Raw genomic sequence first — 57671 nt, 5'->3', positions numbered from 1 at the left:
ACGGCGGCGTGGAGGTATACGGCTCCACTGTACCGGAATACAAGCTGGGCGACGTGAACATGGACGGCGCTCTGACTGTTGCAGACGCAGTAACCGTACTGCAGGCATGCGCACAGGTTACAGCAGGCGGTGAAAGCCCGCTGACCGATCAGCAGAAGAAGCTGGCTGACATGAACCAGGACGGCAATGTTTCCGTTGGCGATGCAGTGGACATTCTGGTGACCATTGCACAGTCCATGGTGGGCTAAGAGCCGGATAAGCAGAATCATTGGGAAAAGCTGTGGGAAACCGCAGCTTTTCTTTTTGTCCGGCTTGCACTGACCGGGGAAGTGTGGTATACTGTTCCGTAGGACTGCGCAAAGCAGTATGGCAAAGAGTTTGCGAAATTCAGAAAGGACGTATCATGATTACTGTTTCCAACGTGAGCCTTCAGTTCGGGGGCAATACCCTATTCAAGAATGTGGATCTGAAATTCACCAACGGCAACTGCTACGGCATCATCGGCGCCAACGGTGCAGGCAAGTCCACCTTCCTGCGGATCCTGTGCGGGGATCTGGAGCCTACCACCGGAGAGGTCATCATTCCCAAGACGGAGCGGATTTCCGTGCTCAAGCAGGATCACTTTGCCTATGACGCTTATACGGTGCTGGATACGGTGATCATGGGCAACGCCCGGCTGTATGAGATCATGCAGCAGAAGGATGCACTGTACGCAAAGGAGGATTTTTCCGAGGCGGACGGGGAACTGGCAGCGGAGCTGGAGGGGGAATTTGCGGAGCTGGACGGCTGGGAGGCAGAATCCAACGCATCCAAGCTGATCCAGGGTCTGGGACTGGAGGAATCCCTGCTGTATCAGCAGATGTCCGCCCTTACCGGTAACGAGAAGGTGAAGGTACTGCTGGCACAGGCACTGTTCGGCAATCCGGACATTATCCTGCTGGACGAGCCTACAAACCACCTGGACATTGAGGCGATCCGGTGGCTGGAGGAATTCCTGGCGGAATACTTCGGAACGGTGCTGGTGGTATCCCATGACCGGCACTTCCTGAACAATGTATGTACCCACATTGTGGATATCGACTACACCAAGATCAAGATGTATGTGGGCAACTATGAGTTCTGGTACGAATCCAGCCAGATGATGCAGCGGATGATCAAGCAGCAGAACAAGAAGGCGGAGGAAAAGATCGCAGAGCTGAAGTCCTTTATCGAGCGGTTCTCCGCCAACAAGTCCAAGTCCAACCAGGCCACCTCCCGGCGGAAGCTGCTGGAGAAGCTGACGGTGGAGGAGCTGCCTGCCTCCAGCCGGAAGTATCCCTTCATCGGTTTTACCCCGGATCGGGAACTGGGCAAGGAGATCCTGCAGGTCAGCGATCTGTGCAAGACTGTGGACGGGGTGCCTCTGCTGCATCATGTCAGCTTTACCCTGGGGCGCACGGATAAGGTTGCCTTTGTGTCGGAGGATGAGCATGCCATTACCATGCTGTTCAAGATCCTGATGGAGGAGGAACAGCCGGACAGCGGCAGCTTCAAGTGGGGAGTATCCACCTCTGTATCCTACTTCCCGGTGGACAATTCTCCCTTGTTCAACGGCTGTAAGCTGTCCATCCTGGACTGGATGCGGCAGTTTTCTGCCAACGATGAGACGGAGACCTATCTGCGGGGATTCCTGGGGCGGATGCTGTTTTCCGGGGACGATATTTTCAAGCCGGTGGAGGTGCTGTCCGGCGGCGAGAAGGTGCGGTGCATGTTCTCCCGGATGATGCTGTACGGCTCCAACGTACTGGTGCTGGATCAGCCCACCAACCATCTGGATCTGGAAAGCATTACGGCAGTGAACAACGGACTGGAAAGCTTCAAGGGGGTTGTGCTGTTCTCCTCCCACGACCATGAAATGCTGCAAACGGTGGCGAACCGGGTTATTGAGCTGACGCCGGAGGGATGCATCGACCGGCAGGGCACTTATGAGGAGTATCTGGAATTCCGGAAGAACAAAGAGGCGTGACCAATGGAATCATATAAATATGATCTGCATGTGCACACCCGGGAGGGCAGTGCATGCGGCAGAGCATCCGGCGCAGAAATGGCGGAGGCGGCTGCACAGCAGGGCTATGCGGGGCTGGTGATTACGGATCACTTCTTCAACGGGAATACCACCGCTGCGCCGGAGCTGTCCTGGCAGGAGAAGGTGCAGGTGCTGAAGGAAGGCTATCTCCACGCCAAGCAGCGGGGGGAGCAGTTGGGGCTGGAGGTATTCTTCGGCTGGGAATTCGGCTACAGCGGCTCGGATTTTCTCACCTACGGACTGGATACGGACTGGCTGCTGGCGCACCCGGATGTGCATAAGCTGCCCCTGTACGACTATTTGCAGCTGGTGCGGCAGGCGGGCGGCATGACCATTCATGCTCATCCCTTCCGGGAGGCATGGTATGTACATGTCATGCGGCTGGTGCCGGAGCTGGAGGATGCAGTGGAGGTGTACAATACCTCTCACCAGAACCCGGCGTTCAATGCCCGTGCCGCCTGGTATGCGGAAGCCTATGGGCTGACCGGCGTGTCCGGTTCGGATGCCCACAGCCAGGAGGCACTGAAGGGGGGCATTTTGCTGCCCCATCCGGTACACAGCATCCGGGAGCTGATGACAGCCATCCGGAACCGGGAAATGGTGGGGCTGTGTACGGGAACAGAAATAGAATGGAAATCAGAAAGGAGAGACCGTGACAGCGGTCGGAGGTAGTTATGGAGCCGGATGGCAGTCGAATATGGATTTATGTGTTGCTGATCCTGGTGTTTGCTCTGCTGAAAGGAGTATACACCGCCTGCGAGTATGCGGTAACGGAGGTCAACGACAGTAAGGTCAAGACCCTGGCGGAAACAGACTCCAGGTATGCAAGGCTGTTGAAGCTGATCGAGGCACCCCAGAAGATGATGCTGGCGTTTTCCATGCAGCGTGCTTTGTCCTGCGTGATGATCTCTATTTTGGCGGTGATGCTGCTGGATGCGGTGCTGGATACCCGGCTGGAGCTGCAGCTGCTGCACGGGGGCGCTGCGGGGTGGATCCGTGCCGGTATGCTGGCGGGGCTGCTGCTGGTGACTACGGTGCTGATCTCCTCCCTGACGGAGCAGCTGCCGAAGCGGTTGGTGCATCGGCACATTGACGGCTTTGCGGTAGGCTGTGTGGGGGCGGTGCGCCTGTTGACCTGGGTGCTGGCACCGGTGGCGCTGCTTGCCCATGGCTTGACCTTTGTGGCATGCAAGCTGTGTGGCCTGCCCACGGATGATGTACGGGACAGCGTCACCGAGGAAGAGATCCGGATGATGGTGGAAGCAGGGAACGAGACGGGTGCCATCGAGGAAAGCGAGCGGGAGATGATCAACAACATCTTCGACTTCGGGGACACAGTGGTGTCCGAGGTGATGACCCACCGGACGGATATCATCGGGGCGGAGCTGCATGCAAAGATCGGGGACATCGTGTATCTTGCCATCAACGAGGGGGTATCCCGGATCCCGGTGTATGAGCAGACTATTGATAATATTGTGGGAATCGTATATGTAAAGGATCTGCTGTGCCTGGTGGGCTGTGAGCATTGTGAGGACTTCACCCTGGAGCAGTTCCGGCGGGACGCTCTGTACATGCCGGAGACCTGTAAGTGCCGGGAGGCGTTTGAGCAGATGACCCGGGCAAAGCAACAGATGGCGGTCATTTCGGATGAATACGGGGGGACTGCGGGCATTGTGACCATGGAGGATCTGCTGGAGGAAATCGTGGGGAGTATTCAGGATGAGTACGACGATGAGGCATCGGAGCTGGAGCAGCTGCCGGATGGAGGCTATTCCGTGGATGGTGCGGCGGATCCGGAGGATATTTTGCCCAAGTTGGGGGTTGCTGTCCCGGAGGATAACCAGTATGATACCATGAGTGCACTGATGGTGGATCTGCTGGGACGGATTCCGGAGCAACAGGAGCGACCTGCGGTGGAGTATCAGGGGCTGAAACTGACGGTTTTACAGACAGAGGACAACTGGATCTCCCGGATTCGGGTGGAGCAGCTGAAGCTGGCAGGGGAGCCGACAAAATAACATTTTATAATGCACAAACAGACCGGAGTTTTCAACAGGTTTGTTTGTGCATTATTTTTCTGCAAAAATGCTTGACTTTTTTCAGCATCCATGGTATGATATTAAAGCTGTCACAGACGAGACAAAATCACCTCAAAAAGAATTTGAAAAAAATCAAAAAAGGGGTTGACAAAATCGAAAAGATGTGATAGAATAAAAAAGTACCCCGCAGGAGCGGAAAACCCTGCCATAACGCTGTTCAAATATTGGAGTACGCTAAAAGCAGGCGTGTTCCGGTATATCAGATGGCGGATTGCAATCTCCTCATTCCGTTGAACAAGAAAAGATAGAAGGAGAATGGCGATGCTGGAGGACTGGACGATTTACTCTTGGTATTGCCCAAACTGTAAGACGCAGGTAGCGGGGCTAAAAAACAAGAAAAATCAGATTAGAGTTATTTGCACGAAATGCAGTGCCGAAATGGTCCGCACGGTAGTGGGCAGAAGGCACGATGTGATTGACATATATGCACCGATTGGAATGGAGCATAGTGACTTGGAATTGAGGGAGCATTGATATGACGATGTTAGAAGCTTTCGTAAAAGAGCGCAACGAAGCGCTGTTCAGCCTTGACCGAAAGAAGATCGAGGCCTACATGATCAAATACGGAGAAACGGAAATTGCGCAGACACCCGATGTTGTTTTCTGGGCATCCGTGTACAAGGCCATCTGCAGCATCAAGGATGCGCCGGAGGCCATTGTAAGCAAGGCAAAGACATGGCTGCATGAGCATGGTATGAGTCCTTATCTGGCGGGATGATAATCCCCCCCATTGATCTGCCTGAAGAACATCGAAGCGAGTTCCTATAACAACTGAATCAACGACATCACGACGGAACGGTCGGGCTGAAACAGGGCCGCGCTAAATCCGCTTCCAGGTCACTTGATCGTGGGCAGTAGCCCGAACATGAACCGGTAGTTATTCCAGACATACGTGAGAGGCCACCGGCAAGGTAAGACACTATAGTTCTATCTATAGGTCTGCCTTGTCGGTGGCTTTTTTTGTTTTTCACCGACATCACAAATACATATTCGCAGCCTGAAGTACAAGGGCCAAGGATACAAATACGCTGATTTCAACCTCTTTTGAAAAAGCAGTATGGGTACCCTTAGATTTCTGCGCCCTTTTTCAGGCAGGCAGCATCGGGAGTCCTTTTCGCCAGCGTAGTTGTGTCCTTTGGACCGCAGCAGGCGGAAAGGACTTTTTATGTGCGACCAGTGGCTCTGCTATATCGCTGAATACCCGTGATCTCCGAATTTTTGACTTTCACCCAAATTCAAAAATTCAAAGGAGATTACGACAAATGGGATTTAATTATGGACTCGAAAAGAGAAAGTTCACCGAGGAGTGGAAGAAGCTCTACCGCGAATATAAAGCTGCCGGTATGAGCGAAGAGGATATTCAGGATATCTATGCGTTCGACCTGAATGTGTTCAGGAAAAACAGGACGGAATGCCAGCGCACACAGCCCCTCTCAGAAAGCTCCTGTGACGACGGAACCGAACGGGGTGAATCTATGTCTGCCCTATTAAAAAAGTTCTCCAGCGCGCTTTCTGTGTGCGACAAGTATTCTTTCCAAAGTGACCCCCGCTTTGCGTGGGTTGATGAAATGGAGAATGACGAATTATATCGGAAGATTATTTCTCTGCCCAAAAGAGATATGGACCTGCTGACGCTGATCGCATTTGAAGGATATTCACAGCGGGAGGTTGCAGAAATTCGCGGCATTGCCCCCGCCGCGATCTGCAAAAAAATCGCAAAACTCAAAAAACTTCTGTATGGGGGTTAATTTTTGCCCGTTTTCGTTGCCTACCAAGTGAAAGGATTATTTCGAAAACAAAGGAGCAGCAGAATATGAACCATTTGAACGAGAAGAACTCCGTTTTGAATAGACCGATGTATTTGTGCCTTTGCCCGGTTTGCCTTGGTCAGTTCCTCGACACAGGAATCTATAAGATCGTGCGGGAGAATCACGGACAAGCAAAAGAGCGCTGTGATTTCTGTAATTATCGCAACGGGTACGATTTCATCATCTACTCCAAAGCGGAAAAGAAAGATGAGGTGGCAGACGAATGGCAATGAAAAAGTCTGAGCTGAGAGAACTGTACTTGATGATGTTTCCGGAATATCCGGACATCGTGAACATCACTCAGCTCCAATCGATGCTTGGTATCAGCCGCCATCTTGCCTATGACTTGATCAATGACGGGTATATCAGAGGCCTGAAAATCGGAAATGCTTTCCGGATACCCAAGGTCAATGTCATTGAGTATGTCATGGATCAGGGAAAAAGTGCGATTTGAACTCTGTTTTGATGATCGCATATTTGAGTATCTCCCACCGACCGAATAAAATATAGATGTCGGTGGGAGATGCCTGTATACAATTCAATGATTCCGGAGGTAATAAAAATGGTATCAGGAACTCTTGCGCTGAAGAACGGCTACTATTATGCCGTTCTCAGCTATCAGGACGCAGCAGGAAAGCGTCATCAAAAGTGGGTATCGACAGGATTGCCCCAAAAAGGCAATAAGCGCCGGGCAGAACAGGAGCTTATTCGTATTCGCAGCGAATTCGAGATTCCCCTGGCTGCCGGAGAATTAAACTCCAATATGCTCTTTGCGGACTATTTGGATCAATGGCTTGAGATTGTCAGAGCGAGAATCAAGCCCGCAACATTCGGCTCGTATCAAGGAATGGTCAAAAGCACGATTGGCCCGTATTTCCGCAAAAAGGAGCTAACCTTGAAAGAACTGGAGGCTCGGCACATCCAACAGTTTTATACGGAGAAGCTGAAAACCGTCACCCCGAATTCCGTTATCCACTATCACGCGGTGATTTATCAGGCCTTGAAGTATGCGATGAAAACCGACATGGTGCCGCAGAATGTTGCCATGAAGGTGGATAGGCCACTCGGATTTCAGCACGACCGCCAATATTTATGCCCATCTCGACTACAGATCCAAAATATCCTCGGCGCAGGCAATGGAGCAGGGAATGCTTCTTCCGAGGTCAGATGATTTCGGGAGCCGCTGGGAAAATGTAACCGAGCAGGGCAAAATAACAGAACCGGATTCGAACCCGGTTTTTGACTAAAAAACACGCTGTTCTAACGCAAAAACGGCCAATTCTAACGCCGTTCCAACGCGAAAATCGGAAAATTCAAGGAGTCGGACAAAAAAGGAAAGTCCAGCAAACCCTTGAGTTTACTGGACTTTTTTGGCGGAGAGGATGGGATTCGAACCCATGTGCGATTGCTCGCAAACTGATTTCGAGTCAGCCCCGTTATGACCACTTCGATACCTCTCCGTGTATGTCAAACACGGTCAGAACACCTTGAACCTCAAAAAAGAGGAAAAACCAAAATGTTAGAACGGCGTGTTAGAACAGCGAAATATTTAGTTTTTAGAACCCGCGAAAACCCTTGAAAACAAAGGGAAACGGGTGGACGAAAAAGCCTAAGCCGCGGAGGATTTCGAGTGCTGCACCTTCGACCACTCGGACAACTCTCCGTATTTATTTCTATCCGTATTTCCTTCCAAAAATTTGCTCAAAAATTCGTTGGGGAGAAAACAGGAGAGAAAGCAAAAAATATTCGATTTTGAGATTTTCAGTGTTGAGAAGTATCAAGGAGAATCGGGGGGGCGAAATTCACAGGTTCTGCCGAAATTTCGAGTCAGCCCCGTTATGACCACTTCGATACCTCTCCACATGTGGATAAACAAAATCTATTTCATATTATAACACATTGTCCAGCAAAAAGCAAGTGTTTCAATACAAAAACCGCCTTCTGAGATTGCATCAGAAGGCGGTTTGCATTATGCATGCTTTTTTGCAGATTTCCGATTTCCTTCCGGCTTTACCTCCGGAGCAGATTCCGTAACAGGGGTAGTAGCAGGTACGGGTGCTACTGCCGGATACTGAAAGAACAGGCGTATGGTGATAGCACCCAGCAGCACCAGGTTTGCCAGCGCCAGATACTTCATTTCCATAATATCCACCTTGAACAGGTAATTTGCACTGCTCAGCAGGGTGACAAAATTGATGCCTACAGCGATCCACCAGTCCTTCCGGTACAGGAACGCCCAGAGAATACTGAAAATACAGCAGATGAACACATACCGTTCGTGCATGGCGGGCAGGAAATAGATGCAAACCATGGCACTCCACAGTGCAAGCAGCACCAGTTGCTTGTTGTCCCGGATGCCTTGCCGGGCGATCGCAAAGGCGGAGACCATGAAGATGGCAAACGCCGTCCAGATGCCAAGCTTGGAGAACAGCTCATAATCACCGGGCATGAACACAAACAGATTGGGGCAGTTCATAGTCAGCTGCTTGTAAATATCCGTCTGGGCCCGGTAAATGTTCAACGTGTCGGAGAGACCTCTGCCGGCAATGATGGCTGGCAGATCCATGATGAAGAACACCAGGGGAATCCACAGAAAGTGCAGAATATTCACCTTTCTGGAGGCAAAATAGTAGATCAGCAGCACCGGCAGGAAGAAAATTGCCTGGAGCTTGAATGCAAGCGCTATTCCGTAGAAAATCATGGCTGCCGGATAGTTTTCCTTCACCAGAAAGTAGGTACACAGCAGCAGGAAGGTCACATAGATGAAATCGCACTGACCCCAGAATGCGGAATTCAGGAATGTGTTGGGAACCAGCAGCAGTACAGAATATGCCAATAAATTTTGTGGAGTCAGCAGCTTTGTACCCTTGATTTTGGACAACAACAGCACAGCGGCGGCACTGCCCAGAAAATCGAACAGCACGGACAGATTCTTGATCTCGTACAGGTCGTTGAAGCTAGTTCTGCCTACAATGGCAAGAAACAGCATATAGGGTACGTTGTATTCTCCGATGTTCTGCCCGATGCCGGACAGACCGGGATGTTCCATCAGCTGGGCGATCCAGCTTTTCATGAAAAAACTGTAGTCAGCGGTTTCATGGGGATACAAGTGCCAGCGTAGCTGAAAGGCAATGATGGATATTGCAAGAAAACCCAGCAGTACATCATATTTTTGCAGCAGCCCGGCGATCTTTTTTTCAATAATGCTCATGGGAACCCTCTTTTCGTCTTGTTTTGATCGTCATACCGGGGGATTACTGCTCCGTGCCTTCGCTTTGTGCAAATTGACTGGGGTGCCGGGTAAAAAAGTCCACACGAGGCTCCAGGAATTTCAGCTTGTGATCCTGTCCGCCGCAGAAGAAAGAAATAGGCTCAAAAATATGATCCCAGCTCCAGAAGGACTTATCCAGCTGTAAATACGCCAGGATTTTCTCGGTTCCCTCCGGTGCCATGGGGTGCAGAAGCACGGCTGCGGTACGGATCATATGGAATACATCAATGAGGGTCTGACGGCGCAGCTGTGCGTCTTCCTTTTTGTCCGCATCTCCAAGCTGCTTGACCATCAGCTTGCTTGCCTTGCGGATATAGGTATCCAGCACATAGGTGGCCTGGTGGAACTCAAACCGGTACATAAACCGTTCGTAATCCAGAATGGCTTTTTTTGCAGCCTCCAGCACCGGTGCGGAAACCTCTCCCACCGGCATGACTCCATCGTAGTATTTCTGGGTGGTGTAGATGCAGGTACGGATGATCCGGTTGAATACGTTGGAGAGCAGGAAGCCGTCCTTCAGTACCGGGTCTGCTTCATCCGGCTTTGCGTTGGGGTTCAGGGGCTTAGGCTGGAAGCTGACACTGCGCTGTCCAAGGCCTAGCCCAAGATAGTGCATCCGCAACTGTTCTGCGGTGTAATAGTGCAGCAGGTCTGCTGCCATAGGAGGCTTTACCGAGCCGGAGCTGCTTGCTTTTTTATCCAGGAAGAGAATGTGGTTGTTTGCCACCAGGATGGGCAGCTGCATCTGACCCTCTGCCGGATGAGTGGTCAGGTTGTCCTTGCCCTGCAAAGCCATGAACATGCCCATTTCCGCCACGCCGTAGAAGTAGATGTTGTCAGCGCCGATGAACTGGTATACCTGCGCATCCTTGGAGCACCAGTAGTCCTTCCATTCCTCTGTGTTGTGACCGATCTGCTCCAGGTATGCCATCGTGAAGGAGATGGGCGCCCACAGAGATTCGGGCCATACCCAGATGGTCAAAGGCTCCTCACCCTCCAGTTGGGGTGCAGGTACGCCCCATTCCACGTTGCCGGTAAGCCGGAAGGGGACAAGGGTCTTGCCGGTACGGTACCGGATGCCTTGTTCTGCCAGTACCACACATGCCTGATCGCAGTCCGTCAGCTTTTTGAAGGCGATCGTAAAGGAGGGCTTTTTCGGTTCCTCAATGAATTCGTGTTCCGGCATCTGATCCTTGCAGGCTTCATATTGCTCCAGAAACTCGTTTTTGATATAGATCACCGGGGGCTTGAGAAATTCTCCGATGGTCTTGGAAACCAGGGGGCGCACATTCTTCTGGGTGCGGATCTCGGCAACATACTGGTTCAGCAGCTCGTTCTGCTCCGTCAGATTGAAGTACCAGTTGGTGACCTTTTTCATAATGGGAGTTTCGCCGGTCAGTGTGCTTTTGGGGTTAATGAGCATTTCCGGCATATACTGGTGTCCCAGATCACACTCGTCTGCATAGCCCTTTTCGGAGTTGCATCCCTCCACCGGGCATTTGCCGATGACCTGTCTGCCATTGAGGAATGCGCCTGCCTTTGCGTCATAGAACTGGGAGGTGGCAATGCGGGTCAGGTGCCCGTTTTCATACAGCCGACGGATGAAACGGTCGGATACCTGGTTGTGGATCTCGGCAGTTCGGCCAAGTCCGGATGCACCGAACAGGTTCAGGCTGATGTCATAGTCGTCCAGGGTCAGTTTTTGCGCCTGGTGATTTGCGGCAACAAAATCCTTGATGCTGCCGGTGAAGCCTTCCTCTGCGCATTTGCGGCGGTAGCTTTCTGCGATAGGGGAGCCATAGCAGTCCGTGCCGGATACGAAGATCACGTTGTCCTCGCCGATCCGATCCCGAAGGAACCGGGCGTATACATCTGCAAACACGAATACGCCGCCAATGTGTCCAAAGTGCAGCGTTTTATTTCCATAGGGCATGCCGCCGGTGATCACAGCCCGCTTGGGAAACTCCGGGCGGGTTTCCGGCTTTTTATGAAAGTTTTTTTCCTCGCTCATGTTACATCTGCCTCCAAAAGAATCATATACAATTTAGTATAGCAGATTTTTCTGAAAAATGCAAGAGCAGATGCACTGTATAATTTGCTTCAGATTGCAGCATAGCTGCTTTCGGAAAAAGAAAACCGCATCTTCAAAAGAAGATGCGGTTTGTGGTTTACTCGCTGACGTAGGGGAGCAGAGCGATGTGTCTTGCTCTCTTGATTGCAACTGTCAGTTCACGCTGGTGGAATGCGCAGGTACCGGTTACCCGTCTGGGCAGGATCTTTGCTCTGTCGGTCATGCACTTTCTCAAGCGTGCGATATCCTTGTAATCGATGGTTTCAACACGATCTACGCAGAACATGCAAACCTTCTTACGGGGTCTCTTGCCGCCCCGGGAGTTTCTTTCTCTTTCCATGATAATAACCCTCCTTTTCGAGTTATGGTCAGAAGGGGACTTCGCCGTCGCTGAGGATCTCTTCAAAATCACTCAGATCGCCAAGCTGGATGGACTCCTGCGCAGGCTGAGTCTGAGCGGGGGCAGGGGTTGCCTGCTGCTGCGGCTTGCTGTATGCGGGCTGCTGATAAACCGGCTCCGCAAAATTGCCCTGCTGCTGTCCGCCGCCTTTGGATTCCCCAAAGGAAACGTTGTCAGCCTGAACCTCCATGGAATAGTGCTTAACACCATTTGCATCCGTATAGTCGTTGTTCCGCAGACTGCCTTCCACGATAATCATCTTCCCCTTGGAAAAATAACGGGAAACGAATTCAGCAGTCTGCCGCCAGGTATTGACTCTGATAAAGTCTGCCTGTCGTTCCTGATCCTTGCGGTAGGGCCGGTCAACGGCAACGGAAAAGCGGCATGTAGAAATACCGGATGTGGTCTGGCGCAATTCGGGATCCGCAGTCAATCTGCCCATCAGTATAACCTTGTTCAGCATTTTGAAGCACCTCCAATGTGCATATGATTACTTTACAGTAACCAGGGAACGAAGTACGCCGTCTGTGATATTGACTTTTCTTGTAAATTCAGCGGGATATGCGGGAGTGGACTCGAATGTGTAGATCACATAGTAGCCGTCCAGCTCATCGTTGATCGGGTAAGCCAGCTTGCGCTTGCCCCAGGACTCGTCAACGGATTCCAGTGTCGCATTCTCCTCGATCTGAGCCTTGAACTTTTCGATCAGTTCCTTTACTGCGTCCTCGCCCTTTGCCAGACTGAATACGACCATAGCCTCATACTTTGCGTTTACCTTTGCCATGTTGTTACACCTCCTTTTGGATTTCGCTCACCACAGAGTGTGAGCAAGGATACTATAAAATTATAGCAGAACGTATCCGGTTTGTCAAGCTTTTTTTATAATTTTTCCTCCCGGCTTTACATTTCTTGCGTCTCATGCTATACTTACAAAGAAGAAATGAAAGGAATCCGATAACGCTATGGGGTACGAGGGGCTTTCCAAGCTATTTTATAAATCTCCCGAACAATATCAGGCAGCGTATCAGCGCCGGTTTGCAGGGGATGCAACGGTGCATTTTGCATTTGATGTGCATCAGAAGCCAGCGTTTCTGGTGATCACGCCGGAGCTGCTGAGTCTGATCGATCAAATTCATGTACTGGACAAGCAGCTCACCTGGATCAGCCGACGTTTGCCAAAGATTGCTAAGCAACAGTACAGCACCTGGGCGGTGATCGAGGAGATCCGGCTGACCAACGAGATCGAAGGGGTGCACAGCACTCGTCGTGAGATCCAGCTTCTGGTGGAGGATCACTTGCCGGTGAAGAACGAGCAGCGGTTGGTGGGATTCGTAAAAAAGTACCGGCAGTTGATGAACCGACAATCCATTCCGCTGCGTACCTGTGAGGATCTGCGCCGATTGTATGATGAACTGTGCCTGCCGGATGTGATTGCGGATGCGGCAGATCATGCACCGGACGGGCTGCTGTTCCGGAAGGACAGCGTGTGCATTTATTCTGAATCTCAAAAGGAGATCCACAAGGGGCTGTATCCGGAAAGTGCAATTCTGTCCGCCATGACCAAGGCGCTGGATATGCTGCATGATTCCCAGTTGCCTGTGCTGCTGCGGATTGCCCTGTTTCACTATTGCTTTGCCTATATTCATCCCTTTTATGATGGGAACGGCAGAATGGATCGATTTATCAGCAGCTACTATCTGGCGTGGAATTTCAACCCTCTGCTGGGCTATCATTTATCTTATACCATTAAGAAAGAATTGTCAACCTATTACAAGCTGTTCAAGCAGACCAATGATCCACGCAACTGTGGGGATCTGACCTTGTTTGCAGAGGGATTCCTGCGGATCATCCGCACCTCCTCCGAGAGCCTGAACGCATCTCTGCTGAAGCGACTGGAGAAGATGACCTTTTTCCGGAATCAGCTGCTCAAGCGCTTTCCGAATGACCGGCATTTCCGTGTGCTGCACATTCTGATGCTGAACACCCTGTTCGGCTATCGGGGGCTGACCCTGCCGGAGCTTGCGGCTGCCTGTGGCATGGATGAGCCGCTGACGGCGGTGCTGCTGCAAACCCTTGCTACCCAGACTCCCCTGGTGGTGCTGTACCGGGAAGGGGAGCATACCATGTATGAAGTAAATCTGGAGCGGTTGGCGGAGATTCCGTAACCGTTCTGCATGTGACAGTCGTCCCATAGGGCGGCTGTTTTTTTGCACAGCCTCTTGACAAGATGCATTCTGTATGGTATGATACATGTAGTAAGCATATGCTAACTACATGTACAGGAGGTGAAACAATGAGCGTAGTAGTGGTAGGCGGCAATGAATGCATGGTGACGCGGTATAAGCAGATTTGCAGTTCCTATAACTGTAAATCCAAGGTGTTCACCCATATGACAGTGAATTTTGAGCAGAAGATCGGATCTCCGGATCTGGTGGTGGTTTTCACCAACACCTGTTCCCATAAGATGGTGGTCAGTGTGGATAACAAGGCCAGTAAGCAGGATTTCCGGGTGGCAAAAATACATAGCGCCAGTGCAAGCGCACTGAAAACCGTACTGGAACAGTACTGCAAAGTGTGAGGCAACACCGCTCATCTCTTGTACGATGTTGTCTTATGAGATGGGCACTACTTTTATAAAGAAACAGCCTGTAGAAGCTGCTACAGGCTGTTTTGCTTATTCCAGGGGCATGTCCATGTATTGAATATCCAGGTCTACATCTCCTGCAATGCCAGGGATTCGTCCCCGGCAGCTCATCTGCCAGATGGCATAGTCTCCGGCATAGTCGGTCTGATCTGTGTAATGGGCAAGCCATACCGGGTGCTTTTTCTGCGGATACCAGAAATTGTTCAGATAGTTTTTGCTGCCGTACAGCATGGCGGAGTAGCCCTGTTCCTGCATTTCCTCTGCAAATACCTCAAACAGCTGGTTCAGGTCGTGAATGCTCATGCTGTACTTCTGAAAATTGCTGAAGCTTTCCCAGTCGAATACCACCGGAAAATCCAGCTTTGCGCCATCCAGGTTCCGGGCGATCCACTGGGCTTCCTTGCGGACAGCCTGTTCGCTGTTGGCAGTGGTATAAAAGTATACTCCCACGTCCAGGTCCGCAGCCTTTGCTGCCTGCATGTTGGCACGATAGTATTCGTCCATTTCAATGCCGCTGCGGCTGTGACCCATCCGCATAATCACAAACTCGCAGCCGGCATCCCGGACAGCTTCAAAATCGATCGTTCCCTGCCATTTGGATACATCGATCCCAAGCCGTTTATTTGCACCTCCGTATGCATCGGCAAAGTCTGAAAAGGCGAGCCGGGGCTTATCGTCCGTATAGGTGGGCAGCTTGTCCACCACCGTCACAGTCAGATCCCAACTGGTTTGATTCCCGGCGGAATCCGTAACAGTTGCAGTAATGGGATACTTGCCCGGCTGGGAGGTGTCCACCGTTCCCGTATAGGTCAGCCGGGGCTTTTTGTCGTAGTTATCCGCAAAACCCACGCATTTGTTCAGATCAAAGGATTTTCCGGTCTGGATCACCGTACCGTATCCGCCGTTAAGCAGCAGAGGAGGGGTGGTATCCTCGACCTGGTACCGGATGGTCTGACTGTAGGATTCCCCGTTGTAGGTAAACTCCACTGTCTGCTCCAACGTGCCGGTTCTGGAGGTGTCCAGCCAGTCGCTGCCGTTTTTCAGTCGGATATCCGGCGCCGTGATATAGTCCTTCAGCCGGACGGTTTCGTATACCTCTACTGCGCCGGCAGTTTCCGGAGAAATCTGCCGTTTGGGGGGTTCCGTGGCAGCCGCTGTTTCCGTGGTTTCCGCCGGATCCGTCCCAGTGGTTTCTGTTGTTGTGGCAGATGTGGTGACAGTGGTGGTGCGATTCGCAGCGGTGGTGCCGGGTTCCGTTGCTGCGGTGGTGGATGCTTCTGTGGCAGGGACAGCGTCAACGGGCTTTGCCTCCTGGGCACTGCAACCTGCCAGCAGCATGGAGAGGGCTGAAGCCAGCAGCCAGAAATGTTTTTTCATAGTATGCTCCTTTTCATTCGGATACGACCAGTATAGCATGGATCCGACAAAAAGTAAAGGCAAAGCGACAGATAGGCTTTTTATATATTGGAAGGAGGAGCGCTGTTATTCCGTTCCCAGCAGGGTATGGTGCAGGATCCCTAACCATTCCCGAACCCAGTAGGTGGGGATAAGCCAGGGTTGTGTATGGGCCGGGATGCTGCTGACAGTCCAGCCGCAGTCCTTGGCGATCATGCTTGCCCGCAACTGGTGAAATTCGTTTGTGACCAGGGCGATTTCCTTGGGCATGCAGCCCCGTTCCGCCAGCAATTCTTTGGAAAAACGCAGGTTTTCCCGGGTACTGGTGGAGCGATCCTCCTGTAAGATTCGGTCAGCAGGCACCCCCTTTTCCGTCAGGTACTGGTACATGCAGGCAGCCTCGCTGATGTCCTCGTTGCTGCCCTTGCCGCCGGATACCACCAGCAGACAGTCCGGATGCTCCGTCCAGTAGGCGTAAGCCGCATCCAATCGCTGTTGCAGCATGATACTGGGACGGGTGCCGTTTACCTTACAGCCCAGCACAATGGCTACGTCTGCATTTTGCGTGCGTTTGCCGTATGCCCCGTACAGCATGCCGCCGGTCAGACCCACCGCCAGCAGCACTCCCAACAGGCACAGTCCCAGAACTGTACGGCTGGTGATCCGAAACCAGAGCTGCTCCCCGTGGGCAATATACCATTGATGCAGCGGTGTTTTGAAGCACCACAGAAGGAATCCTCCCAGGCATAGCCCCAATCCCAGCAGGTTTCCGGCGTTGATGATCCTTGCGAACATGGGCAGCAAAAACACAAGCGCCCCGCACAGAAGCAGTGCGGGGAGGATGCGTTCGATCAGAATGGATCTCATGTAAAGTTTTCTTCCAGAGCCTTTGCCAGCTGTGCGGGGCAGGATGTGCCCTTGCCGTTGCAGTCAATGCCCTGGAGCCGGTCGATGACATCTTCCACCTTCATGCCCTTTACGAGACTGCTGATGCCCTTGGTATTGCCGTTGCAGCCGCCGATAAACTGCACGTTCTGTACGATATCGTCCTCCACCTCAATGTCGATGCGGCGGGGACAGATGCCGTGGGGCTGATAAGAAATTTTCATGGATTATGCCTCCTTCTTGTTGGCAAGCTTGATGATCCGATCCAGATTTTCCTTGCTGGTGCTGTTGCTGCCCAGATGCGTGGGCTGCGCATTGTAAAGCCCGTGGAAATCGGAGCCGCCGGTTACGATCAGATTATACTTCTGCGCAATCTTCCGCAGCTCTTCCCGCTGTGCCTCGTTTGCGGTGTAGTGATCCACCTCTACGCCGTCGATCTTGCCCATTTCCGCAAGCTCCACCAGCAGCTCCACGTTGTGGTACAGCATGGGGTGCGCCATGACAGCCACGCCCCGGGCGGAATGGATCAGATCCAGTACAAATTTTACATCCGGATATTCCCGCTCTACCAGGCAGGATCCATTCTCCAGATTAAACAGCTCATCGTTTAATTCACCGTAAAACTCCAGGGCATAGCCGTAGTCGATCAGTGCCCGCATGATATGCTGTTTGAAGATGCTCTTGGAGCTTGTAGCATGCCGCATAACGCTTTCCAAGGTGATGGGGAACCGCTCCATAACTTTTTCCACCATTTCCTTGCTGCATGCTTTCCGGATCTCACAGGATTTCAGGCACAGTCCTTCCAGCCGATCCGGCTTTTTGGGGGCATAGCAGAGGATATGTACCTTGCTGTTCCGGGCTTTGTCCCATGCGGAAAGCTCTACGCCCTGGATGATACGAACTCCGTAACGTTCGCCTAAGATGTTTGCTCTGGAGAAGGACGAAAGCGTGTCGTGATCGGTGATGGACAAAAAGTCGATGCCGGTGCGCTTTGCCTGCATAATGATATCCTCGATGCCGAGAGAGCCGTCGGATAATTTGGTATGGCAATGCAGATCACAAATCATAGTGAAACCTCCTTTGAGTATCCGCTTTAGAGTGCTAATGTGAGAAAACACAGTAAGATACGAATATTATAGCATACAAGCAGAGAAAAAGCAAGCATTTTCGCAGAAGCGGAAACACTTGCCTTGTTCATGCTATTTTTTGCGTTCAATATGCTTGTTGATAAGCATACCGATCAGTCCGATGCCGCCAGTGATGCCAAATGCTACCAGACTCACCAGATATTTGCCCTGCCCGAAGGAACTGCCGATATAGGCGGAGGACAGAATGGAGGGGATCCGGGCAAGCGTGGCGATCAGCAGATACCGGGTGGGATTGATCCGGGTCAGGGGCACCAGGTAGGTGAGCAGATCCTTCGGGGTTCCCGGAATAAAGAACAGAAGGAATACCGCCCATTCCAGCTTGTTTTCGTCCTGGAGCAGCCGATGGTTTTTGATCTTCTCCTCCGGCACAAAGTATCCCACCAGAGGTCTGCCGAATTTCCGCACCAGCAGGAACACTATGGCAGTGCCGATGATGACACCCAGCAGACCGTACAGGGTGCCGGGGATGGTACCGAACAGCACGCCCCCCAGCAGTTCAATTGGCTCGCCAGGCACAAAGGCAATGATCACATGAAACACATGCAGCAGAATGTAGATCACCGGGGCAAAGGCTCCGTAGGACTCCACCCGCTGCTTCATGACGATCCTGCCGTCATTGGTGGAAAGCTGTCGGATCCAGGGTAAGAGCAGGAGCGTGATGGCGATGGTGGTAATGATGTATGCGGCTACGATCAGCAGCCGTTTTTTCGCTTCTTTCGATAATTTACTCATAGCTTTAGGGTGCGCAGAATCCGGAGATTCATACAAGCCGGCGCCCGTTCCCTCCTTTGTATATAAGGAATCCCCACACTTGCATGCGGGGATCGTGGTTTATGTAGTGGCTTCTGTGCTTGCCGGTTCAGACTGGGCAGGCGCTGTTTCTCCTTTATAAAGATTCAGCTGCTTGCCGGTGTCGATGATGGCTTGTGCAATTTCCTTGGCATATTCCGTCTGCTTGGTATCAAAGTAGGTGTTATCCTCCTCGTTGGACAGAAAACCAAGCTCCGTCAGACAGCTGGGCATGTCGGTGTGCCGGTTGACATAGTAATTCTTGCCGTCCGCATCCCGATAGCCTTCCTTGGTGCCCCGGTTTTTGGTGACACCCACCCGCTCCAGCGCAGCCAGAATATTGCTTGCCAGCAGAGCGTCTCCCGTTTCGGAGTTTTCGTTGATCCAGATCTCCACGCCGTTGCCTTCTGTGGCACTGTTCCGATGGAAGGAGATGAACAGATCCGAGTGCCCTTCGTTTGCCACCTTGCAGCGATTTTCCAGGGAAATAAATGTGTCGTCCGAACGGGTCATCAGAATCTCTACGTTGGGGAATTTCTGCAATTCCTTCTGGACTGCCAGAGTGATTGCCAGATTATCATCCTTTTCCAGGCGGGTTTCATCTCCGTTGTGACAGCCTACGTCATTGCCGCCGTGTCCGGCGTCCAGGGTGACGGTAAATTTTTTTACCGGCTGGGTGGTTTCCGCTTGTGTCGCAGTGGTATTCTGTGGTTCGTCGGTTCCGCTTTCATCCTTGCTGAAACAGGAATAGAGCATGAAAATCAATGCAAACAGGATCAGCCCGGTAACGAGGATACGATCCCATCTGACGCGACGTCGTTTTGCCATATGTAAATTCCCCTTGTCTTTTGATTATTTCTTTTTTGGGATTCATTCTTTACTCTACTTCTTATTATAACATGCCCTATATAAAAATGCAACCATTCCGGCGGAAAGTTTTTCTGAATCTGAAAAAAATCCCATGTGGTGTATGAATATGTAGCAGGGCATATTATCTTAGTGTCAACACGACCTTAGCTTCGGGCAAAAAAGAAAGACCCACGAAAAAGCGTGAGCCCAGGTGTATATGGTTGGGATAGCTGGATTCGAACCAGCGAGTGACGGAGTCAAAGTCCGTTGCCTTACCGCTTGGCTATACCCCAAAATAGTGATTCTATTATAACATACTGTTTCAAAAAATGCAAGCATTTTTTCCAAACGCATGTATCACAAGAAACCGGCAGACGCATTCGCTGCACCTGCCGGCTTTGTTTATTCTGCTTTGCCCTGAATATATGCCATCGGGTCAATGAATATTCCGTCCCGGTATACCTCAAAATGCAGATGGGAGGGATCGGCGCTTTCGATTTCCGCCGTATCGCCTACGGCGCCGATTGCATCGCCTCCTTTGACCTCGTCTCCGGCGGTGACGGTGACGCCGCTGTTCAGATTACAGTAGCGGCTGACGATGCCGTTGCCGTGATCGATGGTGACACATACCCCAAGCAGGCCGTCCTCCTCAACGGATTTGACCGTTCCTGCCGCAATGCTCACCACGTCATCGCCAATCTCTGCGGCAAGATCCGCACCGTTGTGGGTTTGCCAGGCACCAGTGGTTGCGGATTTGACCAGTTCCCCATTGCTGAAGGGATTGAGCACATCACCCTCTACCGGCATCACCGGTTTAGGGGTGGGGGTCGGCTTGTTTACCGGGGCTGCCGGGGCGGATTGAACGGCTGCGGGTTCTGCGGTTGCAGGCACCATAGCTTCTGTGACAGCAGGTGTTGTAGTGGTTGTCCGGGTGTATGTGGTGGTGGAAGGTGCGGAGGTTGTGGATTTCGGCACATTTTCTTTTGTAAAGGATACGCTCTGTTCTGACTGGAGACTGGATTCCAACTGGGCGGACAGGTCATTGCTTGTCTGGGTATAGGCAAAGTAGCAGGCGGCGCCCACCATGGCAACACATAGGGATAAAGCAATGTAAAACCCCTTTCCTGCAAGTACATTGGATGCACTGGATCTTGACTTTTTCATATTCACTCCGTTTCTCCGCCGTTGGGTGGAATCGGTGCCGCTGCGGCGGTCAGCACATTTGAACCGGTAGTTCTGTGAAATATTGTTGCCGGATCTGGCGGGATTATACAATGGGATGCATGTAACGCTACAGATTAAATGATAGCTTTATTTAATATAAAAATAAAAACTTGGACTATTTCTGAAAAATCTCTTGACACAGGAAAAATAATTGTGTAAAATGTAGAGGAAGTAAAGAAACGCATGGCTATTAAATAAAGCCGTATTTCTTTATTTAAGTTCGTTTGCTTATAAAAAATAAGGAGGATTTTTGATGAGAGGGAAGAAACTACTTGCATGCGCTACTGCATGCGCAATGATGGCTACCGCATCTGCCGCAGGCACCTTTGGTGTTATGGCTGCGGATGGCCTGGGCGGCTTCGCATGGTCTGCCACAGAAGGATACCAGGAGGGTACCACCGGCGTGACCAACGGTGCGGATTCCGTCACAGTCAGCTTTGCTGATACGGACAACGGTACAAGCAATGCAGCTGGATTTTACCACAACTTTGACGGGGCAGACTGGTCCGAGTATGATACGCTGAGCTTTACGCTGACCAACGAAAGCGCCAGCGACATCAGCTTTGCAGCAGCAGTCAACACCGGATCGTCCTGGAAGTGGCACCAGAGCGACAATATCACCGTCAGTGCCGGAGCATCCAAGGATGTGACCCTGTATCTGAAGGCAGAGGAGTGGTGGTACTATGATGCAGACACCCAGACCAATTCCCTGGTGACGATTGCAGACCTGTATAATGTACAGCGTGTCAATATGATGATTATGTCCACCAGCGAGACTGCAACTGTCAGCGGTTCTGTTACTCTGAACGGCTGGAAGCTGGAGAAATCCGGAAGCGGTGAGGTGGTTGAGCCGAAGGATGGGTTCTACGTAGACGGCACGGTACTGCGGGATGCAAACCAGAACGCATTTGAAATGCGGGGCACCAACTACGCTTACACCTGGTACAAGTGGGAGGGCAACGAAGAAGCCACTCTCAAGGAAATTGCGGCTTACGGTGCAAATACAGTCCGGATCGTACTGTCCGACGGTCAGCAGTATACCAAGAACACAGCAGGCGAGGTTGCAAATCTCATCAGTCTGTGCGAAAAGTATAAGCTGATTGCCGTTCTGGAGGTTCATGATGTGACCGGTAAGGATGATGCAAATCTGCTGCTGAATGCTGCAAAGTATTTCAGCGAGATCAAGTCCGCCCTGATCGGACACGAGGATACGGTCATCATCAACATTGCCAACGAATGGCAGGGTAACACCAACACCAGCAGCTGGGAGAGTGCTTACATTGCCGCTGTAAAGGAGATCCGTGACGCTGGTCTGACCCACTGCATCATGTGTGACGCAGGCGGTTGGGGTCAGGGTTATGTGACCGTTCGGGACGGCGGCAGCGCAGTGCTGGCATCCGACCCGGAGAAGAATGTGATGTTCTCTGTACATATGTATGGTACCGCAGGCGGCAACGCTGCTACGATCAAGAGCGTCATTGACGGCATTATGACCCGGAATCTTTGCCTGGTAATTGGCGAGTTTGGCTATAAGCATTCCGATGGCGAGGTTGATGAAGCATACATTATGGAATACTGTAAGGATGTACAGATCGGCTGGATGGCATGGAGCTGGTACGGCAACGGCAGCCCGGTTGAGTACCTGGATATGTCCTCTGCAAATGCCGGCGGCACCCTGTCTGCTGACTGGGGCGAGGTTGTAGTAAACGGCAAGAATGGCTGGAAGGAAACCTCTAAGGTATGCTCTGTGTATGCGGATGCACCGATCACAACTACCACCACTGAGCCTGTTGTGACCACCACTACAACAGAGGAGACTACCACAACTACAACGGAAGCAGAAACCACAATGGCAGAAGTAAGTACCACGACGACTACTACCACAACAGTTGCTGAGACCAGTACAGAGGCTGGCGAAACCACAACCACTACAACCACCCAGACTGTAGCTACCCTGTACGGCGATGTAGACTGCAACGGCGTGGTCGAGATCAATGATATCGTTCTGCTGGCTCGGTACATTGCACAGGATCAGGGTATTCCCGCAATCTCCGCAGAAGGTCTTGCAAATGCAAACTGCGTCCAGGATACAAATGTGGATTCAAGTGACCTGACGCAGATCGCACGGTATCTGGCACATCTGATTACTGCTGAGGAACTGGTTGTTACTGATACTACAAACAACTGAGTGTTTGATTGCAAAGCAGCTTTACCCCCCCTCTTTTGATATGTTGAAAAAACCACTGTTTTTACGGTGGTTTTTTCTTCTTTTTGTACGTTTGTCAAACATATTGTACAGAAATCTCAAGGGGAGAGAGCCAGGAAAGAGGGCGCATGGGCAAGTTATTGTATTTGTGAAGGTGAATGGCATGCTGAGTTTTGAAGTCGTTGGCGGTTTGCGTGATTTCTCATGCAGAGATTCAAGTGTGCCGTCATATTTTCTGCATGTATCACCTCTATTGTAAGCCTGCGTATGACTGAATATTGAGTAGAATGAAAAGATGATAGCTTACAATATTGTTTAGTATGCACAAAAACGAGCTGTGTTTTCTCAATGCTATGTAGAATTTCTTCAAAAAGGGTTGAAGAATTTTAACAATTGCGTTATAATAACAGCATATTCAAGTTTGCAGCCTCCGGGCGCACACTGGCGAAGGAGAGAGTAACATGAAACAGTCAGACGCAACAAAAATCAGAAACATTACACTGGCGGGTCATCTGGGATCCGGCAAAACCGCCCTGGCGGAAGCGCTGCTGTATAAGGCAGGGGCTACGGATCGGCTGGGAAAGTGTGCAGATGGAAATACAGTCAGCGACTATGATCCGGAGGAAATCAAACGGCAGATCTCCATCAATACCACTTTGTCGTCTTTTTCCAGCGGTGAAAACCGGATCAATCTGCTGGATACACCGGGCTTATTCGACTTTGCCGGCGGTATGCTGGAGGGCATCCAGGCTGCGGATACGGTAATGCTGACCGTTTCTGCAAAATCCGGCGTCAAGGTGGGCACCCGCAAGGCCTATGATGCCGCTGCAAAGCTGGGGCGCTCCAAGATGTTCGTCATCACCAAGATCGATGATCCCAACGCCAATTTCTACAATACCCTGACACAGCTGAAAACCGTATTCGGTCCCACTGTGTGCCCGGTTGTGGTTCCAGTGATCCAGAACAGCCAGATCATTTCCTATGTGAATCTGATTGAAATGAAGGCGTACAAATACGACGACAAGGGCAATGCCGTAGAAACGGATATGCCCACGCCGGAGGTTTCTGAAAAGATGGAATACCGGCTGGAAGGTCTGATCTCCGCCATCAGTGAGGCGGTGGCGGAAACCGATGAGGCACTGATGGAAAAGTTCTTTGAAGGGGAAGCCTTTACCCAGAAGGAATTGATCGATGGCATCCACAATGGTATGAACAAGGGCATTATTACCCCTGTGGTCTGCGTATCCTCCACCACCCTTGCAGGCATTGATATGCTGCTCAAGGAGATTGATTTGCTGTTGCCGGCTCCGCAGGAGGTGGATGCGCCCATTGGAGTGGATCAGAAAGAGGATCCCATTGCGGTTGCCTGTGACCCTGCGGCGCCTCTGGTAGCCTATGTGTTCCGGACGGTTGCGGATCCTTTCGTAGGGAAGATGAGCTTTATCCGGGTGTATGCAGGCAAGCTGTCAGCGGATGCGAATGTGCTGAATGCAACAACCGGCGCAACGGAAAAGATCGGAAAGCTGTACGTCCTGCTTGGCAAGAAGCAGGAGGAGGTTGCTTCTGCGGCGGCAGGGGACATTGTAGTGGCTGCGAAGATCTCTGCGGGTACGTCGGATACTCTGTGCGCTCCGGAGCGTGTGCTGCGGTTTGCTCCCATACAGTATCCCAAGCCCTGCTACTCCCTGTGCGTCAAGGCGAAATCCCAGGGGGATGAAACCAAGATCTCCGCAGGCATCGCCCGGCTGCTGGAGGAGGATCAGACCCTGTCCTATCAGCAGGATGCCTTCACGAAGGAACAGATCCTCAGCGGTCTTGGCTCCATGCATCTGGAGGTGACGGCTGCCAAACTCAAAAATAAATTTGGCGTAGATGTACAGCTGGAAGTGCCCCGCATTGCATACCGGGAGACCATTCGCAAAAAGGTCAAGGTAGAAGGCAAGCACAAGAAGCAGTCCGGCGGTCATGGACAGTACGGGCATGTATGGATCGAGTTTGAGCCCTGCATGGGGGATGACCTGGTATTTGAGGAACGGGTATTCGGCGGAGCCGTGCCCCGGAATTTCTTCCCGGCTGTGGAAAAGGGCTTGCAGGAATGCGTCCGGAAGGGCGTGCTGGCTGGCTGTCCGGTGGTGGGCTTGAAGGCGATCCTGGTGGATGGTTCCTACCACCCGGTGGATTCCTCTGAAATGGCATTCAAGATGGCTGCCTCCATTGCCTATAAGGAAGGTCTGCCACAGGCGGATCCGGTGATGCTGGAGCCCATCGGCAGTCTGAATGTGACGGTGCCGGATGAAAATACCGGTGATGTGATGGGCGAGCTGAACAAGCGTCGTGGACGTGTGCTTGGCATGGAGCCGGTTGCTCCGGGCATGACCCTGATCCAGGCGGAGGTGCCCATGCGGGAAATGCAGGACTTTGCCCTGTATCTGCGGCAGTCCACACGAGGCATGGGCGAATTTTCCTTTACCTTCCTGCGGTATGAACAGCTCCCGGCAAATCTGTTGAGTACAGTGATCGCAAGCGTCAATCAGCAGAACGGCTGATGGATTGTACACAAAAACGGTATGATTTCTGAGAATCATACCGTTTTGCTTTGTATTGTTTTCAAGAAGTCTGTTTTACAGCTTCCAACTGGTGGATTGCTTTTTGCCTCCCACAAAGTCCGCATAGATGCCGGGCTGGGAAATCAGCTGCGCATGCTTGCCCTGCTGCACGATACGGCCGTGGTCAATGACCAGGATCTGGTCTGCATGGCGGACGGTTTTCAGCCGATGTGCGATCATTATGATCGTCTTATCACGGGTCAGTGCCTCGATTGCCTTTTGCAGTCGCTCCTCGTTTTCCGGGTCCACATTGGCTGTGGCTTCGTCCAAGATGACGATGGGTGCATTTTTCAGCATGGCACGGGCAATGGAGATCCGCTGCTTTTCCCCGCCGGAAAGACTGGCGCCCCCTTCGCCGATCATGGTGTTGTAGCCCTCCGGCAGCGTCTGGATAAATTCATCGCAGCATGCCGCTTTCGCCGCTGCCACCACCTGTTCGTGGGTTGCATCGGGACTGCCGAATTTGATGTTGTTTTCGATGGTGTCCGCAAACAGGTATACATTCTGGAACACCACACTGATCTGATTCATCAGGGATTCCAGCGTGTAATCCTTTACGGAATAGCCGCCGATTCGGATACTGCCGCTGTCCGTATCCCAGAACCGGGCGATCAGATTGCAGAAGGTGGTTTTTCCGCTGCCGGAGGGACCGATGACTGCCGTTGTGGTCTTATCCGGCAGGGCCATGGTGATATTGTGCAGGATCGGCTTTTGCCCATAGGAAAAGTTCACATGATCGAACACAATCTCGTGTGTTTTCGGTTGGATGGCTTTTCCGTTTTCGTCCATACGGGGCATTTGCTCAGTTTCCACTGTGCGGTCGATGGCAGCCGCCGTAAGCCGCAGCATGGACACGCCCATGCCAAAGGCTTTGATCTGGTTGAACACCAGGAAGGACATGACCAGCGTCATCAGCGCATTGGCTATGGTCATGGTGCCGTTGATCCAGAGCAGAATGGCTGCCAGCATCATCCCAACGCCCGCAATCTGTAGGATTGCCTCCTGCAGGGCGGTGTAGGGCGTAAGTACCTGTTCTACTTCCAGATTGCTTCTGCGGTTGTATTCCAGTGCATCCTGCAGCTTCTGGTCGCCCTTGCCGGTAAGGTTGAAGGACTTGATCACACTCATGCCCTGTACCGTCTCCAGTACCGCTGCGATCAGTGCTGTCTGGGATCTTTGGGTATTGTCTGCGATTGCGGCAGATTTTTGTTCCATAGCAGATACGACCCACAGGTACAGCAGGATTCCTGCCAGAGCGATCAGTCCGATGCGCCAGTCAAAAATCAGGAGCAGCACGGTAAATACGGTGGTGGTAATCAATCCACCGAGAATATTTACCAGCACCATGGGTACCATGCCCTCAATGCTGCCGACTACAGTGGTGCAGATGCCGGAGAGCTGCCCCAGACTGTTTTCATTGAAGAAGCCCATGGGCACACTCTTTAAACGATCCGCAATGGAAATGCGTCGCTCCGCTGCCATGAAATACCCGGCGTGTGTTTGCAGCATTTTGGAAATGCTTGCGGTTACGGCACCACCGAAGATCGCTGTCAGCTCACAGCCCAGCGCCAGCCATGCAGGCTTGCTGCTCTGGGTACCGTCGGTCAATGCCAGCACGACAAAATAGATGGCTGCCACCCGGAACATTTGCAGCAGGGCGTTCAAAAATTCCACTACAACAGATTGATTTACATGTTTGGTCTCATCTCCGGCAAAGTGCCAGATCTTTCGGAATGCTTCGATCATGCTGCGTCACCATCCTTTGCTCCCATATGTGCCTGCCACATCTCGTGATAGAGCGCACAGTCCTCCAGAAGTGCTTCATGGGTTCCCTGCGCCTCAATGCGTCCGTCATGCACCACGACAATATTGTCCGCATCCGTAATGGTAGACAGCCGGTGTGCGATCACGATGACAGTCTTATGCGCCACCAGTTTTGCCACTGCTTGCTGGATCACCGCTTCATTTTCCGGATCGATATAGGCGGTAGCCTCGTCCAGGATAACGATGGGTGCGTTTTTCAGCATGGCACGGGCAATGGCGATCCGCTGCCGTTCCCCGCCGGAAAGATGTGCGCCGCCTCCGCCAACATTGGTTTCATAGCCGTGCTCCAGTTCGCTGATGAAGCTGTCGCAGCCGGCTGCATGGGCTGCCGCTTCCACCTCAGCATCTGTAGCGTCCCGACGCCCCATGCGGATGTTTTCCCGTACTGTGTCATCAAACAGATAATTGTCCTGGGACACATAAGCAATCTGATCGTAAAGCTCCTCCAGAGGGATCTCCGTCAGGTCGTGTCCCCCCATAGTGATCCTGCCGGTTTTTACATCCCAGAAGCCTGCCACAAGCATTGCAAGGGTGGATTTGCCGGAGCCGGATGGCCCCACCAACGCAGTCATACTATTTTGCGGAATGGAAAGATTCACTTGGTGCAGAATTTCCTGGTCGTTGTGATAGCCAAAGGAAACGTTCTGCACTTCAATCCGGTGATCGTCAAAGGAAACGGACTGCGTACCATGTGCCTGTTCCTCCGCCTTCAGGATCTCGTCTACCTGTCCCACTGTGGTGCCCACCTGCGCCAGCGTATCCACAAAGTTGAAGGCCGCTACAATGGGGGCTGCCATACCAAGCGCCAGAATGATGACGGTCACAAAGGTTTCTGCTGAAAGGGAGCCATGTGTGTAAAACAGCCAGCCGAAGGGGAGAATGGTGAGCATCTGCGCCGGAAAGAAGGCATATGCCATAGACATGCCCAACTGACTGCGGCGCATCCAGTCATAATAATACTGGGCATTGGCACGCACTTTATCCGTCAGACGGGTGTAGGATTGTTTCCCCTGGTTAAATGCCTTGATAACCTGGATACCGTTGATGTACTCGATCATAGTGCTGCTCATTTCAGAGGTGGCCTTGACCGCACCTGCATAGTCCTTTGCATAGTTGCCCATGACCATCATCATAAAGAGAAATGCGATGGGGAACACTGCCAGTGACAACAGCGCCAGCCGCCAGTCCAGAAGAAACAGTGCGATCAGAATCAGCACCGGCGCCACAATGTTTGCGGTCATTTCCGGAAACAGATGTGCCAGTGTGGTTTCCATGCTGTCCACCTGATCCACGATGATCTCTTTCCATTTGCCGCTGGAAGCGTCCATCACCGTGCCAAGGGGCAGGTGGGGCAGCTTTGCCAGCAGCTTCTGACGGATGGTTTTGAGAATGCTGAAGGTCGCCTTGTGGGAGAGGGACAGGGCACTGTTGTACAGCAGGGTGCGGATCAGAAATCCCGCCAGCGCCGTCAGCAGCCAGGGCAGATAGGCGGTAAATGCCTGTTCCCCTGCCAGCAGCAGAACGATGATTTTGGCGGCAGCGAAATAGGGTACCATGCCGCAGGCGACACCGATTACGGCAAGTGCCACCGCTGTGATGAGCCTGCCGTGTTCCTGCGCACCAAGCTCCCAGATCCGCCCTATCGGGCTTTGCTCTTTCATATGTGTTACCTCCTGATAATTAGCGGCAGCTAACCGCTGAGATGATTGAAAGGCTGTCGTTTCCGGCAACCTGTTCATACAGTTTATGGGGTGCCTGTGCCAAAGATCGCTAAAAATCCGGTGCGGTGATACCGGCTCAGCAATTGAATGTATTCTGCCGCTTCTTCCCGGCTCATGCCGTGTCGGATGACCTCAAAGATACTCTCAAACCGGGAAGTGGTGACAATGTGGAGCAGCTTTTCAGTCAAAGCGTCTCCAAAGTTCGCAGGATATCCTACCGTTTCCATGTATTTGTATGTGTATTCAACCTCAATGCGTACCAGCTCGTCCACAAAATTGTGGAACCGTGTACCGTAGGATGCATCCAGCAGCAGGCGGAAGGCATCTAAATGCGCATACATATAATCCAGCAATGCAGCCGTGCCTCCGTCGGAATACTCCGGCATTCGGGCAGCCTGAGCAGCACGATCCATTTGATGGAACTGCTCCTGGATCTTGATAAAGCGCTCGGTCATTTCACTGAGTACCGGTTCAACGATGGCGGAAAACAACCCTTCCTTATCGCCGAAGCGGACATAAATGGAGTTGGTGCTGGTATCAGCTGCCGCTGCAATGGTCCGTAGGGAAGCATCCACATAGCCCTTTTCCAGAAATTCTTGCTTGGCTGCCGCAAGGATCCGTTCTGCTACGCCTTCAATTTGTTTTGCCATTGGTATCCTCCATAATGTGTAACACTGTTTCATAACACTGTTTTTATTATATACCCCCAATTGAAAAATGTCAAGGGGGAACATCCTACAAAGACTGTGTGGTATTGCCCGAAAAAAATTAGAATTTGCACCAACCTTTTTGCGGTTTCTGCGTGTCATCATTGAAAGGAAGAAATGAATATGTGGATAGTATATGCTTGCGGTTCGGCGCTCTTTGCCGGACTGACAGCGATTCTGGCAAAATGCGGCATCAAAAAAACCGACTCCGATGTCGCAACTGCCATTCGTACCATTGTGGTACTGCTCTTTTCCTGGCTCATGGTAGGAATCGTGGGCTCCGGATCCGGAATCACAAAACTCAGCGCAAAAACCTGGATTTTTCTGATCCTTTCGGGCTTGGCCACCGGTGCTTCCTGGCTGTGCTATTTCCGGGCGCTCCAGCTTGGGGATGTGAACAAGGTGGTGCCCATTGATAAATCCTCCACCGTGCTGACCATTCTGCTGGCATTGATTTTTCTGGGGGAAACGGTCACATGGCTCAAAGGGATTGGGGTTGTATGCATCGGCGCAGGCACCTTTCTGATGATCGAGAAAAAGAGGGTTTCCGGTGAAAAGACGGAGAAGAAAAGCTGGCTGATCTATGCGGTGCTGTCGGCGGTATTTGCCAGCCTGACCTCCATTCTCGGCAAGATCGGCATAGATGGGGTGGAATCCAATCTGGGTACTGCGATCCGTACCGGCGTAGTGCTGATTATGGCGTGGCTGATTGTGTTTGTGAAGGGCAAGCAGCACACACTGAAAAGCATCCCAAAGGGAGAGCTTGGGTTTATCTTCCTGTCCGGCATTGCCACCGGCGGATCATGGCTGTGCTACTATAAGGCGCTGCAGGATGGGCTTGCCAGCGTGGTGGTACCTATAGACAAGCTGAGTATTTTGGTGTCCATTGGTTTTTCCGCAGTGATATTCAAGGAGCGTTTGTCCAAAAAAGCGGCGATCGGTTTGGCGCTGATCGTGGCAGGCACGCTGATGATGCTGATCAAACTACCAACCTGATCGGTACAGCTGCGTGTAAATACATGAGATCAGGAAGGGAGGCGGAAATGGTGAATGAAACTGCTTTGATCAAAAAGTGTCAGCGGGGCGACCGGCAGGCGTTTGACGATAGGCTGCGATCGACACCTTGCCGCCGGACCAGGGGCTGGCGATCCGGCTGAAATACGTGGAGGACATGACCTTACAGGAGATTGCTGCGCAGTTTGGCGTGCAGCCCAAGACCATTAAAAGCCGGATCCATGACGGCACAGTAAAACTCCGAAAAAAATTGCTTGGAAAGGATGGATGACCCATGAGATCCAATGCGGATGAGCTGATCCGGGCACTGACCCCAGCCATTGAACAAAAGTGTGGAGAACTGCAGAGGGCAAGGAAGGAGCGGCTGCAATCCAGGCTCTTTGTGCTGCTGTGTGCGATGGTGGTGTTCGTTCCGGCTTTGCTTGTATTTGCTGGCATATCTCTTACAATGCTCCTTGCACCGCTGGGATTTATGTCCCTGAGCGTGCTCTTATTACTGCCGGTTCTGCTGTCGGGCAGGACGGAAAAACAGGGAGGAATCATGTATGAACAAGCTGAAAACATGCTGTCTAAGTGGAACTTTCAAAAAATTGTAATCTGGTATCTGATCCTTGCAGTGATCGCAGGAGTGACCTGCGGCGGGATCGTGGGATACCTCTACCGGGAACGGCTGGATTTTGCATGGCAGTACTCCCACCTGGAGGAAACGAAGGATGCGGATGCACTGAAAGCAGCAGCCGACAAAACTGCTGCCGCTTCCGGGGATGTGGTGGATGTGCTGATCCTTGACGGAGATCAGCAGGTGACATATTCCGCAAAAAATTCTGCTTTTGCAGCCGGTCCTCTGGAGCTTACCAAAGTGGGGAACGAAAAGAAGTACCTTGTCTCTGCCGCATACCCGGATGCTGTGTTCCAGTATGTCAAAAGCGAGGAATTTATGCTCAATTCCATCATCAACCGGGATTTCGGCAAGATCCGTTCCGATTACGATGATGATACTGCATTTGAACGGGAGCTTTCATCCAAGACGATCTACATGCTGAGCCGGATCCGGACGCACGGCAGCAACAGCACTGTTTATGTGATCACCGTTCCCACAAATGTACCCGGAGGTATGATTGCCCTGAAGGTGACGGGGGCGCTGGCGATGCTGTTTTTCTGCGTGTACTGGGTGCTGGTTGCCCTGTGGCTGTACCGGGATGCTGCAAAGTGCAGGCTGTCCCCACTGTATTGGGGTCTCATCGGACTGTTTACCAATATCATTGGACTGATCGTCTATAAGATCTATAAGCACAGCGGGGCAATTTGTTCCTCCTGCGGAGCAGCACAGGCTGCGGATTATTTGTATTGCTCCTTCTGCGGCAGTCAGCTTGGCACACGCTGCGAAGGCTGCGGCGCAAAGGTCGGCGTAAAGGATTGCTTCTGCCACCAGTGCGGACATCAGATCAAATAAGCCTTCTCTCCCCATAAAGTTCATTTACTTGAAAAGCTGCCTCAGTGGCAGCTTCTTTTTTGCCCGAAAAAAGGCAGCCGCATAAAGCGACTGCCTGAAACGGGGTATGATTGAAACGCAGGGGGCTGTTACATTCTCAGCTCTGCGCCCATTGCCTTGAGTGCCTTGAGCACACGCTTCATAGCACCGTCCGCCTGTTCGTCGGTGAGGGTGCCGTCATGAGAGCGCATGCTGATGGAGTAGGAAACGCTCTTTTTGCCCTGTGCGATCTGCTGACCCTTGTACACATCAAACAGGGTCACCTTTTCCAGAATATTGCCCACAGCCTTCCGGATCGCCTGTTCCAGCTGTGCAACCGGGATCCCATCGTCGCATACCAGGCTCAGGTCACGGGTGGTTGCCGGATACTTGGGCAGGGGCTGGTAGCTGACTTCCGTTGCCGCATGCTCCAACATCTCCGGGATATTCAGCTTTGCCGCATAGGTCTTAACGCCAATGCCGTAGTTGTTCTGTACGTTGGGGTGCAGCTCGCCGAAGATGCCCAGCGGCGTATCCCCCGCATATAGCACGGCGCTTCTGCCGGGATGGAATGCGCTTTTTTCGTCAAAGGGACAGTCCTCGCCGCTGCGTTCATACCGGCAATCGGAGATCTTCAGCTGCACCATCAATGCTTCGATGACGCCCTTGAGATCATAGAAATCCACATTGCCGCCGTACATGCCGATGGTGAGCCGTGCAGGCTCCAGAGGCAGCTGATCCGGTGTGGTGGGCAGATACTCCTTGCCGATCTCAAACAGCCGGGCGCTTTCGTTCCGGTTGTTGTAGTTCCGTGCCAGAATCTCCAGCATGGAGGGCAGAGCAGTGGTACGCATCACACTGGTATCCTCACCCAGAGGATTGGTAATCACCAGAGGCTTGCGCAGCTTGCTGTCCGCCGGCAGTGCGATCTTGTCAAAGTACTTTGGAGAAACGAAGGAGAATGCTGCGATTTCGTAGCAGCCCAGTGCCACCATGCTTTGCTCAATCTGTCGGTTGAAGATCTGGGCAGGGGTCAGTCTGGCATCCGCCAGACCCTGCAGCTCCGTGCTGGGAATGTTGTTGTAGCCATAGATCCGGGCGATCTCCTCTGCCACATCCGCCTTGCATTCAATATCAATCCGGAAGCTGGGAGCGTAGACCATGCCATCTTCCACCTTGAAGTGCAGCTCGTTCAGGTAGTGGATCATATCGCTTTCGGGGATGCTGGTGCCCAGGAAACCGTTGATCCAGTTTGCGTCAAAGGGTACGGGAGGCTTGGGCTCGCCCACGTTGTTCACATCGATGATGCCGCCTACCACTTCACCGGCACCCAACTGCTCTACCAGCTCAAAGGCACGGCTCAGCACGGTAATGGTGGAGTTGGGATCCAGTCCCTTTTCATACCGGGCGGAGGCATCCGTCCGCATGCCCAGCTTCTTGGCGGTGAGCCGAACCTGTGTGGGCTCAAAGTATGCGGATTCAAAGACCACTGTGGTGGTATCCTCCATAATGCCGCTGTACTCGCCACCCATGACGCCGGCAACAGCAATGGGCTTTTCAGAGTCGGCGATTACCAGCATTTCCGGAGAAAGCTTTCGCTCTGTGCCGTCCAGTGTGGTGATCTGCTCCCCGTCCTTTGCATTCCGGACGGTGATCCTCGCATCCTGCACATACCGCAGGTCAAAGGCATGCATGGGCTGTCCGTATTCCAGCATTACATAGTTGGTAATGTCCACCAGGTTGTTGATGGGCCGCACGCCGCTTGCACGCAGGCGTTCCCGCATCCAGCGGGGGGAAGGGCCGATCTTCACGTTCTTGACCATACCGGCGCAGTAGCGGGGGCAAAGGGTGGTATTCTGCACCTCTACGGACAGCTGCTCGCTGACGGATTCGCTGTTGGCGTGGAATGCCGGTGCATGCAGGTGCAGGGGCACATGGAAGGTAGCGGCTGCTTCTCTTGCAAGACCGATGACGGACAGGCAGTCCGGCCGGTTGGAGGTGATCTCAAACTCAACGGAGGTATCGTTCAGACCCAGTGCGCTGTGGATATCCTCGCCCACCTGGCAGGGCTCCTGGATCACCAGTACCCCATCCGGATCTGCGTAGGGGAAATCGTGAACGGTGAGCCCCAGCGTTTCCAGACCGCAGAACATGCCGAAGCTCTCCACGCCCCGCATTTTGTACTTTTTGATCTTCCCCTCCGGCAGGGTGGCACCGTCCAGCGCCAGGGGAACCAGATCGCCGGGCTTTACGTTCCGGGCGTTGGTGACGATCTGCACCGGTGCCTCTGTGCCGATCTCTACCTGGCACACAAACAGAGCGTCTGCGTTCTCGTGAGGAGCGATGGACAGGATCTTGCCCACTACCACCTTGCTGATACTGCTGCCTTCGGTTTCAAAGCCCTCCACTTTAGAACCGCTCATGGTCATGCAGTGGCAGAATTCCTTGACCGGGATCTCCTCCTGGATATAATCAGAAAGCCATTTCATTGACAAATTCATCTTGGATGCATCCTTTCATCTATAGTATCGCTGGAATCAGAACTGATCCAGGAAGCGCAGATCATTTTCGTACATCAGACGCATGTCGCTGATGTTGTACCGGCGCATAACGATCCGCTCCAGACCCAGACCAAAGGCAAAGCCGGAGTAGATCTCGCTGTCGATGCCGCAGCCTTCCAGTACCTTGGGATGAACCATGCCGGCGCCCAGCAGTTCAATATAGCCTTCACCCTTGCAGATGCGGCAGCCTTCTCCGTGACAGTTGAAGCACATGACATCCACCTCTGCACTGGGCTCGGTAAAGGGAAAGTGGTGGGGCCGCAGACGGATCTTGCAGTCGTCTCCGTACAGCCGCTTCATCAGCAGCTCCAGCGTGCCCTTCAGGTCAGCCATCGTCACGCCCTTGTCCACAACCAGTCCTTCGATCTGATGGAACAGGGGAGAGTGGGTTGCATCCACCGCATCGGACCGGTATACTCTGCCGGGAGAAATGATGCGGATGGGGGGCTTCTGGTTTTCCATCACATGCACCTGCACGGAGGAAGTCTGGGTGCGGAGCAGAATGTTGTCGGTAATGTAGAAGGTGTCCTGTGTATCCCGTGCCGGATGGTTCGGGGGCAGATTCAGCGCCTCAAAGTTGTAGTAGTCATACTCCACCTCCGGACCGTCTGCGACAGAGAAGCCCATGCCCAGGAAGATTTCCTTAACCTCGTTTGCCACAATGGTCAGAGGGTGCAGCTTGCCAACGGACTGGGGCTTGCCGGGCAGGGTAATGTCGATGGATTCGCTGCGGATCTTCATCTCCTGTTCCTGTGCCTTGAGCTTTGCAAGCTTGTCCCCGATGGCTGCTTCAATGTCGCCTCTGACCTTGTTTGCCAGCTGCCCGATCACGGGACGTTCCTCAGCGGACAGACCGCCCATCTGCTTGAGGATGCCGGTCAGTTCCCCTTTCTTGCCCAAAAAGCGAACCCGGAGATCATCCAGTCCCTTGATGGAGCCGCAGTCAGCCAAAGCCTGCTTGGCAGCTGCTTCAATGTTTTCCAGTTGCTGTTTCATGCGATCACCTCTCCAAAAAATAAGAGTCCTGCCCGAAAGGACAAGACTCGCTTGTGAACCACCTATCAGTGCCGGGAGCCATCACTCCCTCGTCTTTAACGCAGACCTACGTCCGTGCTTACAACCAATGGGCTTCGGCACAGCCACTCGTGAGTGAACTTCAGCGCTGCTGCAAGGGAATCCGTTTTCAGCCGGTGACGGATGCTCTCTGAACCATGCGGATGCTGCGCCTACTCTCTCAGTCAGCATGTTACCCTTATTATAAACTTTTTTTTCTGAAAATGCAAGCGTTTTTCTTGAAGTTTTCAAAAAAATGTGCTAGTATAGTAGTATTAAGGTTTGGAGGGTTCGTTCAATGGATACGTTTGCAGAACAGCTGGTCGTGAAGCCGATGACCCCTGCGGATCAGGCGAAAAAGTTCGGTCTGATTGCCGCAACGGGGATCCTGTGTCTGGGGTTGGCTTATCTTTCCGTTATGGTGATGCCCCTGATCCTGCTGGTGGTATGCGCAGTGGCATACGGCGGGTATTTTCTCGTTACCGGCATGAATGTGGAGTACGAATACTCCGTTACCAACGGGGAGCTGGACGTGGACAAGATCATTGCCAAGCGCAAGCGCAAGCACATGCTGACGGTGAAAATCGCAGAGTTTGAAACCTTCGGGTTGGAATCCGAAGCGAAGTTTGACAACAACATTACCACGTTTTTGGTGGGGGACGGAGACGAGGCGCATTACTATGCTGCAGATTTTCAGCATGAAGGTATGGGTCTGGTGCGGCTGGTTTTTTCTCCCAACGAGCGGATTCTGGAAGCGATCCGTCCGAGTCTGAAGCGGGGGCTCCGCTGATTCTAAATCGCATGGGGAGGCGATGAGATATGAGACTTGTGACACCACAGCAAATGCGGCGGCTCGAGGAGTTGTCTGACCAGAACGGAGTCAGCTATGCTCAGCTGATGGAGCATGCAGGTCAGCAGCTTTCCATATTTCTCCTGCGACAGATCCGGCAGAAAAAGGGCGGAAAGATCCTGTTTCTGTGCGGAAATGGCAACAATGGGGGGGACTGCTTTGTAGCTGCCCGGCTGCTTTCTTCACAGGGAGTTCCGGTGTCAGTGGGATTGCTGTGCGGCATTCCCAAAACCATTCTGGCTTACAGCATGTACAAGCAGTTGGGGGACATTCCGGTACTCAGCAGCATTGCCCAGATCAAGGAAGCCATCGGCATAGCGGATTTCGTGGTGGACGGTGTATTTGGTACCGGCTTTCACGGTACCCTGCGCCCGGAGCAGGCGGAGCTGTTCGCCCTTGCATCCAGCCGCTTTTGCATCGGGGTGGATATTCCCAGCGGCGGCAATGCGGAGACCGGTGCAGTGGTGCCGGGAACCATGCGCTGCCGGATGACGGTATCCTTCGGAGCATGCAAATTCGGCATGGTGCAGTATCCGTTGAAAACCTACTGCGGGGAGATCCTGGTGGCAGATATCGGCATTCCGGAGTCTGCATATCAGCAGATCGATTATCCGATGGCTGGGATCACGGAGCGGATGATCGCCAATTTTCTGCCCTCCCGCCAGCCGGATTCCCATAAGGGACAGTTTGGCAAGCTGCTTTGCATTACCGGCAGTGAGCGCATGCCCGGAGCAGCGGTGATGAGTGCGGCGGCGGCATTGCGATGCGGAGTCGGGCTGATGCGGCTTGCAGTTCCCAGATCGGTGATCGCTGCCATGTGCGCCCGGTACCCGGAGCCTATGTACCTGCCCATGCAGACGGATGAGAAGGGCTTTGCGTTGTCTGCAAACGGGAATATGCTGCTGGAGGAGATGGCGAAATCCACTGCCGTGCTCATCGGCTGCGGTCTTGGGGAAACGGAGGAAACCAAAGCGCTGGTGACCCGGATCCTACAAGAAGCCACCTGTCCGGTAATTCTGGACGCAGACGGTATAAATTGTGTGACAGGCTGCATAGATATAATCAAGGAAGTGAAAGTACCCCTGATCCTGACTCCCCACCCGGCAGAAATGGCAAGGCTGCTGCACTGCACAGTGGCTGCGGTGCAGTCGGATCGCATGGAGCAGGCGGGATCCTTTGCACGGGAGCATGGGGTCACGTTGGTGCTGAAGGGTGCCGGAACCATTGTAGCCACGCCGGAGGGTGCTTTTGTCAACAGCACAGGCAATTCCGGCATGAGCAAGGGAGGCAGCGGAGATGTGCTGGCAGGCATGCTGGCATCCCTTGTGGCACAGGGGATCCCCCCCACCAATGCAGCCTGCATGGCAGTCTTTCTGCACGGCAAGGCAGGGGACTGTGCAGCAGAGCATCTGTCCGAGCAGGCAATGCTGCCAACGGATCTGATCGGGGAGCTGCCCGGTTTGTTTTTGAAGCTGGAGCAGCGTCGGCATTCGGATTGAGCCAATACAAAGGAAGTCAAAAGCGGTTTTTCAGTTCGGCTGCCGCTGCCGGAAAGCGGTACAGCATGGTGCCGCTTTTTTGCGCCCTGCGGAACGGAGTTGTATGATGAAAAAGTTGCTTTTATGCGGAATCACCGCCCTTTGTATGACAAGCACTGCCTGTGGGATCGGCGGCGGCGAAAGCGGTAAGGTTCAGGTGGATCTGCGTCAGCCCTTTGTGGTGGATGCCAAAGTGACGGTGGATCAGACCCAAGCGGAGGCATCCCTTTCCCGGTATGGAGATCAGGCGTGGGATGTGACCTTCTCCCAGCCGGATTCTCTGTCAGGCGTCCAGCTTGCGTTTCTGGACGGACAGGTGACGGCATCCTACAAGGGGCTGAGTTTCTCCGTGCCCCAGTCTGCCATGCCGGTAAAATCCATGCTCACCATCTTCATTGACCTGGTGGGAGAGCTGGACGGCAAGACGGAGCTGGATTGCGTAAAGGAAGGGGATGTCTGCGTGGTGGAAGGCTCTGTGGAGCAGGGAAGCTATACCCTGACGCTGGATCAGAAGGGGATCCCCCTGAAGTTTGAGATGCCAAATCAGAAGCTGGTGATGGAACTGTCCAACTTCCGGCAGACGGATGCGCCGGATGGGACGGAGTCCGCTTCAGAACCGGCGGTCACGGACACAACGGAGCCGGAACAGACCTCCGGAACGGAAACTGCCGCACAATAATCAACGGGCATTGCAGAACCGCCTGCAATGCCCGTATTTTCTTATGAGAGCCGGAGAAAGGCTGCGCCTGCCCGGATGACGCCGGCGGCGAGCGGCTCCATTTTGCTGTAGTCCTCGCTGTTGCAGACGATCAGGGGCGTGGTCAGCTGGTAGCCTGCCTGCCGGATCTTGTCCGCATCAAAGCTCAAGAGCAGATCTCCGGTTTTGACCTGCTGTCCATCCTGCACATGGGCGGTGAAGTATTTGCCCCCCAGCTTCACCGTGTCGATGCCCACATGCAGCAGCAGCTCCGCACCCTGATCCGAGCGCATATTCACAGCGTGGCAGGTGTCGAATACCGTATCGATGACCCCATCGCAGGGGGCGTACAGCTTGCCGTCCGCCGGTTCAATGGCACAGCCGTCCCCCAGCACCTTCCCGGAAAAGGCTTCATCCGGCACCTGCTCCAAAGGCACCACCTTGCCGTTCATGTGGGCATGCAGCAGTTGGCTCTGTCCGGCTTGGGATGGCTCCGGCGTGTTCGGCTCCGGGCTTGCGTCCTGGTTTGCAAGCTCTGCGGCATGTGCCGCTTGGGGGGATTCCAGAAACTCATCCAGAGCAGATTTGATGACGGATACCTGTGGGCCGTAGATCACCTGTACCCCGTTGCCCTTGCGGAGTACGCCGGATGCGCCGCTGGCTTTCAGCATGCTGTCCGACACCTTGTCCGGATCCTGCACCGTGACCCGAAGCCGGGTGGCGCAGCAGTCCAGATCCGACAGATTCTCCAGACCGCCCAGCCCGGTGAGGATCAATGCGCTAATAGTATCCTGGCTTTTGCTGCCTGCCGCCCGGGATGCTTTTTCCCGGTTCAGATCATTCCGGGTGTACAGCTTGGGTGCCGCATCATCCGGCTCTCTGCCCGGCGTCCGGAGATCCAGCTTGGTGATCATCCAATAGAACACGAAATAGTATACCACAGCGTACACCAGCCCCACCGCCGGAATCCACAGCCAGTGGGTTTTCTGGTTGCCCTGCAGGATGCCGAACAGGGTCAGGTCAATGATACCGCCGGAGAAGGTCATGCCCACACCCACGTTCAGAATGTGCATCAGCATATAGGACAGGCCAGCCAGCACACAGTGTACCGCATACATCGCCGGTGCCACGAACAGAAAGGTGAATTCCAACGGCTCGGTAATGCCCGTGAGCATGGAGGTCAGCGCCGCCGACAGCAGCAGACTTCCCACCAGCTTCTTCTTTTCCGGCCGGGCTGTCCGGTACATGGCGTATGCAGCCGCCGGCAGTCCGAAGATCATAAAGGGGAATTTACCTGCCATGAACCGGGTGGCGGATACAGAGAACACCTGTGTGGATTTGGAGGCAAGCTCCGCAAAAAAGATATTCTGGGCGCCGGTGACAGTCACCCCGTCAATGCGCATGGAGCCGCCCAGCTCCGTCTGCCAGAAGGGCATATAGAATACATGGTGCAGACCAAAGGGGATCAGGGCACGTTCGATGGTGCCGTAGATCCAGGTGCCTGCGTAGCCAGAGCTGAGCACCAGATTCCCAAGCTTTGCGATGCCCGTCTGTACCACCGGCCATACAAAGAACAGGAGCACGCCCACTGCCAGGTAGGTAACGGCGGAAACGATTGGCACGAACCGGGTGCCTCCGAAAAAAGACAGCACCTGCGGCAGGCGGATCTTATAAAACCGGTTGTGGAGTGCGGCGACCCCCAGTCCTACCAGAATGCCGCCGAATACGCCGGTTTGCAGGGTGGTGATGCCCAGCACAGAGGCGGTGGAATTGGCAGCCATCGCCTCCACGCCCCCTTTTGCATGGATTAGAGCGCTGATGGCGGTGTTCATTACCAGAAAGCCGATGGCGCCGGACAATGCGGCAACCTCTTTTTCCTTCTTCGCCATGCCGATGGCGACCCCCATCGCAAACAGCAGCGCCAGGTTGTCAAACACCGCACTGCCGGTTTTGCTCATAATATCCAGCAGCGTATACAGAACGCCGCCTTCGGTGATGACGTTCTGCAAGTGATAAGTTTCGATGGTGGTGGGATTGGTAAAGGAACTGCCGATTCCAAGCAGCAGACCTGCAATGGGCAGCAGGGCTATGGGCAGCATAAAGGATCGCCCCACCCGCTGTAATACGCCGAATATTTTATCTTTCATTTGGCATGACTCCTCCGTTCCGGTATGCATGTTCTGGCAGTAGTATGTGCGGATCCTGCCGGATTATGCAAAGGGTGTTCGGAAGGGCTGCATGCTGTGTACATGTGTGTACAGGTGTGTACATTGGCTTTTCTGAAAATGTACACACCATCTAGCCCCAGTTTTTCGGGCTTTTTTCTGGTTTTCAACATAAGGTGTGTACATTGTGTACATGGGGGTAGGGGGGGTGAAAACCCAACCCCGTTTCAGATCGATCCAGGAACATACGTTCTGTTTTGTCTCTGAGAATGATTTTATATCTCCTAAGTAATTCTATAAAGATAAACATTAAATTTTAACCATTTAAGTGCATATATGTTTACAAGAGATGCAATCTGCGAATATACCCTTGCCCTATGTACACAATGTACACAACCCCTGTTGAAAAGTGCCACAAAGCCCTATTTTACGTGGGTTGCGGGTGTGTACATTTCCGGGTTATCCGATGTACACAGGATGTACACGCATGTACACACCTTGATGTATTTTGGACACAAAACAGCACGCAAATCCGGCAACCTCCGGGTTTACATGCTGTGGAACGGATTCGGTTTTCTCAAAGGGCATTTGCCCATGCTTCCAGCGCCTGCTTACTGGAGTACGGAGAGAGCACCCTGCCTTCCTTCAGCAATGCGCCGGGACAGGATGGAGCCAGTTCCTGGTTGGTCTTGCCCATACCGCTTCCGCCGGATGTGGCAAAGGGAATGATGGTTTTCCCCGTCCAGTCATACTGCTCCAGGAAGGTGTTGATGATGTTCGGTGCCACATACCACCAGATTGGGAAGCCGACAAATATCGTGTCATACGCCTCCGGATGCTCCAGCTTGTTTGCAATGGCGGGTCTGCATGCTTTGTTGTGACACTCCACGCTGCTGCGGCTTTGCTGATCCATCCAGTTCAGATCCGCCTTTGTATAAGGGGTTTCCGGCTGGATCTGATGCAGATCCGCTCCAATGGCGGATGCCAGCTGCTCCGCCAGTTTTGCGGTAACGCCGCTGGCGCTGAAATATGCGACCAATGCTTTTTTCATGGTTATCCCTCCGTGTTCTCTATGCTGTTGTATTGTACGTCCTCCACCGGCTCCAGCCACTGATTAGAGCAGTTCTCGCCGGGCGCTTCGATTGCCAGGTGGGAGAACCAACTGTCCGGTGCGGCACCGTGCCAATGCTTGACGCCTGCCGGGATATTGATACAGTCGCCGGGCTGCATCATGATCGCAGGCTTGCCCCATTCCTGGTAATAGCCACGTCCTCCTACACACAGCAGGATCTGACCGCCGCCTTTGTCTGCCCGATGGATGTGCCAGTTGTTTCTGCATCCAGGCTCAAAGGTTACGTTGAAGATTCCCACTTGCGCAGTGGAGATCGGTGCCAGATAGCTTTTGCCGCTGAAATATTGGGCAAAGCCGTCGTTGGGTGCGCCGATGGGGAACAGCATGGAGGCAGCGTGGGCAGCCATGCCCTGTTCTGCCGGAGCTTCCTCCGCCCATACCTCCTTCGCAAGCCGCAGCACTGCCCAGCCTTTCGGCCAGCCCACATAAAATGCCGTATGGGTGATGATAGCGGCAGCTTCTTCCTTTGTGACGCCGTTTGCTTTGGCGTTCTGTAAGTGATACACCAAAGAGGAATCCGTGATGCCGGATGCCATGAGGGCAACGAAGGTGATGATGCATCTGGTTTTCAAATCCATGTGGGGATCGTTCCAGTTTTCCCCGAACAGGATATCGTCGTTATAATGGGCAAAGCTCGGCGCAAATGTGCCCAGCTGGTCTCTGCCGGCTGTTTGTGTGATGTTCTGCATATGCATCCTCCATTCTCTGCATCTGTCAGGTTTTGCTTTTCTGACACCTATTATACGCTCCCGTTCCGTAATTGTCCAATACTTGTTTTGCATGCTCTGATATGCTTGAAAAGCATTTCTGAATGTGGTATACTGGTTTCGGGAGGTGCGGAATGGAAATCAGAGTACTGCGCTATTTTCTCACAGTTGCCCGGGAGGAGAACATCACCAAAGCGGCGGAAAAGCTGCACATTACCCAGCCCACCCTGTCCAGGCAGCTGCGGCAGCTGGAAGAAGAACTGGGAAAAAACCTGCTGGAACGGGGAAATTACAACGTCAAGCTGACGGAGGATGGCATGCTGCTGCGAAAGCGTGCGGAGGAGATCCTGGATCTGGTAAAGAAAACGGAAACGGAGCTGGCAGGGGACAATGAGGAGATCACCGGCGATGTGTATGTGGGTGCCGGAGAAACGGACGCTGTCCGGATCATTGCCCGGATCGTCCAGAAGATCCGTCAGGCGCATCCGGGCATCATCTTTCACAATATCAGTGGGGATTCCGTTGACGTGATCGATAAGCTGAATAAGGGGCTGATCGATTTTGGCGTTTTGTTTGAACCGGCGGATATTTCCGGCTTTGCCCATATCAAATTTCCGGTGTATGATACTTGGGGGGTGCTGATGCGCAGGGACAGCGACCTTGCTCCACAGCCCTATATTACCGCCGACATGCTGGCGGATCGTCCCTTGATCGTGTCCCGGCAGCGGGAGGATCTGGAGGGCTTGTCTGAATGGCTGGGACTGCCGAAGGAACGGATCCGGATCTCGGCGACCTCCAATCTGATCTTTAATGGCTCTCTGCTGGTGGATGAGGGCATGGGTTATGCCATCACGCTGGATAAGCTCATCAACTGTTCGGGGGAAAGCAATCTGTGTTTCCGCCCCTTTTATCCTTTGAAGCCGGCGCAGATGTATCTGGTCTGGAAAAAGTACCAGGTCTTTTCTAAAGCAGCGGAGCGCTTTCTGGAGGATTTCAAACGGGAAACCATCCAATAAACAGCAAAGGCACCCGTGCTCCACGCAAAGGTGCCTTTCGTATGCTGAATTATTCTGCCAGCAGCTTTTCCACGCTTGCCAGCTTGACGCAGATGCAGAACAGCTCCATTGCCTTTGTCAGCTCTGCAACGCTGGGGTAGGTGGGAGCGATCCGGATGTTCCGATCCTCCGGATCCTTGCCGTAGGGGTAGGTTGCGCCGGCGCCGGTCAGAGTGACCCCTGCCTCCTTGCAAAGCTGTACGATCCGCTTTGCGCAGCCGGGCATGGAATTGAAGGAGATGAAGTAGCCCCCCTTTGGCTCCGTCCAGTCAGCGATCCCCAGTGGACGGATGTCAGCGTTCAGCTTGTTAATGACTGCCTCGAACTTGGGGCGGATGATGAGCCGGTGCTTTTCCATATGCGCCCGCAGACCTGCTGCATCATGGAAGAACCGGACATGCCGCAGCTGGTTGATCTTGTCATAACCGATGGTACGGATGGACATGGTTTTTTTCAGGTCGCTCATGTTCTCCTCGCTGCCGGCGATCATAGAAATGCCGGAGCCGGGAAAGCTGACCTTTGAGGTGGATGCGAAGATGTAGGGCAGATTGGGATTGCCTGCTTCCTTGCATGCGTCCATCAGATTCAGCACCTGCGGCGGATTTTCCACCAGATGGTGGATGCAGTAGGCATTATCCCAGAAGATCCGGAAGTCCGGCGCCTTTGGCTTGAGGTTTGCAAACCGGCGTACTACCTGGTCACTGTAGCAGCAGCCTGTGGGGTTTGCATACTGGGGCACGCACCAGATGCCCTTGATAGAACTGTCGGCGGAAACAAGCTTTTCTACCAGGTCCATATCCGGGCCGTCCTCCTTCAGAGGCACGTTGATCATTTCAATGCCGAACCATTCACAGATGGAGAAATGCCGGTCATAGCCGGGAACCGGGCAGAGGAACTTTACGTCCTTCTGCTGACACCAGGGGGTATTCCCCAGAATGCCGTGTGTATAAGCGGCAGCCACCGTGTCGAACATCACGTTCAGACTGGAATTGCCGCAGATGATGATTTCCTTGTCGGAAACGCCCAGAATGTCGGCGAACATACGTTTAGCTTCCGGGATGCCGTCGATCAGACCGTAGTTGCGGCAGTCGAAGCCGTTTTCAGTCTGGAGCAGATCCTTAGAAGTCAGCACATCCATCATAGGCATGGACAGATCCAGCTGTTCCGGTGCCGGCTTGCCTCTGGACATATCGAGCTTGAGGTTCTGTGCTTTGAAATCCTGATATTCTGCTTCGTATTCCTGCTTGCAAGCAGCCAATTCCGCTTTTGTACATGCTGTTAACGCTTTCATTGGATGACCTCCGGTTTTCTGATTGAATTCTGGGCGCATTCCCAGTAACCTTTGTATATTATAGCATAGTGACAGAAAAATAACAAGTAGGATTTTGACGAAAAGGGCAATTCCACACTGCGATTATTTGTGAATTGTGTCAGCATACCGAGAACAAGTGTCTTTTTAGGAAGAACAATGTCTTTTTTCTGTGCGCCTTTTCACACTTTTCCCGGCGGGGCATATTCTAAGAAAAAAGCGGGTAATACCCGAAGGGGAGGAACGAGAATGGAAGGCGTTTTTATTACCGGTGTGCTCTTGCTTTGCGTGATGCTGACACTGCTGACAGTGAACGAGTTGACCCATGTGCTGTGCAAGGATCGGGAGTGCAGCGGGGCAGGGCTTGTGACCATCATCCCTCTGCGGAAGGGGGACGCCCGTGCGCAGGTGCGGATCCGGCGGCTGATCTCCCAGCTCCGGTGGACGGATGAGGCACTGGTGGGAACGATCCTGCTGTTGGATGTAGATGCGGATCAAGCCCTTCTGGAGCACTGTACACAGCTTTGTGAAAGCTATGATTTCATGCGGCTGGTGAAGCTGGAACAGGCGGACGGGATGCTCCGTGAGCTGCTTACATAGCCCGATGTTCCGGCAAAAAAATGCCCGCAGTGTGTGCTGCGGGCAATGTTTATGCTTCTGCCTTCTTGCGCTTCTGCACCTTGATGACCTTCATACGGGCAAATTCCTCCCGGTCCTTTTCCTCCAGGTTGTCCGTAATGAACTTCACGATGCCCTCATAACGGGGAATGAGAATGTTCCGCAAGGCATTGGCACGGCGCTGGGTCTTTTTGATGGCTGTGGCGAGCCGGTAGATGCTGTTTTCCACCTCTGCCAGAACGGTGGTGGTCTGTACCACCTTCCGGAAGGAAACGTAGGCGTGATCCAACTGGGAATTGGTGTTGAGAAATCCGTAGGGCACCAGGCTCTTGTCCTGGCTCTCCTCCAGAGTCAGCTGAGGCAGCTCCACACCCATAACGCTGTGGGATACCAGGCTGATGCCGTTTTCGATGGGCACTGCTTCGGCGATCTGGTCAATGACCCCCAGTGTGATATTGGCTTCCTGCAGGGCAGCATAGGCGGTTTTATAGGTATCCTCGATCTCACCACGCAGGGATTTTGCCTTTTCGATCAAAGACATCATTTCCCGAATGAGAATGTTGCGCTTACGATCCATCAGATCATACCCCAGCCGGCACAATCCCAGTGTTTTTTTCGCATTGATCAGATTGCCCTTTGTGGGAAAAACCTGTTCAGCCATACGCTCTCACTCCTTGTCAGCGTGTAAATCTCTTTGCATTTTCCGGATTGTACTTTTCCTTCAACAGGGCTTCGTCCACACGATCCAGCTCGCTCATGGGCAGGACGGACAGTAAATCCCATCCCAGATCCAGTGTTTCCTCAATGGTTCTGTTTTCGTCAAAGCCCTGATTGATGAAGTACTTCTCAAAGTATACGCCGAACTCCATGTACTTCTTGTCCGTGTCAGAAAGCTCTTCCTCGCCGATAACGGAAGCCAGAGACCGTGCCTCCTGCACCTTTGCATAGGAAGCGAACAGTTGGTTGGACACTGCCGCATGGTCGCTTCTGGTGAAGCCCTCACCGATGCCGTCCTTCATCAAACGGGACAGGGAAGGCAGCACGGAGATCGGCGGATAAATACCGGTCTGATCCAGGTTCCGATCCAGTACAATCTGTCCCTCCGTGATGTATCCGGTCAGATCCGGCACCGGGTGGGTGATATCGTCGTTGGGCATGGTCAGAATCGGGATCTGGGTTACGCTGCCCTTTGCCCCGTTGACAATGCCTGCCCGCTCATACAGGGAAGCCAGGTCGGAGTACAGATAGCCCGGATAGCCCTTTCTGCCTGGAATCTCACCCTTTGAGGAGGAAAACTCCCGGAGCGCCTCTGCATAGGAGGTCATATCCGTCAGAATAACCAGAATGTGCATATTCTTTTCATATGCCAGATACTCCGCAACGGTCAGTGCACAGCGGGGCGTCAGGATACGCTCAATGATGGGGTCGTTGGACAGGTTCAGGAACATGGCTACATTCTGAAGCACACCGCTGTCCTCAAAGCTCTTGCGGAAGTAATCCGCCACGTCGTTTTTGACACCCATGGCAGCGAATACAACGGCAAATTTCTCTCCGCTGTCCTCTGCGATCTGGGCTTGCCGCACGATCTGCACTGCCAGCTTGTTGTGGGACAAGCCGGAACCGGAAAAGATGGGCAGCTTCTGTCCACGAATCAAGGTCATCAGGCAGTCGATGGAGGAAATGCCCGTGCGAATGTAGTTTCTCGGATAGGTTCTGGCAACCGGGTTCAGCGGCTTGCCGTTGATGTCCGCAAACTTTTCCGGGAAAATATCTCCCAGTCCGTCAATGGGCTTGCCTGCGCCGTTGAACACTCTGCCCAATACTTCCTCAGACAGTGGCATTTCCATAGGCCGTCCCAGAAATTTTGTTTTGGTATTCTTCAGAGAAAGCCCCTTTGTGCCCTCGAACACCTGGAGCACTGCCTTGTCGCCGGAAATTTCTACCACACGACCCAGACGCTCCGTGCCGTCCTCCAGATGCAGCTCCGCAACCTCGTCATAGCTGATGCCGCTGACCTGATCCAGGACAACCAGCGGTCCGTTGATCTCATTCAATCCAAGATATTGCAGACTCATGCGATTTGTCCCTCCTCCCGTGCGGCGCTCAGCTTCTCGAACGCTGCGTCAATGTCTTTCTTGTAAACCGCAAACAGCTCCGGCTGATCGTTGGGAATGTCGTACTTGACCTTGATGACCTTCTCAAACAGACCGGTCTGCACCACTTCACTCAGGGGAACTCCTTGGGAAACCTGTGCCTGTGCCCCGTGATACAGGTGCAGGATCAGACCCATCATCAGAAACTGCTTTTTCAGAGGCACATAGGTATCATCCTTGTGGTATGCGTTTTGCTGTAGGAATCCTACACGGATGACCCGGGCAATTTCAATGATCAGTTTCTGATCGTCCGGCAGCACATCGGAGCCGATCAGCTTGACGATATCCATCAGCTTGTTTTCTTCGATCAGCAGATTGGAGATCTCCTGCCGGAAGGTCAGGAAGTCCGGATCCACCTGCTGGGTGTAGAAATCCGCCAGATCCGGCACATATTCGCTGTAGCTGGTGTTCCAGTTGATGGCAGGATAGTGCCTTGCGTAGGCAAGCGCCTTGTCCAGCGCCCAGAAGCAGCGGACGAACCGCTTGGTGTTCTGTGTTACCGGCTCGGAGAAGTCGGAACCCTGAGGGGATACAGCACCGATGATGGTGACGCTGCCCTCTCTGCCGTTCAGGGTCTCTACATAGCTTGCACGCTCATAGAACTCGGACAGACGGGAGGGGAGATATGCAGGGAAGCCTTCCTCCGCCGGCATTTCCTCCAGACGACCGGAAATTTCCCGGAGCGCCTCCGCCCAACGGGAGGTGGAATCCGCCATGATGGCGATGTGATAGCCCATATCCCGGTAGTATTCCGCCAGCGTGATGCCGGTATAGATGGAAGCCTCACGGGCGGCAACCGGCATGTTGGAGGTGTTGGCGATCAGCACGGTTCTGTCCGTCAGGGGACGGTTGGTCTTAGGGTCGATCAGTTCGGAGAATTCATCCAGAACCTGCGTCATTTCGTTGCCCCGCTCACCACAGCCGATGTATACGATGATGTCCGCATCGCACCACTTTGCCAGCTGATGCTGGGTCATGGTCTTGCCGGTACCAAATCCGCCCGGAATGGCAGCGGTGCCGCCCTTTGCAATGGGCACAATGGTGTCGATGACACGCTGACCGGTGATCAAAGGCCGGGAAATCGGCTTTCTGTCCGCAATGGGGCGGGATTGCCGGATGGGCCATTTCTGGCACAGGGTCAGTTCTTCCAGATTGCCCTTTGCATTCTTCAGCTTGCATACCACATCGTTGACATGGTAGCTGCCGTTGTCCGCCACCCATACCACTTCGCCGGACAGCAGGGGGGAGACCATGCAGTGATGCTTCACCACAGGGGTCTCCGGACAGGTGGCGTAGACATCGCCCCCCTTGAGCTGATCCCCCACCTTGACGGTCATGGTCACGTCAAAGGTACGGGTTTCGTCCAGCGCCGGAATATTGGTGCCTTCCGCAATGAATGCGCCGGTTTTATCTGCGATCTGCTTGAGGGGACGCTCAATGCCGTCGAAGATGTTGGAGAGGATGCCGGGACCCAGTGTGGCGCACATGGGTGCGCCGGTGGTGTAAACAGGCTCCCCCACCTTCAGACCGGTGGTGACCTCATATACCTGGATGGTGGTGAAGGATTCGGTAATGCCGATGACCTCGCCGATCAGCTTCTTTTCCCCCACATAGACCATTTCCATCATGGAAAAGTCCTTTGTATCCTTGACCTTTACAACAGGGCCGTTTACGGAAAATATCGTATTCAAATTTATCACCTCATGAAACCGAATAGAGAAGCAGTGACAAAAAGCGCCATTGCTTCTCCTGCCCGGTTATTCGCCTAAATGATAGGTTGTGCTGAACGCCTTGCGTTGTTCATCGAAGGCGGTGTCAAGCGTTTTGTCAATGATGCACTTGCTGTCCTTGGCGGTGATGCTCAGTCCGCCCAGCAGGATGGAGTCATCCTCACAGACCTGTGCGCCGGAGGTACCCTTCAGAAGATCCGCATACTGCATGTCAGCCGGAGCCAGGTAAATGACGCTGTTTGCGTCCAGCTTCACATCCCGGATCTGCTTTTGCAGATAAGCCGGGTAGGACGCACCCTGATGAAACTGCACCAGGCGCTGCCGGATGTTCTCAAAGATCTTTTCAACCAGAGCCTCCCGGTGGGAAAGCAGGGAGCAGTGATGCTCCTGCTCAGCCTGTGCGATCATACGCTTGTACTGGGCTTCTGTTTCCTTGACTGCCTTCTGGATCCGGTCATAGGAAGCCTTCAGCGCTGCATCCTTTGCAGTTGACTTGATTTCTTCGCCCTGCTGCTGCGCCTCCTGGATCATATCAGAAATCTGTGCATCCACCTCTCCGTCTACTGAATTGACAAAGCGGTCGAGCTTTTCCTGTTGAAATTGTTCCATTTGTATCCCGTCCTTTCGGTGAACTCAGTCGCCCTAAATGGTCACGCCGATGGCGTCGGACACATACCGGGAGATGGTCTGTGTGATCTGGGATGTGCCGTGCCGGTCGGGGATCTCCACGATCAGCGGGGTCTTGCGGTTGAGCTTGATGTCGTACACAAAGGAATCGCACAGCCGCACCAGCTTTTCCGTCATCAGGATCACCCCGATGCTCCGGTTCGCAAGGGCATTGCGCAAGGCATTGCGCACCTCTTCTTCCTCATGTACCACCACACCGTCGATCCCGGCAAGGCGCATTCCCATGCGGGTGTCAATGTTGTCACTGATTACATAAAACTGCATATGCTTGCGGCAGCCCGGCTGCGGCCGCCTCCTTTCTGAATCCGGGAATCAAAGAGAGTTCAGGATAATGAAGGAGATCAGGAAGCCGTACAGTGCAACACCTTCACCCAGTGCTACAAAGATCAGGGACTTGGAGAAGGACTTGGGCTCTTCTGCAACGGCGCCGATTGCGGCAGGCGCTGCGCTGCCTACTGCGATACCACAGCCGATGGAACCAAGACCGGTGGACAGTGCTGCTGCGATGTAGCCCAGCCCTGCGCTGCTGTTTACTGCGTTTTCAGCAGTTTCTACTGCGTCTGCGCTGATGAAGCCGCCCACCGGCAGGATGATTGCCAGAGCCAGTACTGCGAAGAATCCGCAGAGATTAAAGAGAAACGCACGCTTAGCGATCTTGCCGCCCTTACGGTTTCTGATGATGGCGATGACCGGAACGGTCAGCAGGATAACGGCCAGCAGGGGGAAAAGCAGAAGTTCAAAGATGTTCATAATGATAACCTCCAAAACAAATTATTCCACAATGGGATCGTAACTGATGGATACAGGCGTAAACGCCTTGCCGTCGCTCTCGGTATAGAACCGGGAGAAGATTTCGTAAAATTCCAGACGCAGAACCTGGATGGCTGCCAGAACGCCCTCCATGCCGATGACAAACAGGTTGCCAAGCACGATGATAATGGGGGACGCACCGGCGGATGCGGTCTTGGACAGCATCATCACAACGGACATCATGCCGGCGTGGGAAAAGACGAAGCCACCGATTCTGACGAAGGAAAGGGTGTTGGTTGCGTAGCTGAGCAGGAACTCGAATACCTCGAAGAAGTTGGAGGCGATAAAGTCACCGACGCTTTCAACGTGGTATTTCTTATGCTCCATCAGACAGCCCAGAGGCTCCCGGAAGAACATAATCACGATGGGCAGCACCAGGAACAGGAGAATGTACCAGGGCTTTACCAGGTTGATCTTCAGGAACATGGTGCCCACCAGCATGAACAGGATGGCGCCGAAGAAGATCAGACCAAATAGTCCGTTGTTGCCGAACAGCGCTTCTGTGTAATCCTTTTTCTTCAGGTTGAGGATTGTGTTGATGACGATGGAAATCAGAATCAGCACCACGCCGATGCCGATGGCACCGAACAGGATCAGGTTGATGTTTTCCATGACCTCGATTGGTTTATGGGCAAGACCGATGGCGTGGTACAAAGGATCCAGCGCATGCTCAAAGCCGAAGACCGAACCGAAGATCAGTCCGAAGAAGGCGCTGGAAAGACCGATGCGGGCAAGAATGGCACCTAGCTGGTTCTTGGTCTTTTTGTAGAACAGGAAGCCGAACAGGGAAACCACCAGACCATGTCCCAGATCCCCGAACATGATGCCGAACAGGATGGTGTAGGTGATGGCAACCAGTCCGGTGGGGTTAAAGCCGTTGTATTTGGGCAGTCCGTACATTTCCACGAACATGGAAAAGGGTCGGGTGAAGAAGTTGTTCTTGAGCTTGACCGGCGTTTCAATGTGGGAGGCGGTTTCCGGTGGCTTGCAGATGATGGACACATCCGGAATATCTGCAAACAGCTTTTTGAACCGATCCTGTTCCTTTGCGGGAATGAATCCCACCAGGTAGAACTTATCCCGGTAAACGGAAGCAAAACTCCGCAGCTTGAATTTTTCGTACAGGAACTTGACCTTGCAGAATACAGCGTTGATCTTTTCGGATTCCCGTGCCAGAAGCTCCTGCTGTGCCTTGTGGGCTTCATACAGTTCTGTCTGGGCGCTTTCCAGATCCGCCTTCAGGTCATTGGTAGCCTGCTCCGGCGTACCGGTTACAAAATCCGGCATCCATATTCGTTCAAAGAACAGGGAACGCATGATCTCATCGGTTTCCGTAATGCTGTCCTTTGGCGCAAAGTAGAAGCCCCATCGGTACTCCCCATCGTCGTCATAGGGCAGGAACAGGAAGGTTTTTTCCTGGTAGTAGCTGAGCTTCAGATAGCTGTCGGAAGGCAGCTTGCCGAACCGGATGGCGATATGAGAGCACTGGAACAGCTTTTGCAGATCCACGTTCATGCCCTGCAAATGCTCCAGCTGCTTGAGCGCCTGTGTCCGTTCTGCGATGTAATCCGTATACTGGGCAATCTGTGCGGAAAATGCGGAGCATCGCATGTGCATATCCGCAATATAGTCTTTCATCTCCTGATCGGTCATGCCCGCTGCGGGAGCAGTGTCCGCTTCGTGCAGCTTGTAGCCGTCCAGATCAATGGAAATGATTTGCTTGAGCAGATCCTTGTAGGGGTTTTGCTCATGCAGATTGACAAAGCCGGCGGCACCGGATTCTTCAGCAATCTGACTGGACTGTTCGATGTGGAACACACCGCTGCGGATACATTGTATCAGCGTATCGTCCAGATATTTGAGCAGTCCCACAATGTTGACCAGCTCCATTTTTTCGATTGACGACATTTGTACACCCCTTTCTGTTCGTCATCTTACTGGATCACAAGGAGATTTTCAATATAGGAAATATCCTTCTGATACCGGATGCCTTCAATAATGGTGATAATATTGGTCACCTCAGTTTCCAGCAGGTACATCATGGAGTACAGGCTCACTGCCACATCCTCCGCCAGCACTAGAGAGCGCCGTGCCAGATTGCACCGGAGCTTTGTCAGCTCATGCTCGAAATGTACGCTGTCCGTGCATTTGTCCAGTTCTTCAATCTGCTTGCCGTAGATCGTATCCCCCAGCACCCGGAGAAACTCCTCCGTACTGGGTGCGGCGTACAGCTCCTGCAGCTTGGTTTTGGACAGCCGCCCGGAGAAGGGAAGCATGGCTTCATTCAGCTCGTCCGCAGTGGCATGGAAGTCGCATTTCATCCGGTAGGCGTTGATGATATTGATCAGATCCGTCTGCATTTCGATCTGCTGGGTCAGCGCTTTCCGTGCTGTGCCCTTGAATTCTTTGGTTGCCAGATTCAGCAGCCAGCGCATGTAATAGGTACGCAGCTGCAATTCGCACTTGCTGTAGTCCGCCAGCCCATCCTGCCGGACAGGCACATCCTTCAGAACCTGATAATAGGGGGTATTGTGGATCACCGCCAGGATCTCCGAGAAGCTGGTGGCTTTGCCAAGATCCAGCACCGGGAAGGAGGCGTATTTCACCAGGTACGCAGGCAGGGAGGAGATGAAGGACTGCATGGAACCGGCGTTCATGCACATGATACCGTGCAGCAGGGACTTGATCTCGTATTCCACGATGCGGAACCGGTAGAAGGGCTTGCGATCCAGCTGCTGGAACTTGCAGAATTCCAGATACCGTTCAAACAGATTCCGCCGCAGGATCATTTCCAGGTATCCTCTGTGAATAGTGGAAGCATCGATGTTGGACAAAGCCTCGCTGTACTTCGTATTGCCCTTTAAATACTCCGTTGCTTCCACGACGGATTTTTTGGACAGCAACTCCTCGTAGTCCGCCTGCTTCAGGCGCTTGCCGTACTGTGTCCTGATTTTGGTGATTGTCGCATAATGTGCGTTTTTATCAAGCGCAGACAAGGCTATTCACCTACAATTCTATTAAAAATCTCAGTTTCGATCTGTTCGTGCCGCTCCTCAAAGCTTTTGTTCAGCGCCGTCACAGCCGCATCAAACTTTTCGCTCAGCTCCTGGCTGATACGCCGGTACTCGCCTTCATGGTAAAGCTCCACTTGGGAGATCCGGTTGTCCGCCCGCTTTTCCAGCTCCTCCTCCTGCTGCTGCGCCTCTGCCCGTGCATCCGCAAGGAGCTGTTGCTGCTGCTGTTTGGACTGGGCAAGCTTTTCGTTCGCCTCCCGATCGATCTCGATGATTCTTGTTACAATGTTTTCCATACTGATTCCTCCGTTTACTGCCTGTGCATGCAGCCCTGCATGTAGGCATGCATTGCTTTTTGCATGACAGAGAGGTTGATCTTTTTCAACTTATTATTATATACCTGTCATAGAAAAAGTCAATGTTTTTCTACAAAATCACCAAAATGCACACAGTTTTGCTCCAAATCTATCGGTTTCTCGTACAATGTAGCTTAGAATCCTGTATACTGGCTTGTGCTTGCGGCATTGTGCAAGTGATGTGGATGTTTTGTAACGGATATATTATAATGCATGTGCGGATACATGTAAAATGTATCATACATATGCCGCTGATATCATTCTGATATGGCTTCTGCGTTCGGATGCAACATTGACAGCGTTTTTTGGCTATGATAAAATAATATGGACAGCGTAACCCGAGCCATGCCGAACGCAATGCTCCGGGGTATCGCAAGGAACAAGGGAGGCAATGAATATGAATAAAAAAGAAGTGGGAGAGATCCGAAAGAATTTTACGGACGCCAGCGGTTTTATGGTCATGCACCGGATGCTGACCGCATACATAGACCCGGAAAAGAATGTGCGCTGCCGACAGGTGCAGTCCTGTATCACCATGCCGGAGGACAGCCGTGCTGTATGGAAGGATACCCTGCGGCGGGTGCTCAGCCCCAGTGTGGGCAAGGCGCTGACGGAGTATGCATTTCCCAATGAGCAGTATGCACAGGGGGGGACTCAGCAGATGCTGTATCAGCTGCTGCAGACCAAGCTGGAGGCGGAGGAGCCGATTGACGCCTTTCTGACCCATTTGTCCGAAAAGATCCAGTATGCATCTGCTTTTGCCTTTACCTGTGCTTACTGCACCTATACAATCCGTACAAAGGACAAAAATGATGAATACAACGAAACTGCCGATGAGGAATACAGCTTCCTGCTTGCCGGATTCTGTCCGGCTAATACGGGGGATGACGGTTTTGTATACAGCGAATTTGACAATGCGCTGGTGAAGAAGGAGAATACGGAGCTGATCGTCAGCAAGGCACCCTCCGATGGGTTCCTGTTCCCGGTGTTCAGTGACCGTTCTCCGGATATCAACCACATGATGTATTATTCCCAGAAGCCCAACAAGCCCAACCTGTCCATTGTGGAGGATGTGCTGGGCTGTCAGTTCCTCATGTGTCCCAAGGAGGAGAAGGCAGAGTTCCAGACCATTCTGCGAACAGTTGCCGGAGAGGATCTGGACTATATGATGATCACCAGCGTCAACGAACGGTTGGCGGAGGTGGCGGCGGATCACAAAACAGAAACAGAAGTGCCTACTCTGGACAGCAGCAAGCTGAAGGATCTGCTGTATGACGTTGGGGTCAGCCGGGAGAAGCTGGACGTGGTGGAGACCGTCTATCAGAAAACCGTAGGGGATGCACCTCTGACCGTATCCAATCTGATCGAAACAAAGACCGTTGTTTCCACTCCGGAGATCACGGTGCATATCAAGCCTGGCGCAACAGATAAGGTGCGCACCAGTGTGATCGGGGGGCGGCACTGTCTGCTGATCGATCTGGACGATCCCTGCGTGGAGATCAACGGACTGACGGCAAAGCTGTATCAGCCGGCAGCGTCGGAGGAATAGAATTTCATAAAAAATAATGATTTACTGCCATTGACAAAACAGTTTTAACAGTGTATAATGAAATTAAATTATAAAACAGGAATGGCGGTAATACAATCATGAGTGGAATCTGGAAAGAAAAACCGGATAAAATTCCTCCTCCGAACCCCATAGATCCCTGCCTGCTGCAGCGAGCCAAGCCGGAAGCCGAATGCAGACATTACGTATCCGGCAGATGCTATTCTCCCTTTGCAGATTCCCGAGCATGTCGTTGCCGGGGCGCAAGGGACTGCGAAAATTTTGAATGGCGCCGGGGATAAGTCCGGCTGTCCCGTAGTTGTTACAGCTGCGGGACTTTTTTGTGACAGAAAGCTGAAATTTTGTTTTTTTCAGATTCTCCACTAGCTATTTTCAGAGAATCGTGCTATAATAAACCTATATGTTCATATAAAGGAGGACTAGCATGCCTGTTTCTTATCTCAGAGAATCCCTGGCAGATGGAATTGCATATACATCCATTGTGGATGAGAAATTCAAAACCAATCTGATCCGGATTCGCCTGATTACACCCTTGCGGATGGAAACGGTGTCCGATCATGCGGTTGCACTTGGGGTGATCGGCGTCTCCAACCGGGAGTATCCGGATCTGTCCGCTCTGACTGCCCGGCTCAATGAGCTGTACGGTGCAAATATCGGCGTAGACATTGCAAGACGGGGGGATCTGCAAATTCTCTCCGTTTCCGTCAGCGCCATTGACAACCGATTCGCTCTGGAAGGGGAGGATATTACCGGAGAAGCAGTTCGGATCCTGCTGAACTGCGTATTTGACCCGAACCTGGAAGGGAATGCCTTCGGTGAGGAGGTCTTCCGCTCCAGGAAGAAGGAACTGCTGGATGCAGTAGAAGCGGAGATCAACAACAAGCGGGGCTATGCGCTGCTTCAGGCGCAGAAAACCGTGTATGCCGGTGAACCCGCCATGCTCTCCTCTTATGGCACCCGGGAAACAGCGGAGGCTGTGACTGCCGAAACCGCCTATGCCGCATACAAAAGGCTGCTGGAAACGGCGCAGATCGAGATCTATTCCGTCAGTGCAGCGCCTCTGCCCCAGGTCAAAGAGCAGATCCGGACAGCATTTGCCGCCATTGACCGGCATCCGGAGCAGATTGCTTATACGGCGGCAAGCCCCCTGAAGCCGGAGCCGAAAACCGTGATCGATCCGATGGATGTGGGACAGTCCAAGCTGGTCATGGGCTTCAAGACCGATGTGGAGGATATCCACCTGATGCGGCTGCTGAACGCCATGTTCGGCGGCACCGTGTCCTCCAAGCTGTTTCTGAACGTGCGGGAAAAGCTGAGCCTTTGCTACTACTGCGCCAGCAATTATATCGATTCCAAGCGCACCATGCTGGTGGATTCCGGCGTAGAGCTTGCCAATTACGAGACCACCCGGGATGAGATTCTGCGGCAGCTGGACGCTCTGCGCTCCGGTGACTTTACCGATGAGGAAATGG

At 52.9% G+C, this 57671-nt stretch carries 53 protein-coding genes and 2 tRNA genes (2 of these 55 only partly in view); 23 read left to right on the top strand and 32 right to left on the bottom strand.

Annotated elements, in window-relative coordinates:
- From RUM_RS10630 to RUM_RS10585, 9 genes are all read left to right on the top strand, one after another.
- Window positions 1-248, top strand: partial view of a GDSL-type esterase/lipase family protein gene (locus tag RUM_RS10630; protein WP_015559110.1) — the 3' end only. It extends 1357 nt beyond the left edge of the window; 248 of the gene's 1605 nt are visible here — the last part of the coding sequence; its start codon lies off the left edge, out of view; it ends in the stop codon at window positions 246-248.
- Between the two features lie 155 nt (window positions 249-403).
- Window positions 404-2005: an ABC-F family ATP-binding cassette domain-containing protein gene (locus tag RUM_RS10625; RefSeq protein ID WP_015559109.1), complete on the top strand. Its 1602-nt coding sequence runs from the start codon at window positions 404-406 to the stop codon at window positions 2003-2005.
- 3 nt (window positions 2006-2008) lie between these two features.
- A complete protein-coding gene (locus RUM_RS10620) occupies window positions 2009-2737 on the top strand; it encodes a PHP domain-containing protein (RefSeq protein WP_015559108.1) in 729 nt (242 codons plus the stop codon).
- A 2-nt stretch (window positions 2738-2739) separates the two neighbouring features.
- Entirely contained in the window at window positions 2740-4083 is a 1344-nt protein-coding gene (locus RUM_RS10615) for a hemolysin family protein (RefSeq protein ID WP_015559107.1), read from the top strand.
- Between the two features lie 556 nt (window positions 4084-4639).
- Window positions 4640-4882, top strand: a complete 243-nt coding sequence (locus RUM_RS10605; RefSeq protein WP_015559105.1) for a hypothetical protein — start codon at window positions 4640-4642, stop codon at window positions 4880-4882.
- A 544-nt stretch (window positions 4883-5426) separates the two neighbouring features.
- Window positions 5427-5912 carry a sigma factor-like helix-turn-helix DNA-binding protein gene (locus RUM_RS10600; protein ID WP_015559104.1) on the top strand — a complete coding sequence of 162 codons (486 nt, stop codon included), beginning with the start codon at window positions 5427-5429 and terminating at the stop codon, window positions 5910-5912.
- Window positions 5913-5977: 65 nt separating this feature from the next.
- Complete coding sequence (locus RUM_RS10595; protein ID WP_015559103.1) at window positions 5978-6205, top strand: hypothetical protein; 228 nt, start codon at window positions 5978-5980, stop codon at window positions 6203-6205.
- Window positions 6196-6426, top strand: a complete 231-nt coding sequence (locus tag RUM_RS10590; RefSeq protein ID WP_015559102.1) for a helix-turn-helix domain-containing protein — start codon at window positions 6196-6198, stop codon at window positions 6424-6426. The genes RUM_RS10595 and RUM_RS10590 overlap by 10 nt, the downstream gene beginning before the upstream one ends.
- Before the next feature lie 108 nt (window positions 6427-6534).
- On the top strand, window positions 6535-7143 hold the full coding sequence (locus RUM_RS10585) for an N-terminal phage integrase SAM-like domain-containing protein (RefSeq protein WP_015559101.1): 609 nt from the start codon (window positions 6535-6537) through the stop codon (window positions 7141-7143).
- Between the two features lie 200 nt (window positions 7144-7343).
- Here the strand turns inward: RUM_RS10585 and RUM_RS10580 are convergent.
- From RUM_RS10580 to rpsF, 6 genes are all read right to left on the bottom strand, one after another.
- A tRNA-Ser gene (locus tag RUM_RS10580) sits at window positions 7344-7432 on the bottom strand.
- Window positions 7433-7941: 509 nt separating this feature from the next.
- Window positions 7942-9183: a hypothetical protein gene (locus RUM_RS10575; RefSeq protein WP_015559100.1), complete on the bottom strand. Its 1242-nt coding sequence runs from the start codon at window positions 9181-9183 to the stop codon at window positions 7942-7944.
- 43 nt (window positions 9184-9226) lie between these two features.
- Window positions 9227-11254, bottom strand: a complete 2028-nt coding sequence (locus RUM_RS10570; RefSeq protein WP_015559099.1) for a class I tRNA ligase family protein — start codon at window positions 11252-11254, stop codon at window positions 9227-9229.
- A 157-nt stretch (window positions 11255-11411) separates the two neighbouring features.
- Complete coding sequence (gene rpsR / locus RUM_RS10565; RefSeq protein WP_015559098.1) at window positions 11412-11654, bottom strand: 30S ribosomal protein S18; 243 nt, start codon at window positions 11652-11654, stop codon at window positions 11412-11414.
- A gap of 28 nt (window positions 11655-11682) precedes the next feature.
- Window positions 11683-12177 carry a single-stranded DNA-binding protein gene (locus tag RUM_RS10560; protein WP_015559097.1) on the bottom strand — a complete coding sequence of 165 codons (495 nt, stop codon included), beginning with the start codon at window positions 12175-12177 and terminating at the stop codon, window positions 11683-11685.
- A 27-nt stretch (window positions 12178-12204) separates the two neighbouring features.
- A complete protein-coding gene (gene rpsF, locus RUM_RS10555; protein WP_015559096.1) occupies window positions 12205-12498 on the bottom strand; it encodes a 30S ribosomal protein S6 in 294 nt (97 codons plus the stop codon).
- Window positions 12499-12676: 178 nt separating this feature from the next.
- On the opposite strand from rpsF, the gene RUM_RS10550 reads away from it, so the two are divergent.
- Together RUM_RS10550 and RUM_RS10545 are read left to right on the top strand one after the other, a co-directional pair.
- Window positions 12677-13879, top strand: coding sequence for a Fic family protein (locus RUM_RS10550; protein ID WP_015559095.1), 1203 nt, complete (start codon window positions 12677-12679; stop codon window positions 13877-13879).
- Window positions 13880-14007: 128 nt separating this feature from the next.
- On the top strand, window positions 14008-14292 hold the full coding sequence (locus RUM_RS10545) for a DUF2325 domain-containing protein (RefSeq protein ID WP_015559094.1): 285 nt from the start codon (window positions 14008-14010) through the stop codon (window positions 14290-14292).
- Between the two features lie 96 nt (window positions 14293-14388).
- On the opposite strand, the gene RUM_RS10540 is transcribed toward RUM_RS10545, so the two are convergent.
- The 8 genes from RUM_RS10540 to RUM_RS10505 form a co-directional block, all read right to left on the bottom strand.
- The gene (locus RUM_RS10540) at window positions 14389-15735 is read right to left on the bottom strand and encodes a GH25 family lysozyme (RefSeq protein WP_015559093.1); all 1347 of its coding nucleotides are present in this window, start codon (window positions 15733-15735) and stop codon (window positions 14389-14391) included.
- 105 nt (window positions 15736-15840) lie between these two features.
- Window positions 15841-16620 (bottom strand): YdcF family protein, encoded by a 780-nt coding sequence (locus RUM_RS10535; RefSeq protein ID WP_015559092.1) that lies wholly within the window; start codon window positions 16618-16620, stop codon window positions 15841-15843.
- The gene (locus RUM_RS10530) at window positions 16617-16862 is read right to left on the bottom strand and encodes a TIGR03905 family TSCPD domain-containing protein (RefSeq protein WP_015559091.1); all 246 of its coding nucleotides are present in this window, start codon (window positions 16860-16862) and stop codon (window positions 16617-16619) included. Before RUM_RS10530 ends, RUM_RS10535 begins: the two co-directional genes overlap by 4 nt.
- Before the next feature lie 3 nt (window positions 16863-16865).
- On the bottom strand, window positions 16866-17705 hold the full coding sequence (locus RUM_RS10525; protein WP_015559090.1) for a PHP domain-containing protein: 840 nt from the start codon (window positions 17703-17705) through the stop codon (window positions 16866-16868).
- A gap of 132 nt (window positions 17706-17837) precedes the next feature.
- Window positions 17838-18518, bottom strand: coding sequence for a TVP38/TMEM64 family protein (locus tag RUM_RS10520; RefSeq protein WP_015559089.1), 681 nt, complete (start codon window positions 18516-18518; stop codon window positions 17838-17840).
- Between the two features lie 99 nt (window positions 18519-18617).
- Window positions 18618-19403 (bottom strand): N-acetylmuramoyl-L-alanine amidase family protein, encoded by a 786-nt coding sequence (locus RUM_RS12240; RefSeq protein ID WP_015559088.1) that lies wholly within the window; start codon window positions 19401-19403, stop codon window positions 18618-18620.
- Between the two features lie 239 nt (window positions 19404-19642).
- Window positions 19643-19717: transfer RNA gene (locus tag RUM_RS10510), tRNA-Gln, on the bottom strand.
- Between the two features lie 109 nt (window positions 19718-19826).
- Window positions 19827-20588: a M23 family metallopeptidase gene (locus RUM_RS10505; protein WP_015559087.1), complete on the bottom strand. Its 762-nt coding sequence runs from the start codon at window positions 20586-20588 to the stop codon at window positions 19827-19829.
- 313 nt (window positions 20589-20901) lie between these two features.
- Here RUM_RS10505 and RUM_RS12235 point away from each other — a divergent pair, with 313 nt between their 5' ends.
- Window positions 20902-22836 carry a cellulase family glycosylhydrolase gene (locus RUM_RS12235; protein WP_015559086.1) on the top strand — a complete coding sequence of 645 codons (1935 nt, stop codon included), beginning with the start codon at window positions 20902-20904 and terminating at the stop codon, window positions 22834-22836.
- A gap of 479 nt (window positions 22837-23315) precedes the next feature.
- Window positions 23316-25400 carry an elongation factor G gene (locus RUM_RS10495; protein ID WP_015559085.1) on the top strand — a complete coding sequence of 695 codons (2085 nt, stop codon included), beginning with the start codon at window positions 23316-23318 and terminating at the stop codon, window positions 25398-25400.
- A gap of 75 nt (window positions 25401-25475) precedes the next feature.
- Here the strand turns inward: RUM_RS10495 and RUM_RS10490 are convergent, their stop codons facing one another.
- From RUM_RS10490 to RUM_RS10480, 3 genes are all read right to left on the bottom strand, one after another.
- Window positions 25476-27206 carry an ABC transporter ATP-binding protein gene (locus RUM_RS10490; protein ID WP_015559084.1) on the bottom strand — a complete coding sequence of 577 codons (1731 nt, stop codon included), beginning with the start codon at window positions 27204-27206 and terminating at the stop codon, window positions 25476-25478.
- Window positions 27203-28945, bottom strand: coding sequence for an ABC transporter ATP-binding protein (locus tag RUM_RS10485; protein ID WP_015559083.1), 1743 nt, complete (start codon window positions 28943-28945; stop codon window positions 27203-27205). The genes RUM_RS10490 and RUM_RS10485 overlap by 4 nt, the downstream gene beginning before the upstream one ends.
- Window positions 28946-29028: 83 nt before the next feature.
- Window positions 29029-29655: a TetR/AcrR family transcriptional regulator gene (locus RUM_RS10480; protein WP_015559082.1), complete on the bottom strand. Its 627-nt coding sequence runs from the start codon at window positions 29653-29655 to the stop codon at window positions 29029-29031.
- 180 nt (window positions 29656-29835) lie between these two features.
- Between RUM_RS10480 and RUM_RS10475 the strand changes: the two genes are divergently transcribed.
- The 3 genes from RUM_RS10475 to RUM_RS10470 all read left to right on the top strand — a co-directional run bounded on the left by RUM_RS10475 (window position 29836) and on the right by RUM_RS10470 (window position 32179).
- Entirely contained in the window at window positions 29836-30708 is an 873-nt protein-coding gene (locus tag RUM_RS10475; RefSeq protein ID WP_015559081.1) for an EamA family transporter, read from the top strand.
- Between the two features lie 127 nt (window positions 30709-30835).
- On the top strand, window positions 30836-30997 hold the full coding sequence (locus RUM_RS12470; protein WP_157864628.1) for an RNA polymerase sigma factor: 162 nt from the start codon (window positions 30836-30838) through the stop codon (window positions 30995-30997).
- Window positions 30998-31000: 3 nt separating this feature from the next.
- Window positions 31001-32179 (top strand): zinc ribbon domain-containing protein, encoded by a 1179-nt coding sequence (locus tag RUM_RS10470; RefSeq protein ID WP_015559080.1) that lies wholly within the window; start codon window positions 31001-31003, stop codon window positions 32177-32179.
- 128 nt (window positions 32180-32307) lie between these two features.
- On the opposite strand, the gene pheT is transcribed toward RUM_RS10470, so the two are convergent.
- Window positions 32308-34698, bottom strand: coding sequence for a phenylalanine--tRNA ligase subunit beta (gene pheT, locus RUM_RS10465; RefSeq protein ID WP_041326416.1), 2391 nt, complete (start codon window positions 34696-34698; stop codon window positions 32308-32310).
- Between the two features lie 36 nt (window positions 34699-34734).
- On the bottom strand, window positions 34735-35754 hold the full coding sequence (gene pheS, locus RUM_RS10460) for a phenylalanine--tRNA ligase subunit alpha (protein ID WP_015559078.1): 1020 nt from the start codon (window positions 35752-35754) through the stop codon (window positions 34735-34737).
- A 355-nt stretch (window positions 35755-36109) separates the two neighbouring features.
- Between pheS and RUM_RS10455 the strand changes: the two genes are divergently transcribed.
- The 3 genes from RUM_RS10455 to RUM_RS10445 all read left to right on the top strand — a co-directional run bounded on the left by RUM_RS10455 (window position 36110) and on the right by RUM_RS10445 (window position 38878).
- Window positions 36110-36601 (top strand): hypothetical protein, encoded by a 492-nt coding sequence (locus RUM_RS10455; RefSeq protein WP_015559077.1) that lies wholly within the window; start codon window positions 36110-36112, stop codon window positions 36599-36601.
- Between the two features lie 29 nt (window positions 36602-36630).
- Window positions 36631-38160, top strand: a complete 1530-nt coding sequence (locus tag RUM_RS10450; protein WP_015559076.1) for a bifunctional ADP-dependent NAD(P)H-hydrate dehydratase/NAD(P)H-hydrate epimerase — start codon at window positions 36631-36633, stop codon at window positions 38158-38160.
- 103 nt (window positions 38161-38263) lie between these two features.
- Window positions 38264-38878 carry a hypothetical protein gene (locus RUM_RS10445; protein WP_147645611.1) on the top strand — a complete coding sequence of 205 codons (615 nt, stop codon included), beginning with the start codon at window positions 38264-38266 and terminating at the stop codon, window positions 38876-38878.
- Window positions 38879-38919: 41 nt separating this feature from the next.
- Here the strand turns inward: RUM_RS10445 and RUM_RS10440 are convergent, their stop codons facing one another.
- The 3 genes from RUM_RS10440 to RUM_RS10430 all read right to left on the bottom strand — a co-directional run bounded on the left by RUM_RS10440 (window position 38920) and on the right by RUM_RS10430 (window position 42882).
- Window positions 38920-41043, bottom strand: coding sequence for a PTS sugar transporter subunit IIABC (locus RUM_RS10440; protein WP_015559074.1), 2124 nt, complete (start codon window positions 41041-41043; stop codon window positions 38920-38922).
- 595 nt (window positions 41044-41638) lie between these two features.
- Window positions 41639-42112, bottom strand: a complete 474-nt coding sequence (locus tag RUM_RS10435; protein WP_015559072.1) for a flavodoxin — start codon at window positions 42110-42112, stop codon at window positions 41639-41641.
- 2 nt (window positions 42113-42114) lie between these two features.
- Window positions 42115-42882, bottom strand: a complete 768-nt coding sequence (locus RUM_RS10430) for a carboxymuconolactone decarboxylase family protein (RefSeq protein WP_015559071.1) — start codon at window positions 42880-42882, stop codon at window positions 42115-42117.
- A gap of 152 nt (window positions 42883-43034) precedes the next feature.
- Here RUM_RS10430 and RUM_RS10425 point away from each other — a divergent pair, with 152 nt between their 5' ends.
- Window positions 43035-43916: a LysR family transcriptional regulator gene (locus tag RUM_RS10425; RefSeq protein WP_015559070.1), complete on the top strand. Its 882-nt coding sequence runs from the start codon at window positions 43035-43037 to the stop codon at window positions 43914-43916.
- Between the two features lie 49 nt (window positions 43917-43965).
- On the opposite strand, the gene RUM_RS10420 is transcribed toward RUM_RS10425, so the two are convergent.
- Window positions 43966-45246: an aspartate aminotransferase type Ic gene (locus tag RUM_RS10420; protein ID WP_015559069.1), complete on the bottom strand. Its 1281-nt coding sequence runs from the start codon at window positions 45244-45246 to the stop codon at window positions 43966-43968.
- Window positions 45247-45513: 267 nt separating this feature from the next.
- Here RUM_RS10420 and RUM_RS10415 point away from each other — a divergent pair, with 267 nt between their 5' ends.
- Window positions 45514-45864, top strand: coding sequence for a hypothetical protein (locus RUM_RS10415; RefSeq protein WP_015559068.1), 351 nt, complete (start codon window positions 45514-45516; stop codon window positions 45862-45864).
- Window positions 45865-45913: 49 nt separating this feature from the next.
- On the opposite strand, the gene RUM_RS10410 is transcribed toward RUM_RS10415, so the two are convergent.
- The 9 genes from RUM_RS10410 to RUM_RS10370 are packed head-to-tail and all read right to left on the bottom strand — an operon-like array spanning window position 45914 to window position 54572.
- Complete coding sequence (locus RUM_RS10410; RefSeq protein WP_015559067.1) at window positions 45914-46543, bottom strand: V-type ATP synthase subunit D; 630 nt, start codon at window positions 46541-46543, stop codon at window positions 45914-45916.
- Between the two features lie 16 nt (window positions 46544-46559).
- On the bottom strand, window positions 46560-47957 hold the full coding sequence (locus RUM_RS10405; RefSeq protein ID WP_015559066.1) for a V-type ATP synthase subunit B: 1398 nt from the start codon (window positions 47955-47957) through the stop codon (window positions 46560-46562).
- Entirely contained in the window at window positions 47954-49732 is a 1779-nt protein-coding gene (locus tag RUM_RS10400; protein WP_041326794.1) for a V-type ATP synthase subunit A, read from the bottom strand. Before RUM_RS10400 ends, RUM_RS10405 begins: the two co-directional genes overlap by 4 nt.
- A gap of 60 nt (window positions 49733-49792) precedes the next feature.
- The gene (locus RUM_RS10395) at window positions 49793-50374 is read right to left on the bottom strand and encodes a V-type ATP synthase subunit E (RefSeq protein WP_015559065.1); all 582 of its coding nucleotides are present in this window, start codon (window positions 50372-50374) and stop codon (window positions 49793-49795) included.
- 33 nt (window positions 50375-50407) lie between these two features.
- A complete protein-coding gene (locus tag RUM_RS10390) occupies window positions 50408-50716 on the bottom strand; it encodes a V-type ATP synthase subunit F (RefSeq protein ID WP_015559064.1) in 309 nt (102 codons plus the stop codon).
- A 48-nt stretch (window positions 50717-50764) separates the two neighbouring features.
- On the bottom strand, window positions 50765-51202 hold the full coding sequence (locus RUM_RS10385; protein ID WP_015559063.1) for an ATP synthase subunit C: 438 nt from the start codon (window positions 51200-51202) through the stop codon (window positions 50765-50767).
- Window positions 51203-51223: 21 nt separating this feature from the next.
- Entirely contained in the window at window positions 51224-53170 is a 1947-nt protein-coding gene (locus RUM_RS10380; protein WP_015559062.1) for a V-type ATP synthase subunit I, read from the bottom strand.
- Window positions 53171-53196: 26 nt separating this feature from the next.
- A complete protein-coding gene (locus tag RUM_RS10375) occupies window positions 53197-54258 on the bottom strand; it encodes a V-type ATPase subunit (RefSeq protein ID WP_041326415.1) in 1062 nt (353 codons plus the stop codon).
- A gap of 2 nt (window positions 54259-54260) precedes the next feature.
- Window positions 54261-54572, bottom strand: a complete 312-nt coding sequence (locus RUM_RS10370) for a Vacuolar (H+)-ATPase G subunit (protein WP_015559061.1) — start codon at window positions 54570-54572, stop codon at window positions 54261-54263.
- A gap of 457 nt (window positions 54573-55029) precedes the next feature.
- Here RUM_RS10370 and RUM_RS10365 point away from each other — a divergent pair, with 457 nt between their 5' ends.
- Together RUM_RS10365 and yfmF are read left to right on the top strand one after the other, a co-directional pair.
- Window positions 55030-56181, top strand: a complete 1152-nt coding sequence (locus RUM_RS10365) for a DUF4317 domain-containing protein (RefSeq protein ID WP_015559060.1) — start codon at window positions 55030-55032, stop codon at window positions 56179-56181.
- Between the two features lie 442 nt (window positions 56182-56623).
- Window positions 56624-57671, top strand: the 5' portion of a protein-coding gene (gene yfmF / locus RUM_RS10360) for an EF-P 5-aminopentanol modification-associated protein YfmF (RefSeq protein WP_015559059.1). It continues 239 nt past the right edge of the window; 1048 of the gene's 1287 nt are visible here — the first part of the coding sequence; the start codon lies at window positions 56624-56626; its stop codon lies beyond the right edge, outside the window.

This window comes from Ruminococcus champanellensis 18P13 = JCM 17042 (genome assembly GCF_000210095.1).
GTDB classification, from domain to species: domain Bacteria; phylum Bacillota; class Clostridia; order Oscillospirales; family Ruminococcaceae; genus Ruminococcus_F; species Ruminococcus_F champanellensis.
The sequence above is the reverse complement of the archived record's forward strand: the minus strand, read 5'-3'. Positions and strand labels throughout refer to the sequence as shown.

Bases quoted from the DNA above. Each gene is read 5' to 3' on its own strand.
- pheT (WP_041326416.1), bottom strand. From the start codon at position 34,698: ATGAATTTGTCAATGAAATGGCTTTCTGATTATATCCAGGAGGAGATC.
- RUM_RS10405 (WP_015559066.1), bottom strand. From the start codon at position 47,957: ATGAGTCTGCAATATCTTGGATTGAATGAGATCAACGGACCGCTGGTT.
- RUM_RS10530 (WP_015559091.1), bottom strand. From the start codon at position 16,862: ATGAAAATTTCTTATCAGCCCCACGGCATCTGTCCCCGCCGCATCGAC.
- RUM_RS10605 (WP_015559105.1), top strand. From the start codon at position 4,640: ATGACGATGTTAGAAGCTTTCGTAAAAGAGCGCAACGAAGCGCTGTTC.
- RUM_RS10365 (WP_015559060.1), top strand. From the start codon at position 55,030: ATGAATAAAAAAGAAGTGGGAGAGATCCGAAAGAATTTTACGGACGCC.
- RUM_RS12240 (WP_015559088.1), bottom strand. From the start codon at position 19,403: ATGGCAAAACGACGTCGCGTCAGATGGGATCGTATCCTCGTTACCGGG.
- RUM_RS10390 (WP_015559064.1), bottom strand. From the start codon at position 50,716: ATGCAGTTTTATGTAATCAGTGACAACATTGACACCCGCATGGGAATG.
- RUM_RS10480 (WP_015559082.1), bottom strand. From the start codon at position 29,655: ATGGCAAAACAAATTGAAGGCGTAGCAGAACGGATCCTTGCGGCAGCC.
- RUM_RS10380 (WP_015559062.1), bottom strand. From the start codon at position 53,170: ATGTCGTCAATCGAAAAAATGGAGCTGGTCAACATTGTGGGACTGCTC.
- RUM_RS10625 (WP_015559109.1), top strand. From the start codon at position 404: ATGATTACTGTTTCCAACGTGAGCCTTCAGTTCGGGGGCAATACCCTA.
- RUM_RS10570 (WP_015559099.1), bottom strand. From the start codon at position 11,254: ATGAGCGAGGAAAAAAACTTTCATAAAAAGCCGGAAACCCGCCCGGAG.
- RUM_RS10590 (WP_015559102.1), top strand. From the start codon at position 6,196: ATGGCAATGAAAAAGTCTGAGCTGAGAGAACTGTACTTGATGATGTTT.
- pheS (WP_015559078.1), bottom strand. From the start codon at position 35,754: ATGAAACAGCAACTGGAAAACATTGAAGCAGCTGCCAAGCAGGCTTTG.
- RUM_RS10490 (WP_015559084.1), bottom strand. From the start codon at position 27,206: ATGATCGAAGCATTCCGAAAGATCTGGCACTTTGCCGGAGATGAGACC.
- RUM_RS10425 (WP_015559070.1), top strand. From the start codon at position 43,035: ATGGAAATCAGAGTACTGCGCTATTTTCTCACAGTTGCCCGGGAGGAG.
- RUM_RS10440 (WP_015559074.1), bottom strand. From the start codon at position 41,043: ATGAAAGATAAAATATTCGGCGTATTACAGCGGGTGGGGCGATCCTTT.
- rpsF (WP_015559096.1), bottom strand. From the start codon at position 12,498: ATGGCAAAGGTAAACGCAAAGTATGAGGCTATGGTCGTATTCAGTCTG.
- RUM_RS10550 (WP_015559095.1), top strand. From the start codon at position 12,677: ATGGGGTACGAGGGGCTTTCCAAGCTATTTTATAAATCTCCCGAACAA.
- RUM_RS12235 (WP_015559086.1), top strand. From the start codon at position 20,902: ATGAGAGGGAAGAAACTACTTGCATGCGCTACTGCATGCGCAATGATG.
- RUM_RS10495 (WP_015559085.1), top strand. From the start codon at position 23,316: ATGAAACAGTCAGACGCAACAAAAATCAGAAACATTACACTGGCGGGT.
- RUM_RS10560 (WP_015559097.1), bottom strand. From the start codon at position 12,177: ATGCTGAACAAGGTTATACTGATGGGCAGATTGACTGCGGATCCCGAA.
- RUM_RS10620 (WP_015559108.1), top strand. From the start codon at position 2,009: ATGGAATCATATAAATATGATCTGCATGTGCACACCCGGGAGGGCAGT.
- RUM_RS10410 (WP_015559067.1), bottom strand. From the start codon at position 46,543: ATGGCTGAACAGGTTTTTCCCACAAAGGGCAATCTGATCAATGCGAAA.
- RUM_RS10575 (WP_015559100.1), bottom strand. From the start codon at position 9,183: ATGAGCATTATTGAAAAAAAGATCGCCGGGCTGCTGCAAAAATATGAT.
- RUM_RS10470 (WP_015559080.1), top strand. From the start codon at position 31,001: ATGAGATCCAATGCGGATGAGCTGATCCGGGCACTGACCCCAGCCATT.
- RUM_RS10445 (WP_147645611.1), top strand. From the start codon at position 38,264: ATGATGAAAAAGTTGCTTTTATGCGGAATCACCGCCCTTTGTATGACA.
- RUM_RS10475 (WP_015559081.1), top strand. From the start codon at position 29,836: ATGTGGATAGTATATGCTTGCGGTTCGGCGCTCTTTGCCGGACTGACA.
- RUM_RS10615 (WP_015559107.1), top strand. From the start codon at position 2,740: ATGGAGCCGGATGGCAGTCGAATATGGATTTATGTGTTGCTGATCCTG.
- RUM_RS10435 (WP_015559072.1), bottom strand. From the start codon at position 42,112: ATGAAAAAAGCATTGGTCGCATATTTCAGCGCCAGCGGCGTTACCGCA.
- RUM_RS10535 (WP_015559092.1), bottom strand. From the start codon at position 16,620: ATGAGATCCATTCTGATCGAACGCATCCTCCCCGCACTGCTTCTGTGC.
- RUM_RS10415 (WP_015559068.1), top strand. From the start codon at position 45,514: ATGGAAGGCGTTTTTATTACCGGTGTGCTCTTGCTTTGCGTGATGCTG.
- RUM_RS10385 (WP_015559063.1), bottom strand. From the start codon at position 51,202: ATGAACATCTTTGAACTTCTGCTTTTCCCCCTGCTGGCCGTTATCCTG.
- RUM_RS10525 (WP_015559090.1), bottom strand. From the start codon at position 17,705: ATGATTTGTGATCTGCATTGCCATACCAAATTATCCGACGGCTCTCTC.
- RUM_RS10485 (WP_015559083.1), bottom strand. From the start codon at position 28,945: ATGAAAGAGCAAAGCCCGATAGGGCGGATCTGGGAGCTTGGTGCGCAG.
- RUM_RS10540 (WP_015559093.1), bottom strand. From the start codon at position 15,735: ATGAAAAAACATTTCTGGCTGCTGGCTTCAGCCCTCTCCATGCTGCTG.
- RUM_RS10520 (WP_015559089.1), bottom strand. From the start codon at position 18,518: ATGAGTAAATTATCGAAAGAAGCGAAAAAACGGCTGCTGATCGTAGCC.
- RUM_RS10600 (WP_015559104.1), top strand. From the start codon at position 5,427: ATGGGATTTAATTATGGACTCGAAAAGAGAAAGTTCACCGAGGAGTGG.
- RUM_RS10455 (WP_015559077.1), top strand. From the start codon at position 36,110: ATGGATACGTTTGCAGAACAGCTGGTCGTGAAGCCGATGACCCCTGCG.
- RUM_RS10370 (WP_015559061.1), bottom strand. From the start codon at position 54,572: ATGGAAAACATTGTAACAAGAATCATCGAGATCGATCGGGAGGCGAAC.
- RUM_RS10430 (WP_015559071.1), bottom strand. From the start codon at position 42,882: ATGCAGAACATCACACAAACAGCCGGCAGAGACCAGCTGGGCACATTT.
- RUM_RS10585 (WP_015559101.1), top strand. From the start codon at position 6,535: ATGGTATCAGGAACTCTTGCGCTGAAGAACGGCTACTATTATGCCGTT.
- RUM_RS10420 (WP_015559069.1), bottom strand. From the start codon at position 45,246: ATGAAAGCGTTAACAGCATGTACAAAAGCGGAATTGGCTGCTTGCAAG.
- RUM_RS10595 (WP_015559103.1), top strand. From the start codon at position 5,978: ATGAACCATTTGAACGAGAAGAACTCCGTTTTGAATAGACCGATGTAT.
- rpsR (WP_015559098.1), bottom strand. From the start codon at position 11,654: ATGGAAAGAGAAAGAAACTCCCGGGGCGGCAAGAGACCCCGTAAGAAG.
- RUM_RS10505 (WP_015559087.1), bottom strand. From the start codon at position 20,588: ATGAAAAAGTCAAGATCCAGTGCATCCAATGTACTTGCAGGAAAGGGG.
- RUM_RS10395 (WP_015559065.1), bottom strand. From the start codon at position 50,374: ATGGAACAATTTCAACAGGAAAAGCTCGACCGCTTTGTCAATTCAGTA.
- RUM_RS10450 (WP_015559076.1), top strand. From the start codon at position 36,631: ATGAGACTTGTGACACCACAGCAAATGCGGCGGCTCGAGGAGTTGTCT.
- RUM_RS10545 (WP_015559094.1), top strand. From the start codon at position 14,008: ATGAGCGTAGTAGTGGTAGGCGGCAATGAATGCATGGTGACGCGGTAT.